The following is a 56,703-nucleotide window of genomic DNA, read 5'->3' as shown; positions in this document are numbered from 1 at the left end:
CCAGGCCGCGATGGTAGGGGCCGGTGTGGACGCCGGGGACGCTCCCGCCTACGGCGGCCACAACGACTTCGCGACCACGGTGCTGCTGGCGCAGATGTTCGCGGCCGGAGTGCGGCGTCTGGTGCTGGCGTCGTCGATGGTGGTCTACGGGCAGGGCAACTACGACTGCCCCGAACATGGACCGGTCGAGCCGTTGCCGCGCCAGCGCGCCGACCTCGACGCTGGAATCTTCGAGCATCGCTGCCCGGTGTGCGGGTCGGCGGTCGTATGGCGGCTCGTCGACGAGGACGCCCCGCTGCGCCCGCGCAGCCTGTACGCGGCCAGCAAGACCGCGCAGGAGCACTTCGCGCTGGCGTGGTCGGAGGCGACGGGCGGCTCGGTGCTGGCGTTGCGCTACCACAACGTCTACGGACCGGGCATGCCGCGCGATACCCCGTACTCCGGGGTGGCGGCGATCTTCCGTTCGGCACTCGAAAAGGGCCAGCCGCCAAGGGTTTTCGAGGATGGACGGCAGATGCGCGACTTCGTCCACGTGGACGACGTGGCCGCGGCCAATCTTCTGGCCGCCGACGCCACCTCCGAGCGGGACGGGTTCACCGCTGTCAACGTCTGCTCGGGGCGGCCAGTCTCCATCCTTCAGGTCGCCTCCGCTTTGTGTGATGCGCGCGGCGGCGCCGTGCAGCCGGTGATCACCGGCGAATACCGCAGCGGCGACGTGCGCCACATCGTGGCCGACCCCAGCCGAGCGGCCGAGGCGCTGGGTTTTCGCGCGGCTGTCGATCCGCGGGACGGTCTGCGCGAATTCGCCTTTGCGCCGCTGCGGTGAAGGGTTTTCGGTGTGAACTGGTGGCTTTCGGTGTGAGCGTAGGGCGGGAACCGGCGCGAGAGTTCCCGCCTTGACCACACACCCGAAGCCCAGGATTCACACCCAAAGCCGAAACGAGCCTCAGCTCTGCGGTGGGCGGTAGATCTTTGGCGTTGGCCGCTTTAGGGATATCTGCTGGGTGGCCGAGTCATCTCCCCGGAAGATGCGTGGCGCGCCGGAGCCGGCCAGCTGCGGTTCCCCACCGGCCGGAATGCGGGTTGTCGCCGCAGCCGACGGCGGCGGTGACACTCCCTGGCCCGCCTGCCTGGCCGCGGGAACGGGGACGCGGCGCCTGCGCCGACGACGCCGGCGGCCGCTGAGGTGACCGCTGATCCTGACGGCGAGCAGGATGCCCAGCGCCAGCCCGCACAGTGCCACGTCGAAGGTGCTGGTGATCTGATGCGCGAGGTTGTTGCCGTAAACCGGGTTGTTCCAGCCGCCGCCACCCGGGGGCACCACGAACCGTGGCGCCAGCCAGACGCCCAGCACGACGCGCGCGATGCCGATCGTGACGAGCAGCCCGGTCAGCGACGTGGTCAATCGGGTCGGTATCGAAGTGGTAGCCAGTTTGATCCGAAGCCAGATCGCCAACGCCGCGGTGGCCAAATCAAAAGCAGCCAGCGTCATGGAGTCGTAGCGCGAGTAGGGGTAGTTCAGAATTACCGCGCCGGTGAAGTCGGTGATCCGCATCAGCGCCGACCCCACGCACCACACGACGATGAGCGTGCAGCCCATGCGGGCCGCGTTCCGCCAGGGGACGGCGTCGTCCGGGCCGCCGCGACGGTAACCGGGTAACACCCGAGGTGCGAATATCGCGGCGCCGACGGCCCACGCCAGATATCCCTCGTACCCCACCCCGGCCGTCGACGTGTTCTGCGCAATGCCGTGGAAGGAGTCGATGTCGCGACCGATGGGCAGGAACCACACCAGCGGCCCGGCCACCAGGGCCGACGCCCCGAGCGCGACGAGCGCGAGGTGGGCCGCTTTGGTGCTTTTGACGAGCCATCGGGATGCGATCAGCACGGCGACCCACGCCACCAGGCCGTACACCGTCGCGGTGACGATCACCACGATGTTCTGCTTGCCGAAGCCGGCGCCGGTCGTGTCGTGCATTGCGAACCGCACCCGCCAGAACAGGTTGAACCCCGAGCTGAGGGTGGCACCGATCATCGACACGTAGCCGATCACCCGGGCGGACCGCGACCACCCGTCGGGCGTCTCTACAGCGGCGGCCGGGCCGATGATCAGCGGTTGCGCGCTCAGCACCGAGCCCGCCATCCCCAGCCATGCCCCCGGCCCGACGCCGCCCGGCACGTGCACGCTGCCCCCGGAACGAATCGTCTCGTACACGTCGTACCCGATGAAAGCGAGCACCAGCAGCCAGTAGGGGACGTTCAGCAGGAGCCGCAGCCGTCCCGCCGGGACTGCGATCCCGATGAGGGAAACCAGAGTCACCGCCGCCAGAACCGCGAACAGGACGGTCTTGCTGTCCGGGACGCCGACGCCGAAGTACAGATTCCAGGGCAGGAACGGCGCGAGGACGAGCAACCCGGCAGCGATCAGGTCGCGGGTGACGTTACGCCGCCGCACCGGCTCTCCGGCCGGGCCGCCCGGGCCGGCCGCCTGCACGGGCGCTGCCGGAGCCCCGCCGCGGATCGGGCCGGTAGGCGCGTCGTAGCTGCTCTGGCTCACAAGGCCCCCCGGTGATCAAGGACGGTTGTTGTCGGCGCGGAGCACACCTTGTGCGGATGCTCTCTTGAGACCATATTCTCCGTTCGGACGGCGCGGCAGGGGCCGCGAACACCGAAATCCACAAAGGTTGCTCTGCGGTGACCATCCCAGTGTGCCGTACGGCTGTGGCAACCTGGTTACGCTGCGTTCATAGGTGAATCTAATCCGGATGTTGGATACTGCCGACGGTATCGCAGTGTAATGATGCTGGGACATTGCTGGTTGCGGGGTGGCCAGGCGAAGGAGAGCCGCGATGGACGTCGTTTTGGGGGTGGCGGTCGCAGACCGCGTTGCCCGCGTGGCTCTTGTCGGGGCGGGCGCCGGCGGTGGCGACGTCATCGACCAATCGGTCGTCGACCTGGATGACCACCCGATCGAGAGGCTGACCGAGACCGTCGTCGGCACCAACCAACTGCTGGCCGACGAACACCACCGCCTGGTCGCCACCCGTTTGTGCTGGTCGGACGGTCCTAGGTCGGACCAGCTGCGTCAAGCGCTGGAGCACTCCGGCGTGCAGAACGTCGTGGTCCTGGGGGAGCAGCAGGCCGCGACGGCCCTGATGCGCACCGCCGGTCCGCAGGGCTCAGCGGTGCTGGTGGTCGGCGACGAGGCGGCGACGCTGCTGGCGCCCGCGGCGACGGTCGACGACCCCGAGTCGCCGCCGACGGTGCTGGCCGCCGGGCCGTTTGCCGGAGGCGACGCGACCGGTGCCTTGGACACCATGATGGCGAGGCTCGGTGACCAGGCCGGCGGGGTGCGCGACGTCTACCTGGTGGGCTCGTCTTCCGAGCTCACCTCGCAGGTTGCTGATCAGTTGCGGGACGCGTCGACGATGCGGGTGTCGGTGCCCGAGGACCCCACGTTCGCGATAGCCCGTGGCGCGGCGATGTCGGCTCTGCCCGCGGCGGCATTGTCCGGTCAGGCGTATGGCGACGCGACGGCCATGTCGCCGCTGGCGTACGGCGCGGACGCGACGGCCATGTCGCCGCTGGCGTACGGCGCCGACGCGACGGCGATGTCGCCTCAGGCATTCGGCGACGCGACGGCGATGTCCCCGCAGGCTTACGGCGCGGACGCGACCGCCGCCATGTCACCCCAGGCTTACGGCGCGGACGCGACCGCGTACACCCCGGCCGCGCCGACCCCCGCCGGCGGCGAGGAACAGCAGCTGGCGTATTCGATGACCGACGAGCACGAGCTGCTGCCGTTCGAAGACGAGTACGGCGACGAATTCGTCGACGACGAGGAAGCGGAGGAACCGGAGAAGCTCAGCCGGGGATCCGTGCTGATCGGCAACGCCGTCGTGGCGTTCGCGGTGATCGGCTTGGCGTCGCTGGCCGTCGCGGTCGCGGTGACCGTCCGGCCGACCGCGGCTTCCCAGCCGGTGCTGGGGCACCAAAACGCCGCCCCGGGCAAGTTCATGCCGCTGTTGCCGACGCAGCAGCAGGCCCCGGTGCCGCCGCCCCCGGTTGACTCGCCCAACCTGGGGTACCAGGGCGGCGTCGTTCCCGACGCCAACGGCTACATTCCGCCACAGCTGGCCGCGCCCAGTGGAGGCGGTGGGCCGGCCGGCCCGGTGGAGGCGCCCGTGGTGCCCGCGCAGGTCGCGCCCGCGCCGGCGCCGGTGCCCGGCTTTGTGCCCGACCCGAGGATGCCGATCCCGGTCCCGATCTTCATTCCGTTCCCGGGCTGGCGGCCGCCACCGATCTTCGTGCCGCCGCCATTCATACCGCCCACACCGCAGAAGCCGACCGGTCAATCCGGTTCGACGACGCCCGTGACCCCGACTCCGTCGACCCCGAGCAAGCAGCCGTTGGTGACCACGCCGTCGACGCCGCCGACGCCGAGCACTCCGGCGACCCCATCTACACCGGTGACGCCGTCGACCAAGCCGCTGGCGCCGTCTACACCGTCCGGCACGCCCTCCGCGCCCAGCACGTCGATCCCGACGACCAGCAAGCAGCCAACATCGGAGGTGCCGCAGACGACTTCCGCGCAGCCGCCGACCCAGCAGACGACGGTGGCTCCGACGCCTAAGCAAACGTCGGTGGCACCGCCGCCCAGCACGCAGCAGCCGACCGTTGCCCCGCCGAAAACGCAGACGCAGCAACCGACCGTGGCCCCGCCGAAGACCCAGCAGCAGGTGCCTACCGTGCAACCTCAGCCCAAACCGCAGGTGCCGCAGGTGCCGCAGCAGCCTCAGCCCAGGCCGCAGTTCCCGAGGTTTCCCGGCGGCGGTGGCGGCTGAGTGCTCGAGCGCTCTACCGCAGCTTGGACAGGCAGAGCACGATCGGCGGCGAATAGGCCTTCGTCTGAACCCATTGGCCACCAGTGCAATTGGAGGTGCTGGTGGTGCGCTTGATGACTTTGTCGGTGGCGGAACTGGATCCGCAGGTGGCGGGATAGACCGTCACGTCCATGGTGCCGTCGCTTCTCCGTGCCCCTGAGATCCGCCTGATGCAATCGCCGACTTCGGCGTTCTTGATCGCCTCCGCCGAAGCATCCGGAACGCCGACCGGGGAATACGAGGTAGTCGCCGGCGTCGTGTAGCGGTGGTGGCTGCCGGCCCGGTGGACCGCCGTGCCCATCACCACCACCACGAAGACAATGCTGATGACGGCGAAAAGTGTTCCCACATAGCCGATTACAGTGCCCGCGATCGCGAGGCCACGGCCGTCCTCGCCGGACCGCTTGATCTGGGAGAGCGAGATGTGGCCGAAGATGATGCCCAGCGGGGCGATGATCAGCGAGGTCACCAACGCCACGATGGCCATCGTGTTGGTCGGCCGGGCCATCGGATACGGCGCGTAGGGGCCCGGAGCCGGCGGCGCATATCCGTAATTGATCCCGGCCGGATCACCGGGCGGCGGCGGATAGTTGGGCGACTGGAATGGGGCTGCCTGCGTTGGGTGTTCGTCAAAGGGCTGCATCGGTGCTTCCTGTGTGCTCGGGTTGCCGCGACTGCGTCAACTGGATGATTGCTGTTCTCGGCTTGGGCCCCGGTCGACGACAGCCCCGTTCGGCGAGGCGATCGGCACGCGCGTCATCACCGGCTCGGTGCACTGGCACGCCCCCCGGGCCACAGTTAACCACAGCCGGCAAGGAAATTCTGGGCGAGGTGGGAAAGTCGCCGCTCCCCGCTTCAGGCGCAGCAAATCGATTTCCATGGCGACGATTCCGAAGGTTCCGGCCCGCGCTAGTGTCGGTTGCCATGCCCGGGGACGCGGTGACGGTGGTGCTGCCTTGCCTCGACGAGGAGGAGTCGCTGCCTGCGGTGCTGGCCGCCATTCCCGATGGCTACCGGGCATTGGTGGTCGACAACAACAGCACCGACGACACCGCCGCGGTCGCACGCCGACACGGAGCCGAGGTGGTCGCCGAACCGCGGCCCGGTTATGGCGCGGCGGTGCATGCGGGCGTGGTCGCGGCGACGACGCCGATCGTGGCCGTCATCGATGCCGACGGTTCGATGGATGCCGCTGACCTGCCCCGGCTGGTCGCCGAGTTGGGCCTCGGCGCCGATCTGGTGACCGGCCGGCGGCGTCCGGTGCCGGGGCTGCACTGGCCGTGGGTCGCCCGGATCGGCACCGTGGTGATGAGCTGGCGGCTGCGCACTCGGCATGGCCTGCCGGTGCACGACATCGCCCCGATGCGGGTGGCCCGGCGAGCCGATCTGCTGAAGCTGGGTGTCGTCGATCGACGGTCGGGATATCCGCTGGAACTGCTGGTTCGTGCCGCGGCCGCCGGCTGGCGCGTCGTCGAGCTCGATATCAGCTACGGTCCGAGGACGGGCGGCAAGTCGAAGGTCAGCGGCTCGCTGCGGGGCAGCGTCACCGCGATCCTGGACTTCTGGAAGGTGATTTCTTGAGTGGCCTGCCGGTGACCCTGTTGGTAGTCGCCAAGGCGCCGGAACCTGGCCGCGCCAAGACTCGGCTCGCGGCGTCCGTCGGCGATCGAGTCGCCGCCGAGATCGCGGCCGCCGCCTTGCTGGACACCCTGGACGCGGTGGCGAGCACGCCGTCGGCCGCGCGGGTGGTGGCGCTCACCGGCGACCTGGACGCGGCCGTCAGCGGCGCCGAGATCCGTTCGCGGCTCGCATCGTTCACGGTGATCGAGCAGCGTGGCGACGGCTTCGCCGACCGGCTGGCCAACGCACACGCCGACTCGGCCGACGGATCTCCGGTGCTGCAGATCGGCATGGACACCCCGCAGGTCACTGCCGTCTTGTTGACCGGTTGCGCGCGCCGGCTGCTGGCGGCGCCGGCGGTGCTCGGGTTGGCCTGCGACGGCGGCTGGTGGGTGCTCGGAGTGCAGACGCCCGCAATGGCCGAATGCCTGCGCAGCGTTCCCATGTCACAGCCCCAGACCGGGCAGCGCACATTGACGGCATTGCGCGACAACGGTATTGCCGTGAAAATGGTTGAACAGCTGGCGGACTTCGATCTCGTCGAGGACGTCGCCGGCGTGCGTGATGCCTGCGCGCCCGGCAGTCGGTTTGCGCGCGTCACCCGGGCGGCCGGACTCTGACCGAAGGGCTCGGTCCTACCAATTGGTGAAGATGACGCTGTTCACCAGCAGGGCCCCAACGACGTTGAGCGCTAACCAAACCCGGTGCGTCCTTACCGGCAGCAATGCAGACGCCGCAGTCAGCCAGATGGTGAAGGGCAGCCAGATTCGTTCGGTCTCGGCCTTGCTGAGCATGCTCATGTCGGCGAACACGATGGCGGCCAGCATCGCCAGCAACAACAGGTGAAAACCCGATCGCCGACGGATGGCGGCGTTGTCGAAAACGCGGCTCGATCCGGCGACGCTGCCCAGCCCGATCGCGCATACGACGCACGCCAGGTTGGCCCACCACCAGTACTGGAACGGCCGATCTTTCGCGATGCCCTGCCAATAGCGTTGCTGCACAAGGGTATAGCCGTCGAACCAGTCGAATCCGGCGACGGCGAAGGTGACTGCAACCGCTATCGCAGCCAGCGTTGCCGGACCGAGCGCCCGCAGCGACGCGCGCCAATCCGCGGCCGACACCAGCACCGCCAACGCCGCCAGACTGATCAGCATCAAGCCGTAACTGACAAACACGCCCCAGCCCAGCAGCAGGCCGGCCCCAGCGGCTGCCAACGCGGGGAACCGGACCCTGCCGTGTACCGCCAATGCCAACAGCGCGATGCCCCACGCCGCGACTCCGGCGAAGTACCCGTCGGCCGATACCGCGACCCAGATCGCCGTCGGTGCCACCACGACGAACGGCGCGGCGCGCCGCGCGGTCCGCTCGCCGGTCAGCGCCCGGACGGCCACCACCACTGCCGCCGCCGCGCTCGAGCCGATCAGCAGACACAGCAGCCCGGCCCATGCGCCGCCGCGCAGTCCGATGCGGTCCAGCCAGACGAACGTCAATAGTGCGCCCGGGGGATGGCCCGAGACGTGAGTGGCCCAGGAATCCGGCTGGAAGTCAAGGATCCGGCTGGCGAACGTGCGCACGGTGGCGGGGATGTCGGTGATGCCGGGCACCTGCGACAGGTATTCGTCGCGGGTGGTCAGCCGGCCGGCGAAGCCGTGCTGCCAGCCGTCGATCATCGCCAGCGCGAACGCCCACACGCCGGCGGTGACCCAGCTGCACAGGGTCAGCATCCGCCACGAAAGGCGTTGTGCCACAGAAGTTCCCCACAGCACGACGGCCAGGCCGAGGAGGATCGCCGGAACGGTTCCCCAGCCGGCATGGACGTCCCAATAGCCGAAGATCGGCGTTGCGCCGGCCCGTGTGCCGAACCGGTCCACGCCGGTGTCGCGGCGCGGGTCGATGCCCAGGTGCATCCGCGGCAGGATCACCGCGGCTGCCACCAACAAGGCTCCGGCCGCTACCGCAATTACTTCTCGGCGCGCCACCTTCACGGTCGAACAGCCTATTGATCGCGGGCGAACCGGTGCGTCAACGCGGCGCGGTCCACCTTGCCGATGCCGCGGCGGGGCAGCGCGTCGACGACGTGCAGTTCGCGCGGCGCGGCGGTGGCGTCCAGTGTGTGGGTCACATGCTCGCGCAGCGCGTCCAAGGTGGGCGCTGGGCACCCGTCGCGCACCACGACCGCGGCGACCACCCGCTGGCCCAGCCGGTCGTCCGCGACGCCGAAAACCGCACACTCGCGGACGGCGGGATGGGTACACAGCACGGCCTCGACGGGTTCAGGCAGCACGGTCAGCCCGCCGGTGCTGATCGCGTCGTCGGCACGTCCCAGCACGGTCAGCACGCCCGAATCATCCAGGGCGCCAAGGTCGTCGGTGCGGAACCAGCCCGGCTCGGCGAACGGGTCGGGATCGACCGGGTTGCGATAACCCTTGGCCAAAGTGGCCCCGCCGAGAACGATGCGGCCGTCGTTCGCCACTCGGGCTCGTACCCCGGCCAGGGGAACGCCGTTGTAAACGCAGCCGCCGGCGGTTTCGCTCATTCCGTAGGTCTGCACCACGGCGATGCCGGCGGCCGTGGCGGCATCGAGGACGGGCCGCGGCAACGGTCCGCCGCCGATCAGCACGGCATTCAATTCGGCCAGCGCAGCCGTCGCAGCCGGGTCGGTGAGCGCCTTGGCCAACTGGTTGGCGACCAGCGACGTGTATCGCCTGTGGGAACCCAATCGCCTTACCGCAGTGGGTAATTCGGCGATGTCGAAGCCGCCCGACACGTCCAGCTCGACGGGCGCGGTACCGGCGAGCACGCTGCGCACCAGTACCTGCACGCCGGCGATGTGATACGGCGGCACCGCCAGTAGCCAGCGGCCCGGGCCGCCGAGGCGGTCGTGGGTGGCCGACGCGCTGGCGGCCAGCGCATCGGCGCTCAGCATCGCGCCCTTGGGGATACCGGTGGTTCCCGACGTCGTAACGACCAGGGCCACGTCGTCGTCGATAGCTTCTCCGACTCGCATGGCGGCATGGAGTTCCTGCTGCGGCGGCACCGGGATCAGCGCGGAGTCACGGCCGTCGAGCGCCCGTTGCATGGCCGGCAGCAACGTCTGGACGGCACCGCCCGGCGGGACGCTGAGCGCACGCAGGACGGCTATGCGCGCTCTCCATTGCCGGGTGTGTCGCGGGCGTCGTCGAGCGGCCAGCCCTTGGCGGCCAACCGTGTTCGGACTCGCTCGATGTCCTGCGGTGACGGCAGCTCGTCGGTGAATTGGGTGATCACCACGCCGATGTCGATCTGATCGAATTCACCGCGCTGCATCAGCTCGTTGGCGACTAGCTTGACCTCGTCGTTGCTCAATCTGCGCGCCAGCAAGGCGAGTACCGCGAAGGAGTCGGTCGGGGGAATGCCCTCGGGATATCCCGCGCGCAGCCACGAGACGATCGAGGTGAGAAATCGGTTCACGCTCTTACTCCGCGCGTTGGCTCAGCACTCCGGGGGACGACGATTCGATGCTACTTGGGTTTTGCGCCGAGAAACGGATAGCCGAGGTGATGTGCGATGAAATCGCGGGCGATGTAGAGCACGCCGAGCACTACTACCGCAACCACCAACGCGTAGATCAGCCAGGCGAGGACGATCAGCACCGGGTTCCGTTTCGGTGTGGCACCGCCGATACCGATCGCGCCGGCGCCGAGGGCCTGCAGGCGCACGCCGAAGGCAAACAGCGCGGGCAGCGCGGCGCCGGCCAGCATGCTGAAGACCAGGATTTTGAGCGTGGCTTGGTAGTTGAACCAGGCGCTCATGATGCGGTCCGCGCGGGCAGAGCGTCGTCATCTGAGCCGTGGGGCGGCGCGGGCGCGCCCGACTTAGGGCCCATATCGAGTGGGGGCGGCTCGGCCGATGCGTCGAGCCCGGCGGTGAGGCTGCCTTCCCATTCGGCGTTGACGTTGTTGTGGTCGACCTTGACTCGGCGCGACCGCAGGTAGATGGTGCCGGAGATCGCCACCAGCAGCGAGAAGCCGATGATCGCGCCCGGGTATCCGCCGATGAGGTGGACGATCAAATAGGTGATCGCCCCGACCAGCCCGGCCAGCGGAAGGGTGACCAGCCACGCCGTCGCCATCCGGCCGGCCACTCCCCAGCGCACCTCGCCGCCCGGCTTGCCCAGCCCGCTGCCCAGCACCGAACCGGTGCAGACCTGCGTCGTCGACAGCGCGTAGCCGAAGTGCGCAGACAGCAAAATCACTGCGGCCGAAGACGATTCGGCGGCCATACCCTGCGGCGACTGAATCTCGACCAGCCCCTTGCCCAGGGTGCGGATGATCCGCCAGCCACCCAGGTACGTGCCCGTGGCCATGGCTACCGCGCAACTCACGATGACCCACAGCGGAGGCGTGGTTGCGGACTTGCTGACCGCCCCATACGACATGAGCGCCAGGAAGATGATGCCCATCGTCTTCTGCGCGTCGTTGGTGCCGTGAGCCAGCGAGACCAGCGACGCCGAGCCGATCTGGCCGCGGCGGAACCCGCTCGAGGTGCGCTTTTCCGGGACACCGCGGGTGATCCGGTACACCAGCCACGTCGCTGCCGCGCCGACGATGACCGCCAGCACCGCGGACACGACGGCCGGGATGATCGCCTTGGACACCACGCCCTTCCAGATCACCCCGTGCCCGCCGACGGCGGCGATGGTGGCGCCGACGATCCCGCCGATCAGTGCGTGCGACGAGCTGGACGGGATACCGAGCAGCCAGGTCAACAGATTCCAGACGATGCCGCCGACCAGGCCGGCAAACACCAACTCCAGCGTCACCAGGTTCGCGTCGATCAGGCCCTTGGCAATGGTCGCCGCGACGGCCGTGGACAAGAACGCACCCAGCAGGTTGAGCACCGCGGACAGGGCGACCGCTGCCTTGGGCGCCAGCGCGCCGCTGGCGATCGAGGTCGCCATGGCATTGCCGGTGTCGTGGAAGCCGTTGGTGAAGTCGAACGCCAATGCAGTGATCACGACGATGATCAAGAGGAACAGTTCGATGTTCACAGCGCCTGATTCTGGTGGTCGGGGGATTCGATTGTCGAATGGGCGGAGAGGCGAATCGCGGGTATATCGCGAGTCGTCGCCAGATATTAGTTCGTCGTTAACCGTCCGTTCCCCGGGGCTGCGCACGGGTGTCGCGGCGCAATGGATGATCGCCTGGTACCTGGACGAAAATCAGGGTGATGCCGTCCGGGTCGGTGACATGCATCTCGTGCAGACCCCACGGTTCCCGGCGCGCCTCGCGGGCGATCGCCACACCGCGGCTTTCCAGCTCGGCCTGCGTCGCGCGGACGTCGCGCACCTGCAGCCACAGGGCACCGGGAAAAGGGCCTCGGGAGTGGTCCGGGTCGCCGTATCCGGCCAGCTCCAGCAAAGACTGGCCCGCGAAAAACACTGTGCCGGCCCCGTATTCACGTGCGATCGCCAGGCCGATCTGGTCGCGGTAGAAGCTCAGTGACCGTTGATAGTCCGCCGGCCGGAGCAGCATCCGGCTGGCCAGGATATCCATGAGGTCGTGTCTACCACGTCGGACGTCGTGCCAAGGTCGGGGAGCTACTTCAAGTGGCTGGCGCGCCGCTCCATCAGCGCGTTGACCCAACGCGGGCCGACGGTGTTGAGCGCGTCGAGGGCGACGGCCATCCGCGGCGCGATCCGCACCGGCCGGGTGCGGGCGGCGTTGACCATCCATTCGGCCGCTTCCGCCGGGGTCAGCGCGGGCATTCCGTCATAGGCCTTCGTCGGTTTGATCATCGGGGTGGCCACCAGTGGGTAGTACAGCGTCGTCGAGTGCACCCCTTTTCGGCCCCACTCGGTTTCCACGACCCGGCTGATGGACGTCAGGGCAGCTTTCGACGCGTTGTACACCCCGAACATCGGCGACGCCTCCGACATCACGCCCCAAGTCGAGACGTTGATGATGTGGCCGTCGCCGCGCTCGAGCATTCCGGGCGCGAAGCCGCGGATCAGCCGCAGCGGGCCGTAATAGTTGAGCACCGTGATCCGCTCGACGTCGTGCCAGCGTTCCAGCGATTCGGCCAGCGGTCGTCGTATCGACCGGGCGGCGTTGTTGACCAGGATGTCGATGCCGCCGATGCGCTTTTCGACGTCGGCCACCAGCGCGTCGATGGCGTCCATGTCCGAAAGGTCGCACGGAATCGACATTGCCCGGGCGCCCGCGGCGGTGATGCGGTCGGCCACGGCGTCCAGGAGGTCCTGGCGGCGGGCCACAGCGACCACGGTGGCGCCGTGTTTGGCGAACAGCTCGGCACCCGCCTCGCCGATGCCCGACGAGGCGCCGGTGATCAGGACACGTTTGCCCTCGAGGCTGACCGGCTTGATCGCGGGGCGGTTACTCAGCAGCTGCGGGGCAGCCGGCGGGCGCATGCTGGCCAGCGCGATCTGTTCGGACAACCGGCGAAGTGGACTTTTGCTCACTGGGGGAGTCTAATTTCGCCGAGATCGACGCCAGCATGCCCTCCTCTCGCACTCCTGCGCGCTGCCGTCATTTCAGCGGCGTGAGCTAAAAGTAGCGCGGGAATGAGCTCCAGTCCGGTGGGCGCTTCTGCAGGAACGCGTCGCGGCCCTCCACGGCCTCGTCGGTCATGTAGGCCAACCGGGTGGCCTCCCCGGCGAACAGCTGCTGACCCACCAGCCCGTCGTCGAGCAGATTGAACGCGTACTTCAGCATGCGTTGCGCCTGAGGCGATTTCGCGTTGATCTCGCTCGCCCACTGCACACCGGCGCGCTCCAGCTCGGCATGGTCGACGACCTCGTTGACCGCGCCCATCTGGTGCATCTGCTCGGCGGTATACGGGCGGCCCAGGAAGAAGATCTCGCGGGCGAACTTCTGTCCCACCTGCCGGGCCAGGTAGGCGCTGCCGTAGCCGCCGTCGAAGCTGCCGACGTCGGCGTCGGTCTGCTTGAAGCGGGCGTGCTCGCGGCTGGCCAGGGTGAGGTCGCACACCACGTGCAGGCTGTGCCCGCCGCCGGCCGCCCATCCGTTGACCAGGCAGATGACCACCTTGGGCATGAACCGGATCAGTCGTTGTACCTCGAGGATGTGCAACCGGCCGGCGCGCGCTGCGTCAACCGTGTCCGCGGTGTCTCCGCTGGCGTATTGATACCCCGAGCGCCCGCGAATGCGCTGATCGCCGCCGGCACAGAACGCCCAGCCGTCGTCCTTGGGGGAGGGCCCGTTGCCGGTCAGCAGCACCACTCCCACGTCGGCAGACATCCGGGCGTGATCGAGCGCGCGATACAGCTCGTCGACGGTATGCGGGCGAAACGCGTTGCGAACTTCGGGCCGGTCGAAGGCCACCCGTACGGTGGCGTCCGCGACGTGGCGGTGGTACGTGATGTCGGTCAGGTCGTCGAATCCCTCGACCGGCCGCCACTGGTTCGCGTCGAACGGGTTGTCACTCAAGGCTGTTGAACTCCGTCCTGGGCGATCGGGTCGAAACGGAATACCGCGCAGCGGCCGGCCAGCTTCTCGAACTCGTCGGGGTGTCCTTCTTCGACGAGTCCGGACCGCTTCATGAAACCGACCCCGCTCGGCACCTCCGTCGGAAAAGCCCGCAGCAGCGGCCTGGCCTCGTCGGGAGACAGCTCCACCATCCGGACGCGCTCTTTGTTTCGGCCACGCGTCAGCGTGACTTCGCCTGCGGCGCGGACGTTTTGCACCCAATCCGCGCCCGGGAAGCCGCCCACGACATAGCGCTTTCCGTCGACCGTCATCGGCGTGACGGGTGTGGACCGCGGGGTGCCGGACTTACGGCCCGGAACCGTCAACACCACGGGACTTTCCCCGCCGAAGCTCAGGCCCAGCCGCGACATCTGAATGAAGACCTTGTTCGCTGGTTTCAGCCACCACGGCGGCTTGATCCGGTCGGCGTTGCCCATGCCGCGACGTTACCTCCGCGCCGATGGGAATGAATCGGCAGGCGCCGCGGTAGAAGACCGTATGAAACTCAACGAAGCCGCGCGCGAGCTCATCGGAAACGGCGCCGACGCCACACTGGTCACCCTCAATCCGGATGGCAGTCCTCAGGTGACGCTGGTCTGGGTGGCGTTGCGAACCACACCCGAGGGTGACGAGCTGGTGACGGCGCACCTCGGCGAGCACAAGAAGGTTCGCAATATCCGCCGAGATCCCCGAGTCGCATTGACGATCGTTTCGACCGGAGACGCCGGCAAGGCCATGCGCCCCTATCTCGCGGTCGAGGGGACCGCGCGGGTGGTCGAGGGCGGGGCCCCGGAGTTGCTGCGGTCCCTGGCGCAGACGCTGTCCGACCCGGCCGTGTTCCCGCCCGACAGCGCACCGCCCGGATTCGTGACGCACATCCGGATCGACAAGATCGGCGGCATCGGTCCCTGGCAGTAAGGCCGAGCATTGCCGGCGCCGCCCGGAAGTGCCCGCGGCGCGCTCGTTCGGGTTTGAGTGTGAAGCCACGGCTTTCGCTGTGAATCCACGGTTTTGAATGTGAGGCCAGGGCGCAAACTTTCGCCGATCCCCGCCGCTTGTTCACTCTGAAAGCCGCCAGTTCACACTGAACGCCGTCGCTTCACACTCGACGCTGCAAACTCACCCGACGGCGCGCTCGGCGCCTTCCCAGAACTGCGCCCGCACAGCCTTCTTGTCCGGCTTACCCAGCCCGGTCAGCGGCAGCGACTCGACGATCACCACCCGCTTGGGTGCCTGCACCGAGCCCTTGCGGTCCTTGACCGCGGCCTGGATCTCGGCGGTCATCGTCTCGACCGCGGCATCGTCGCGGGCCGCGTCGGCACGCAGCACCACGACCGCGGTGACGGCCTCGCCCCACTTGTCGTCCGGCGCGCCGACCACGCACACCTGCGCCACCGCGGGATGCTCGGCCACCACGTCTTCGACCTCGCGCGGGAACACGTTGAAGCCGCCGGTGACGATCATGTCCTTGACCCGGTCGACGATGTAGTAGAAGCCGTCCTCGTCCTCGCGGGCCATATCGCCAGTGTGCAGCCAGCCGTCTCTGAAAGTTCGCGAAGTCTCGTCTGGCAGATTCCAGTAGCCGCCCGCCAAAAGCGGTCCGCTGACACAGATTTCGCCCGGCTCCCCCTGGGGTACCGGCTTGCCGTCCTCGCCCAGCAGGGCGACGCGCGCGAACAGCGTCGGACGCCCGCAAGAGGTCAGCCGCTTCTCGTCGTGGTCGCCCTTCGCCAGGTAGGTGATGGCCATCGGCGCTTCGGATTGCCCGTAGTTCTGGGCGAAGATCTTGCCGAACCGGCTGATCGCCTCGGCCAGCCGCACCGGGTTGATCGCCGATGCGCCGTAATACACCGTCTCCAGTGACGACAGGTCCCGGGTGCGCGAATCCGGGTGGTCCATCAGCGCATACAACATCGACGGCACCACGAAGGTAGCCGTAATGCGCTTCTCCTCAATGGTTTTCAGTACCTCGGCCGGATCGAACTTGGGCAGCACGTACATTTCTCCGCCCTTGATCAGCGTCGGCACGAAATAAGCCGCACCGGCGTGTGACAGCGGAGTGATCATCAAGAACCGAGGCTGCTCCGGCCACTCCCATTCGGAGAGCTGAATCATCGTCATGGTGGAGATAGATTGCGCGGTGCCCATCACGCCCTTGGGCTTTCCGGTGGTGCCGCCGGTGTAGGTCAGGCCGATCACCTGATCCGGCGGCAGGTCGGCGGCCACCAGCGGCTGCGGTTCGTACTTGGCGGCTTCGGCGGACAGATCCACTGCCACCCCACGCAGGGCTTCGGGCACCGGCCCGATCGTCAGGATCTGCTTGAGCGAGTCCACCTTCTCCAGCAGCCCCAACGCGCGCTCGACGAACATCGGGTTGGGGTCGATGATCAGCGAGCTGATGCCGGCGTCGTTGAGAACATAGGCGTGATCGTCCAGCGAGCCCAACGGGTGCAACGCCGTGCGCCGATATCCCCGGGCTTGTCCGGCGCCGATGATCATCAACACTTCGGGACGGTTGAGCGACAGCAGTCCCACCGCGACGCCGGTTCCCGCACCCAGCGCCTCGAACGCCTGGATGTACTGGCTGATCCGCTCGGCCAGCTGACCACCGGTCAGCGTGGTGTCGCCCAGGAACAGCACCGGCTTGTCCTTGTGGCGCTTCAGCGCGCCCACCAGCAGGTGGCCGTTGTGCGTCGGGTTGCGCAGCAGCGAGTCCGTCATGTGGCAAGACTAGAACGTGTTGCAATTCGGGCCGCATCGTGCCCTCTGTCAGTACCATCCCTGCCTATGGCCGTGGCAGATGTCGTCATCACCGGAACCATATTGACCGTCGACCAGACCCGCCCCACCGCCGAGGCGCTCGCCATCTCCGACGGCCGCATCATCGCCGTAGGCGATCGGTCGGAAGTCGACGGGCTCATCGGCGACGGCACCGAGACCATCGACATCGGCGACGGCTGTGTGATGCCGGGATTCGTTGAGGCACACGGGCATCCGCTGATGGAGGCCATCGCGCTGTCCGACCGGCTGGTCGACATCCGGCCGGTCACCCTGCGCAGCGCCGACGACGTCGTCGCGGCGGTACATCGCGAGGTTGCGCGCCGCGGATCCGACGGCGCTTACCTCAACGGCTGGGATCCGCTGCTGCAGGACGGGCTTCCGCAGCCAACGCTGGCCTGGCTCGACGAGGTCGCCCCGGACGGGCCGCTGGTGATCATGCACAACTCCGGCCACAAAGCCTTCTTCAACACACACGCTGCCCGCCGCGCAAATCTGACCCGCGACACCCCCGACCCCAAGGGAGCCAAGTTCGGCCGTGATGCACATGGTGAGCTGGACGGCACCGCCGAGGAGACCGGAGCGGTGTTCCCGCTGCTGGCGGGCGCGATACAGCCCAGCGACTACCCGGGGATGCTGCGCGCCGAGTGCGCCCGGCTCAACCGGGCCGGGCTGACCACCTGCTCGGAGATGGCGTTCGACCCGAACTTCAAGCCCCTGGTAGAGCAGGTGCGCAATGACCTGACCGTCCGGTTGCGCACCTACGAGATCTCCAACCCGCAGATGCGCACCGGCGCCACGCCGGGCCAAGGCGACGACATGCTGCGCCAGGTGGGGATCAAGATCTGGGTGGACGGGTCACCGTGGATCGGCAACATCGCGCTGTCGTTTCCCTACCTGGACACCGAAGCCACCCGCATCAGCGGCATACAGCCCGGTTCGTGCGGATGCGCCAACTACACCGCTGAACAACTGCACGAAATCGTCGGTGCCTACTTCCCGCTCGGCTGGCCGATGGCGTGCCATGTGCAGGGCGACGCCGGCGTCGACACCATCCTCGACGTCTACGAAGAGGCGCTGCGGAAGCATCCGCGCCACGATCACCGATTGCGGCTCGAACACGTCGGTGCCATCCGGGACGACCAGATCCAGCGGGCCGTCGACCTCGGCGTCACGTGCAGCATTTTCGTCGACCAGATTCACTACTGGGGCGACATCATCGTCGACGGATTGTTCGGACCCGAACGCGGATCCCGCTGGATGCCAGCGGGTTCCGCCGTTGCAGCGGGCATGCGCATCTCGCTGCACAACGACCCGCCGGTCACCCCCGAGGAGCCGCTGCGCAACATCAGCGTGGCCGCAACACGCACAGCGCCCAGCGGGCGGGTGCTGGCGCCCGAGGAGCGGCTGACCGTCGAGCAGGCCATCCGCGCGCAGACAATCGACGCCGCCTGGCAACTGTTCGCCGACGACATAATCGGCTCGCTCGAGGTCGGCAAGTACGCGGACCTGGTGGTGCTGTCGGCCGACCCGCGCGCGGTGTCGCCCGAGGAGATCGCCGATCTGGACGTGCGTGCGACGTTTCTGGCGGGGCGCCAGGTTTACCGGCGGTGATGCCGGACCTGCAGGACCTGCTGGACCGCCTGCATGTGGTGGCGTTGCCGATGCGGGTGCGGTTTCGCGGCATCACCACCCGCGAAGTCGCGCTGATCGACGGCCCGGCCGGCTGGGGGGAGTTCGGGGCGTTCGTCGAATACGGACCGGCCGAGGCCGCGCACTGGCTCGCGTCGGGCATCGAGACCGCGTATCACCGGCTGCCGCAGCCGCGACGCGACAAGATCCCGATCAACGCCACCGTGCCGGCCGTCGCCGCCGCCCAGGTGAGCGAGGTGCTGGCCCGGTTTCCCGGCGCCCGCACCGCCAAGGTGAAAGTCGCCGAACCGGGACAACGGCTGGCCGACGACGTCGAGCGGGTCAACGCCGTGCGGGAACTGGTCCCCACCGTGCGGGTGGACGCCAACGGCGGTTGGAGCGTCGACCAAGCCGCCGAGGGCGCCGCCGCCCTGACCGCCGACGGGCCACTGGAGTACATCGAGCAGCCCTGTGCCAGCGTGCCGGAGCTCGCCGAGCTGCGCAGCCGGCCAGACATGCCAGACGTGCCGATCGCGGCCGACGAGAGCATCCGCAAGGCCGACGACCCGCTGGCCGTGGTCCGCGCCGGCGCCGCCGATATCGCGGTGCTGAAAGTCGCTCCGCTGGGCGGTGTTTCGGCTCTGCTCGACATCGCTACGCAGATCGACATCCCGGTGGTGGTGTCCAGCGCGCTGGATTCGGCCGTCGGCATCGCCGGCGGGCTGGCCGCCGCGGCGGCCCTGCCTGACCTGCGCCACGCCTGCGGCTTGGGCACCGGCGGGCTGTTCTTGGAGGACGTCGCAGCACCGGCGGTGCCCGTCGACGGCTATCTGCCGGTGGGCCCGGTCGTGCCCGACCCGGCGCGCCTGCACGCGCTGGCCGCTCCCGAGGAGCGACGGCAGTGGTGGATTGACCGGGTAAAGGTTTGCTATCCGTTGCTTGTACCGTCGTTCGGGTGATCAACCTGGCTTATGACGACAAGGGGACCGGCGAGCCGGTTGTCTTCATCGCCGGCCACGGCGGCTTCGGACGCACCTGGCAACCACATCAGGTCCCGGCATTCCTGGCGGCGGGATACCGCTGCATCACCTTCGACAACCGCGGCGTCGGCGCCACCGAGAACGCCGAAGGTTTCACCACGCAAACCATGGTCGCCGACACGGCGGCGCTGATCGAATCGCTGGGCGCCGCGCCCGCGCGCATCGTCGCGGTGTCGATGGGCTCCTACATCGCCCAGGAGCTCATGGTGGAGCGGCCAGAGCTGGTGAGTTCGGCCGTGTTGATGGCCACCCGGGGCCGTCTGGACCGCACCCGCCAGTTCTTCCACGAGGCCGAAGCCGAGCTCTACGACTCCGGAACGCTGCTGCCGCCGGCGGCCGACGCGAAATATCGCCTGCTGGAAAACTTTTCGCCCAAGACGCTCAATGACGACAATGTCGTCGCCGACTGGATCGGCATGTTCACCATGTGGCCGATAAAACCCACACCGGGATCGCGTTGCCAACTCGAGGTCGCCCCGACGACGAATCGGTTACCCGCCTACGGCAACATCAGCGCGCCGGTGCTGGTGATCGGCTTCGCCGACGACGTCGTGACCCCGGCGCATCTGGGCCGCGAGGTCGCCGACGCCATACCCAACGGTCGCTACCTGCACATTCCTGACACCGGTCACCTGGGGTTCTTCGAAAAGCCGGACACCGTCAACGCCGCCGCCCTGCGGTTCTTCGCGAACGCGACGGCCTGAGCCCGTCGGTCGATCAGACCGGGTCGAAGCGGTTGATCAGCCAGGTTCCGTGCACCTTGGCCAGGCCCACCCGCACCGCATTCGGCACCTCTGTCGGCGACGGCTGGTCCGCGGTGGTCGTCGTTCGCTTCACGAAGACCAGGACCACCGCCGCGTCGCGCGTCAACGATTGCACCCCGGCGCGCTGAACGGTCGCGGCGCTTTTGACGCGCTTCTGCTGCGCCGTCGGCTTGACGGTCTGGCTGGTGAACTTCTGGTAGTACTCCCGGAATTCGCCGGTGAGCAGCTCACTGGCCGAGGCGAAGTCCTGGTCCAGCGTGTCCGGCGAATAGGTCATCAATTTCACGGTTCCGGCGCTGGCGGCCCGGGTGGCATCTTGACGGGCGGCAAGCTGGTCGGCGACCGGTGGCAGTCGGTGGGCTTTGATCACCAGTTGCCAGCCGCCCACCGATACCGCGGCCAGCGTGCCGACCGTCAGTGCGGAGACCAGCAGCCACCACGCCGCGCGCCGCATGGTCATGGCACGAACTCCACTTTGGACACCTTGTAGGCCTCGCCGACTTTTTCGACTCGCACCGACAATCGCCATTTCCGTGGCTCTTGGGTGGGCCCGTTGGGGGTGGTGGATTTCACTGTCGCGGCAACCAGGACCTGGGCTGTCGAGCCGTTGATCGAGTCCAGTCCCGCGCTGTTGACGGTTCCCTCACTGGAGGAATTCGCGGCCGAGAGTACGGATTTGAAGGCGGAACTCTGTTTTGCGTAGTCGTCATGGAATTCGCCCGTCGAGCCGTCGAGGAGGCGTTGGATGTCCCTGTCGACGGATTGCGGGTTCAAACTGGTCAGCCAGATCGTGAACTGCTTCGCGTAGTCGACGTAGGGCTGCCAGCGGGGCGCTGCCGTCGACGTCGGAACCGGACGCAGAACTTGGGTCACCGCAAAGCCGACGGCACCGCTGAGCAAGACCACCAGGATCAACGGCACCACCACCGCCGGCCACTTGCGGGCCTCCGGGCGCGTCGGCTGGTAGGGGATCGGCTGCCACGGCGGAGCCGCCTGGGGTTCGAGGGGCGTGGGTGCCCAGGCCTGCGTGGGATGCTCGTGAACCGCCGGGCCGGTGAGTGCCGCGCCGAGCGCCTGCGCGAAGTCACTGCAGCGTGGATAGCGCTCGGCGGGATCCTTCGCCATCGCCTTCGCCAACACCGGGTCCAGCCGCGCCAACTCCGGACGGTGTTGCGACAGCAGCGGTGGCGGCGCATTGAGATGCTTGCTGATGATCACCGCCGCGTTGGAATGCTGAAACGGCGGCGCCCCGGTCAACAGGTGAAAAGCCGTGGCGGCCAACGCATATTGATCTGCTCGGCCGTCGATTGTCTCGCCCATCAGCTGCTCGGGCGCCGCGTAGGCGATCGAGCCGACCGTCATGTTGGTCGCGGTCAGGCCGCTGATGTCGTCGGCTTGCCGGGCGATACCGAAGTCGGCCAACAGGATTCGGCGCCGATCCGCCTCGGATTTGGTCAACAGGATGTTGGCAGGCTTGACGTCGCGGTGCACCAGGTTGCGCTGGTGTGCGTAGTCGAGGGCGTCCGCGACGGCGGTGACGATTTCGAGTACGTCGGGTTCCGGCAACCGGTTGGACTCGCGAAGGGCGCGCGCCGCGTCGATGCCATCGACGTAATCCATGGTGATCCACAGCTGCCCGTCGAACTCGCCGCGATCATGCAGGCCGACGATGTTGGGGTGCCACAGCGTGGCGGCCAGGTCGGCTTCCCGGTTGAAGCGCTGCCGGTAATCGGCGTCCTCGGTCAACGAGGCTGGCAAGATTTTCAGCGCATCCAACCGTGGCAGCCTGGGATGCTGGGCCAGGTAAACCTCTCCCATGCCGCCGGAACCGAGCAGACCTGCAATGGTGTAGCCGGCGAAGACGGCACCGTTCTCGAGCGGCATGCAGCGAATCCTACTGAGTGCCGTGCGTTATTTGCCGCATCGGTCGCTGAGGCTGGTGTGACGGATGCGGCACGGTTGCCGGGGCCAAGCAGGGTTTGTGACACCCTGTACTGGTGAACCCATCGACGACACAGGCCCGCGTCGTCGTTGACGAGCTGATCCGCGGCGGCGTACGTGACGTGGTGCTGTGTCCAGGCTCCCGGAACGCGCCGCTGGCATTCGCCCTGCAGGACGCCGACAGGTCCGGCCGGATCCGGTTGCATGTCCGCATCGACGAACGCACCGCGGGCTATTTGGCGATCGGGTTGGCGATTGCCGCCGGCGCGCCGGTCTGTGTGGCGATGACGTCGGGCACCGCCGTGGCCAATCTGGGTCCGGCGGTGGTGGAGGCCAACTACGCGCGGGTGCCGCTGATCGTGCTGTCGGCCAACCGGCCCTACGAATTGCTCGGTACCGGGGCCAACCAGACCATGGAGCAGCTGGGCTACTTCGGCACCCAGGTTCGCGCCACCATCAGCCTGGGTCTGGCGGAGGACGCTTCCGAGCGGCTGGATGCCCTCAACGCGACGTGGCGATCGGCCACCTGCCGAGTCCTGGTGGCCGCTACCGGTGCCCGGAGCGCCAACGCCGGCCCCGTGCACTTCGACATTCCGCTACGTGAACCTCTGGTGCCCGATCGCGAACCGCACGGTGCGGTGATCCCGCCGGGCCGGCCGGGCGGCAAGTCGTGGACGCATACCCCGCCGGTCAGCTTCGACCAGCCGCTGGACATCGACCTGACGGCCGACACCGTCGTCATCGCCGGACACGGCGCTGGCGTGCACCCCAACCTCGCCGAATTACCCACCGTCGCCGAGCCCACGGCGCCTGCCCCGCCGGGCGGCGGCAACCCGCTGCACCCGCTGGCGCTGACACTGCTGCGCCCCCGCCAGGTGATCATGTTGGGCCGCCCGACGCTGCACCGCCCGGTATCGGCGCTGCTCGCCGACCCCAAAGTGCCCGTGTACGCGCTGACCACCGGGCCGCGCTGGCCGGACGTCTCGGGCAACTCGCAGGCCACCGGCACGCGGGCGGTCATTACCGGTACACCTCATCCGGCGTGGCTGCGTCGCTGCGCCGAGATGAATCAGCACGCCATATCGGCAGTTCGGGGCCAACTCGCCGCGCACCCGCTGACCACCGGCCTGCATGTGGCTGCCGCGGTCGCCGACGCGCTTCGTCCCGGCGATCAGCTGGTGCTCGGGGCGTCCAACCCGGTACGCGATGCCGCGCTGGTCGGCCTCAAGACCGACGGCATCCTGGTGCGGTCCAACCGCGGCGTGGCGGGCATCGACGGCACCGTGTCCACCGCAATCGGGGCGGCCCTAGCACATGAGCGGACGGGCAGCCCTGCGCGCACCGTCGCGCTGATCGGCGACCTGACCTTTGTCCACGACAGCTCCGGGCTGCTGATAGGCCCCACCGAACCGACACCGGCGCACCTCACGATCGTGGTGTCCAACGACAACGGCGGCGGCATCTTCGAGCTGCTCGAGCAGGGCGACCCCCGGTTCTCCGACGTGTCGTCACGGGTCTTCGGCACCCCGCATGACGTCGACGTCGGTGCGTTGTGCCGTGCCTACCACGTGGACAGCCGGCAGATCGAGGTCGACGAGCTGGCAACGGCCCTGGACGAGCCCGCCGCGGGCATGCGGGTGCTGGAGGTCAAGGCGGACCGGTCCTCGCTGCGCGGACTGCACGCCGCCATCAAGGCTGCGCTATGAGGACCGCGTGATATCGCCGAAACGGCTGCTGCGCATGCTGATTCACGGCCGCGCTGACGAGCCGCCGAAAACCACGGCGCGGATCGCGCTGCGCTGGGCACGGATCGCGGTCCTGATCGTCACCGGTCTGGTCACCCTGCAGTCGGTGCTGCTGGTGGCCGGCGCCTGGCGCAACGACCTGGCGATCAGACACAACATGGGCGTGGCGCAAGCAGAGGTGCTCAGCGCCGGGCCGCGGCGCTCCACCATTGAGTTCGTCACGCCCGAGCGCGTGACCTACCGGCCTGAGCTCGGAGTGCTGTATCCATCCGAGTTGGCAACCGGCATGCGGATTTACGTCGAATACAACAAGAACGATCCGAACCTGGTCCGGGTGCAGCACCGCAACGCCGGGCTGGCGATCATCCCGGCCGGGTCCATCGCCGTGGTGGGCTGGCTGGCCGCGACGGCTGCGCTGGTGATGCTCGCCCTGGTGGACCGGCGGCTGGACCGTCGCGACGAGGCAACGAGTCCGCCCAGCAAATCAAGCTGAGAGATTTCGCGCGCCGTACGCCGGTCGGCAATCTTGGCGACAGCTGGCGCTGCGACTGTGGTGGCGTGCGCGTTGCAATCGTCGCCGAGTCGTTTCTCCCGAATGTGAACGGCGTCAGCAACTCGGTGCTGCGGATACTCGAGCACCTGCGCCGGACGGGGCATGAAGCGCTGGTAATCGCGCCTGACAATCCGCCCGGTGAACCGCGCGCCGAGCGCATTCACGACGGTGTCCGAGTCCATCGGGTACCGGCCCGGATGTTTCCGAAGGTGACCTCTCTGCCGCTCGGTGTGCCCACGCCGCGAATAGTCGGTGTGCTGCGCGGATTCAACCCCGACGTGGTGCATCTGGCGTCGCCCGCGCTGCTCGGTTATGGCGGGTTGCGCGCGGCTCGCCGACTGGGGGTGCCGACCGTGGCGGTGTACCAGACCGACGTACCGGGGTTCGTGGCCAGTTACGGCCTGCCGCTGAGTGCACAGACGGCCCGTGCCGCGTGGGCGTGGTTTCGCCACCTGCACGGCCTCGCCGACCGCACCCTGGCCCCGTCCAGCGCGACGATGAAATCGCTTCTTGCCCACGGTGTTCCGCGTGTACACCGGTGGGCGCGCGGGGTCGACGTGCTGCGATTCGCCCCGTCGGCGCGGGACGAGACGCTGCGGCGACGGTGGTCGCCGGAGGGTAAGCCGATCGTCGGCTTCGTGGGCCGGCTCGCACCGGAGAAACACGTCGAGCGGCTGGCCGTGCTGGCAGCGCGCGACGCGGTGCAGCTCGTCGTCGTCGGCGACGGCATCGACCGGGAGAAGCTGCAATCGACAATGCCCACAGCACTTTTCACGGGTGCGCTGTATGGAGGGGAGCTCGCCGCGGCGTATGCCAGCATGGACGTCTTCGTGCATACCGGTGAGCACGAGACGTTCTGTCAAGTCGTGCAGGAAGCGCTGGCGTCGGGGCTGCCGGTGATCGCCCCCGACGCCGGCGGCCCTCGTGACCTTGTCACCCCACGCCGCACCGGACTGTTGTTGCCGGTCAACGGATTCCAGGCACAGCTGCCCGCCGCGGTGGACCATCTGGTTTCCCATCGGCAGAGCTATTCAGCTGCCGCGCGACGCAGCGTGCTCGGTCGCAGCTGGCCGGTCATTTGTGACGAGCTGCTGGGCCACTACGAGGCGGTGATGTCGCCGTCCGCGCGGATACGGCTTTCCTGGCGGCGTTCCGCTTAGCCGGATCCCTGCGCCAATTCGGCCACCGGTTGCCACTGCTCCCAATTGCGCAATCTGGTCTCGTATTCCGCCTTGGCCAGCTGCAGCGGCAACGCACCGAAGAAGACTCGCAGCGGCGGTTCAGCGGCGTCCACGACATTCATCAGGGCGGCGGCCGACGCGGTCGGATCTCCTTGGAATGCGGCGCGCTTACTGCGCTCGGCATCGAAGATCGCGTGCACTTCCTCATACGCGGGCAGCCGGTCGGCGACGTTGGCCGAAGGGCCGGACCAGTCGGTGTCGAAACCGCCCGGTTCGACCAGCGTGACGTGCACCCCGAAAGGCGCGACCTCGGCGGCCAGCGACTGGGAGAAGCCCTCCAGCGCCCATTTTGACGCGTGGTAGATGCCGAGATTGGGGAATGCGACGACCCCGCCGATCGAGGACACCTGAATGATGTGCCCGCTGCGCTGCTCCCGTAGGTAGGGCAGCGCGGCCTGCGTGATCCACAGCGCGCCGAACACGTTGGTCTCCAACTGATCTCGCACTGCCCGCTCGGAGAGCTCTTCGATGAAGCCGAACTCGGCGTAACCGGCGTTGTTCACCACGACGTCCAGCCGTCCGAAATGCTCGTGTGCTTGCTTGACCGCCGCGAAATCCGCCGCCCGGTCGGTGACGTCCAACCGAATCGGCAGCAGCGCATCCCCGTGCTTCTCGGCCAAGTCATCCAACGTCGAAGTATCGCGTGCCGTCGCCGCGACCTTGTCGCCGCGCTCCAGCGCGGCAATCGCCCACTGCCGTCCGAACCCACGCGATGTACCGGTGATAAACCAAACCTTTTCGTTCACGCAGTGTTGCAACGCCGTCGTCGCCGGCGCATTCCCGCGATAGCCGCCGGCCACGGTAGCGTCTGCCTCGTGAGTCGCGCGGACCTGGACAAAGACCCTCGCGACGTCGCGTCGATGTTCGACGGCGTGGCCCGTCGATATGACCTCACCAACACCGTGCTCTCGCTGGGTCAGGACCGGTATTGGCGCAGAGCCACCCGGGACGCGCTGCGGATCGGGCCCGCCGACAAGGTGCTTGATCTCGCGGCCGGCACCGCGGTGTCCACAGTGGAGCTGAGAAAATCCGGGGCGTGGTGTGTCGCGACGGACTTCTCGGTCGGGATGCTCGCGGCCGGGGCGGCGCGAACGGTGCCGAAAGTGGCCGGCGACGCCACCAAGCTGCCGTTCGGCGATGGTGTGTTCGACGCCGTGACCATCAGCTTCGGGCTGCGCAATGTCGTCGACCACGAAAACGCGCTGCGCGAGATGGCCCGGGTCACCCGCCCGGGTGGTCGGCTGGTGGTGTGCGAGTTCTCCACCCCGACCAACCGCGCGTTCGCGACCGTCTACAAGGAGTATTTGATGCAGGCGCTGCCACGGGTGGCCCGTGCGGTGTCGAGCAACCCCGAGGCGTACGTGTACCTAGCGGAATCGATCCGAGCGTGGCCCGACCAGCCGACGCTGGCCCGCCAGATTTCGCGGGCCGGGTGGTCGGCGGTGCGCTGGCGCAACCTGACCGGTGGCATCGTGGCCTTGCACGCCGCCTATAAGCCCGACCGCTAAGCGGTCAAACTCCGCGTTCCCTACTGATGCCCGACCTGCTGCAGGCGGTCTACGTGCTCGGGGCAATAGTGGTCGATCGCCGCACCGAGGAACTGGAATGCCTGGCCCTGGGTGGTGCCGCGCGGCAGGTTGCGTTGGAGGAAAGTGGCCGACTTGTACGCGTCGGTGTCTACGCCTCGGTCCATCCGGTCGCAGCTGATCTTGGCCAGCCAGGCGTTGTAGTCCTGCGGGCCGTAGATGCCGTACTGATGGAGCTGGGCGTTGAACGGGGCGTCGTAGTCGTCAGCCAGTGCCGGCGCGGCTAGTGCGATCGCAGCGGCCGCCGTGGCACCGATGGTAGCCAGCCTTATGCCCTTCATTAGCGGGACTATACACCGGGAAAGTCAGCCCAAGTGGGCTGTTAGCAGCCAACCGCCGACAGAGCTGAAGCCGTTGGGCTCTTCGCGGATGTCGAACATCGGTGGCAGGCCGCCGGACTCGGGAGAGAATTTCGAGTACAGCCGCGCCGCCCGGACGTCGTCGATGACCCAGTACTTGGAGACCACGTCGCGCAGCTCGGCCTCGGTGACCGCGTTGATCGGGCCTTCGGGTACGGCCGCTTTGTCGAAGACGAGCACGATGTACGACGCGCCCGGCGCCGCGGCCCGGACGATCGACTGCTGGTAGCCGTCGCGCAGTTCCACCGGCATGGAATGGAACAGCGTGCTGTCCACGATGGTGTTGAACCGCCCGGCCGATCCCGGCGGGTATGCGCTGAAATCGCTGATGTCTGCAACCGCGAAGCTCGCGTTGGTCAAGCCGCGTCGCTGGGCTTCACGGCGGGCCAGCTCGATTGCGGTGAGCGACATGTCCAGGCCCAGCGTCTTGTGCCCGCGTTCGGCCAAAGCCAGCGAAATAGCGCCTTCGCCGCAGCCGGCGTCGAGGACGTCGCCGTGGAACTTGCCCTGCTCGATCAGGGCGGCCAGTTCGGGCTGCGGTTCACCCAGGCTCCAGGGCGGCCGCACACCCTCGCCCAGCCGTGCGGATTCGCCGCGATATGCCGTTTCGAATTCAAAATCAAGCTCAGTCATACCGTCCGGTATATCAATCTGCCTGATATATGTCAACCGCATTGATAAGCACGAGCAGACGCAAAATTACCCAAAACCGGTCGTTTTCAGGCGATTTGCGTCTGCTCGCCAACTCTAACTGAACGGAGGGCGGCGGTCGATCAGCCGGGACGCACGGCCGCCACCCCGCCACACCCGGGCCACCCAGTCGGCGTCCTCGTCGGTGACCAGGTTGGCCATCACCCGCACGGCGATCGTCATCAGCTTGGTCGAGCGCATGGCCACCGGTCCGGTCGCGGGCAGGAACCGCTGGAAGGTCAGCAACAGCGCCAATCGGCGCGCCACGGAGAATCCGCGGGCGTAGTGGTGTTGCAGCAGCGACGGCCATAACCGCGACAGATCGCGCGAGTCCAGCAGCTCGGCAGCAAACCGCCCGGTCTCCAGGCCGTAGTCGATGCCCTCGCCGTTGAGCGGGTTGACGCAGGCCGCCGCATCGCCGATCAGCATCCAGTTCGGCCCGGCCACCCCGGACACCGCGCCGCCCATCGGCAGCAGCGTCGACGACACCGCCCGCGGCGGTCCGTCGAAGCCCCACTCGTCGCGGCGCAGGTCGGTGTAATAGGAGATCAACGGCCGCAGCGCCAGGTCGGCTTGTCGCTTCGTCGTCGACAGCGCGCCGACGCCGATGTTCACCTCGCCGCTGCCCAGCGGAAAAATCCAGCCATAACCGGGCAGCACCGCACCGTCGGGGGAGCGCAGTTCCAGATGCGAGGTCAGCCAGGGCTCGTCGCCGCGCGGGGTGGTCAGGTAACCCCGGGCGGCGACGCCGTAAACCGTCTCCTGATGCCATCGCCGTCCCAGCTTGCGGCCCAGCGAAGACCGGGCGCCGTCGGCGACAATCAACTTGCGACAGCCCACCTCGGTACCGTCAGCCAGCGTCAAAGAAACCACTCGCCTCGACGAGTCATGATGCGCCGCAACGGCTTTGGTTCCCAGGAGCATGCGCGCGCCGGAATCCTCGGCGACCTTGCGGATCCGATCGTCCAGTTCCAGGCGGGCCACCGCGCTGCTGTACGACGGGAACGACGGGCCGGGCCACCGGACTTCCACCTCGCCGCCGAATCCGCTCATCCGCAGGCCGTGATGCCGGATGCGGCCATTCAGCCAGTCGCCCAGGCCCAGCAGTTCCAGCTCGGCGATCGCGCGCGGAGTCAGCCCGTCGCCGCAGGGCTTGTCGCGGGGAAAGCCGGCCGAGTCGACCACGAGCACGTCGCTGCCCGCCCGGGCGGCCCAGGCGGCCGCCGCAGAACCGGCGGGTCCGGCGCCCACGACCACCACTTCAGCGCTGGTCTTCATGCTCACCAGTATGTTGGTCGGGTGGGGACTCCGGCGACGGTGGTGGCAGGCGTGGACTTCGGCGACGCCGAATTCGCCGCTACCGTACGTGGCGGTGTGGCGCGGATCGAAGAGCTCATGGACACCGAGTTGCGCAGCGCCGACGACGTGATGATCGATTCGCTGCTGCACCTGTTCAAGGCCGGCGGCAAACGGTTCCGGCCGTTATTCACCGTGCTGGCCGCGCACACCGGGCCCAATCCGGAGGCGTGGGAGGTGACGCTGGCCGGGGCCGTCATAGAGATGATTCACTTGGCCACGCTCTACCACGACGACGTGATGGACGAGGCTGAGGTGCGCCGCGGCACGCCGACCGCCAATGTGCGCTGGGGCAACAATGTCGCGATCTTGGCCGGTGATTACCTGCTGGCGACGGCGTCGCGGCTGGTATCGCGGCTAGGACCGGAAGCGGTGCGGATCGTCGCCGACACCTTTGCTCAGCTGGTGACCGGCCAGATGCGCGAAACCCGCGGGGTGGCCGACGGGGTCGATTCGGTTGAGCACTACCTGACGGTGGTGTACGAGAAGACGGCCTGCCTGATCGCCGCGGCCGGCAAATTCGGCGGCATGTTCTCGGGCGCGGACGACGAACAGGTCGAACGGCTGAGCCGGCTCGGCGGTTACGTGGGTACCGCGTTCCAGATCTCCGACGACATCATCGACATCGACAGCGATTCCGAGGAGTCCGGGAAGCTACCCGGCACCGACGTGCGAGAAGGTGTGCATACGCTGCCGATGCTGTACGCGCTCGCCGATACCGGCCCCGACGGCGAGCGCCTGCGCTCGCTGCTGTCCGGTCCCGTCGACGACGACGCGGAGGTGCTCGAGGCGCTGACGCTGTTGCGGGCGTCGCCGGGCATGGCAAAGGCCAAGGAAGTGCTTGCTGACTACGCGGCGAAGGCACGCCACGAACTGGCCCAGCTGCCTGACGTTCCCGGCCGGCATGCGCTGGAAGCGCTGGTCGGCTACACGGTCAGCCGGCACGGCTGAGGCGCGCCCTGGAACCCGGCGGGTCATCTCGGGCGTTGAACTAGCTGTAATGCGAAAAATCCCAGGTGTTCGTAGGAGGACACACTGATGACCTGGCATCCCCATGCCAACAGACTGAAGACCTTCGTCCTGTTGGTCGGTATGTCCGCGTTGATCGTGTTGGTCGGCTCGCTGTTCGGCAGGACGGCGATGTGGCTGGCGGTGCTGTTCGCGATAGGCATGAACGCCTACACCTACTTCAACAGCGACAAACTGGCGCTGCGGGCCATGCACGCGCAGCCGGTTTCCGAGCTGCAGGCGCCGACGATGTATCGCATCGTCCGGGAGCTGGCCACCAGCGCGCACCAACCGATGCCGCGGCTGTACATCAGCGACACCAACGCGCCTAACGCGTTCGCCACCGGACGCAATCCGCGCAACGCGGCGGTGTGCTGCACCACCGGCATCTTGCAGCTGCTCGATGAGCGCGAGTTGCGCGCAGTGCTGGGTCACGAGCTGTCGCACGTCTACAACCGCGACATCCTGATTTCTTGCGTCGCGGGAGCGCTGGCGGGGGTCATCACCGCGTTGTCCTACATCGCGATGTTCTTCGGCGGTGACGACCGTGACGGCGAGAATCCCTTTGCGCTGCTGCTGGTTTCGTTGCTGGGGCCGATCGCGGCGACGGTGGTGCGGCTGGCGGTGTCGCGATCACGGGAGTATCAGGCCGACGAGTCGGGTGCCGTGCTGACGGGCGATCCGCTGGGCCTGGCCTCGGCGCTGCGCAAGATCTCCGGCGGCGTCGAGATGGCGCCGCTACCGCCCGAACCGCAGCTGGCCACCCAGGCGCACTTGATGATCGCCAACCCATTCCGCGCGGGCGAGCGCATCGGGTCGCTGTTCTCGACGCACCCACCGATCGAGGACCGCATCCGCCGTCTGGAGGCGATGGCGCGCGGCTAGCTCAGTGGCTCCGCGGGCTTTACATTGGAATTAATATTCGGCGGCAACCTATGAGAGCTGTGATTCCGATGGCAGAACCTGAATCAATGGAAATCCATGAAGCCGGACTGTCATTGGATCTGCCCGATTTGGTGTTCGAGACGCGTGCCGGGGCGAATATGACCCAGGCCCAATTGGCGACGGCGCTCGGCACCAGCAAGGAGACGGTCGCCGCGTGGGAGAGCGGTGCCGAGACGCCGCGTGTCGACGAATTGGCAAAGCTGGCACGGACATGTGGCAAGCGGCTGCGTCTCAGCATTGACGTCGACTGAGCATTTGGCGAGTCCGGTCCTATGCGCCACGCCGCCGGAACCATGCGTCTCCGCTCAAATTCGAGTTTCGACTACTCAGAACCCCGACCCGTGCACCTCGTGGCCCGGGGTTTCAGCGATCAGGCCCCGGTAAGCCTGCTCGACCGTCGAGCCGTGGTTGATCACAGCGTCCACTTCGCGGGCGATCGGCATGTTCAGCCCGAACTCATTGGCGAACTCCATGATCACGCTGGCCGCTTTGACGCCTTCGGCGACCTGGTTCATCGAGGCAATGATCTCGTCGATCGGCTTGCCCGCACCGAGTTGCTCACCGACGTGACGGTTGCGGCTGCGCTGGCTGGTGCAGGTGACGATGAGATCGCCCAGACCGGCTAGGCCGGGAAAGGTCTCGGCTTTGCCGCCCACCGCCACGCCCAGCTTCGTCATCTCGCGCAACGCGCGGGCGATTACTGCCGCGCGGGTGTTCTCGCCGATGCCCAGCGAGTAGCCCATGCCCACCGCGATCGCAAACACATTCTTGAGCGCGCCTGCCATTTCCACACCGATGACGTCGTCGGTGGTGTAGACGCGGAAGCGCCGAGTGCGGAACAACGCCGAGAGCCGAGTGGACAGATGCTGGTCGGGCATCGCCAGCACCGCCGCGGCGGCGTACCCCTCGGCCACCTCGCGAGCGATGTTCGGGCCGGCCAGTATCCCGGCCGGATGGCCGGGCAGGATCTCCTCGATGACCTGCGACATCCGCATGTTGGTGCCCTGCTCGAGGCCCTTGACCAAAGACACCACCGGCACCCAGGGCCGCAGTTCCTTACTCAACTCGGTGAGCACGCCGCGAAAGCCGTGCGAGGGTACGCCCATCACCACGACGTCGGCTACATGAGCGGCTTCGGCGAAATCCGTGGTAGCGCGCAGGCCCTCACTCAGCTCGACATCGTTACCGAGATAGCGGGAGTTGCGGTGGTTTTCGTTGATGTCCTTGGCGGTCGCCTCCGAACGCACCCACTGCAGCGTAGGCGCGCGCCGGGCACAGATCGACGCCACCGTGGTTCCCCAGGAACCACCACCAAGGACAACGACATTGGGTTCGCGCTTCTCAGCTGCCATGCGACTCAGCGTATTGCCGAACGCTGCCGAACACCATCGCCTCCTCGATGCGGTCGAACTTGTAGTCCAGGGCGTCGGCGAAATAGTTCTGCCGAACATTCCACGGGCGCTTGGTGCCGGACTTGGGTAACGCATGCAGCGCACGCTTCACATAGTTCGCCTGGATGTCCCAGGATGGCTTTTCGGCCATCGACTGATCCCCGAGATGTGGATAGGCGTGCGTGTAGCCATGAGAAGCCATATGCGCCAGCAGCTTTGCCGTCGCCCGCGCGGTGATGTCGGCGCGCAACGTCCAGGATGCATTGGTGTAGCCCACGCACCAGAACAGGTTGGGCACGTCCTCGAGCATGTGGGCTTTGTAGACGAAGCGGTCCCGCGTATTGATCTCTACGCCGTCGAGGCTGATCGTGGCGCCGCCCAGCGCCTGTAGTTGCAGGCCCGTCGCGGTGACGATGATGTCGGCGTCGAGATGCTCACCGGATTGCAGCGCGATACCGGTGGCGTCGAAGTGGTCGATGTGATCGGTGACCACCGCGGCGCGGCCTTCGTTGATGGTGGTGTACAGGTCTGCGTCAGGGATCAGGCACATCCGCTGGTCCCACGGGTTGTACCGCGGCTTGAAGTGCGTGTCTACGTCGTAGCCGTCGGGCAGATTAGTGATCGCAGTGCGACGCAGCAGCCACTTCACGAAACCCGGAATCTTTCGCGACAAGAACCAGATGAGCGCTTCCTGCAACGCCGCCCACATCCGGACGACCAAGTGGGAGGCCTTGGGGGGCAATACTTTACGCGCGACAGCGGCAACCCGGCTGTATTTGGACGCCGAAATCATGTAAGTCGGTGAGCGCTGCAGCATGGTCACCTTTTCGGCCCGCTCGGACAGCGACGGGATCAGCGTGACCGCGGTGGCCCCACTGCCGATCACCACGACCTTCTTGCCGGTGTAGTCCAGGTCCTCCGGCCAGTGCTGCGGATGTACGACGGTTCCGCCGAACCTGTCGATGCCGGGGAAGTCCGGCGTGTAGCCCTCGTCGTAGTTGTAGTAGCCGCTGCCGAAGAACAGGAAGCGGCTGCGGTACTGCTTGCGCACTCCGCTTTGCTCAAAGGTCACCGTCCAGGTATCGGTGGCCGAATCCCAATCCGCGGAACGGACGTAGCTGTCGAACTGGATGTGGCGGTCGATGCCATGCTTGTGCGCGGTGGCGGTCAGGTACTCGCGAATGTGGTCGCCGTCAGCGACGCCTTCCTTGCGCGGCCACGGCTCGTAGGGGAAGGACAGGGTGAAAATGCTGCTGTCGGAGCGCACGCCGGGATAGCGGAACAGATCCCAGGTGCCGCCGATCTGCTCGCGTCGCTCCAGGATGGTGTAGCTCAGCTGGGGATTGCGTTCGGTGATCCGATAGGCCGCGCCGATGCCGGAGATGCCGGCGCCAACGATGATGACGTCGAAGTAATCGGCTTCCTGGGGCGTCAGGGTCATTGCAAATCTCGCTTGAATTCGCCGACAGTCACCGGTAGTTCACGAACTGCAGCGCCACGTCCAGGTCGGCCTTCTTCAGCATCGCGATGACGGCCTGCAGGTCGTCGCGCTTCTTACTGGTCACGCGGACCTCGTCGCCCTGGATCTGGGTCTTGACGTTCTTAGGTCCCTCGTCGCGAATGAGCTTGGTGATCTTTTTGGCGTTCTCGCTGCTGATGCCCTGCTTGAGCGCGCCGGTGACTTTGTAGGTCTTGCCGGACGCCTGCGGCTCGCCGGCGTCGAAGGCCTTCAGGGAGATGTCGCGGCGAATCAGCTTCTCCTTGAAGACGTCGACGGCGGCCTTGACGCGCTCCTCGGTGGATGACGTCAGCTCGACGGCCTCGTCGCCCTTCCACGCGATCTTGGTGTCGGTGCCGCGGAAATCGAAACGGGTGGCCAGCTCCTTGGCCGCCTGGTTGAGCGCGTTGTCGACTTCCTGCCGATCGACCTTGCTGACGATGTCGAACGATGAGTCCGCCATTTGATGCTTCCCTCCTTCATGGCTTTTTCGGGTGACGCCCGTTTGTGCTCTGTCTACCCGTTCGTTGTAACCTGCTAGGCGGCAGGTTGCCCGAGCGGCCAATGGGAGCGGACTGTAAATCCGTCGCGAAAGCTTCACAGGTTCGAATCCTGTACCTGCCACCAGCAGGTCAGACGGGGTTTCCGGCTGATGCAACGGCTTGAGGTTGCCGGCCGTCCGCAGATCGCGCGCAGCACTGTCGAACGCGGTCAACGGCATCCAGGTCGTCGGGGAACGGGTGCGACAAGCTGCATTCGGCAACTAATCACACGAGCTACCTTTGCGGGTTCTGAGTCCTGCCGGGATTCGGAAAGCTCGGGTTGGTGTAAGCCGGTGTTTGGGGTTCACCGCCGGGAACAGGATTCGCTACAGGTGGTGGTCCGGACTCTGGCTCTTCCGATGGCGGGGGTGCCCGATGTTCAGGTGGCGGAGGCTTGGGCACCAAGTAGTTCTTCCACGCGCCCGGTGGGTTGGGTGCAGGGCCGATGGTGTTATCCGGCCACCGCCACGAACAACTACCGCTAGCACCCCCGAAATCGCCTGCCGGAAGGGTTAACCCGAAACCCATAAAGCTTCCACCGATGGGGCCGTTGCCGGCTGGACCACCCAGGTTCCATCCGCCGTATTCGCAGTGCCAATGCGTGCTGTTCTCTTCGACAGGAAAATCGCAGTAGTACGTCGAAGCTCCCGCCTCGAAAGTACTTCCGCCAACACCGGGATAGTCGCATACGCCGGGGCCTGGAACATTGCCGCCCGGGGCTCCCCAGGCCACGGGGGAATCGAAGATTACCCACGACGTAACCCCTAGTGCCACAAGTAATCTAATTTCCTTGCTCAACGACTCTTTCACTGTAAACGCCTTCTGGCTTCGGCAATGGCAGCGCGTGCCTTCGAGCGGGGGACCGCCATCCCAAGTTTCTACACCGACCAGGGACGATCTCGCAGAGGATTTAGGACGATTTCGCGTCGAGTATCACGCTTCGCTGTCGGACCGGCCGTGGGCAACGCCGCAACCATTCCGAGAAACGTCTGGGTGATGTCGGCGCTGTTCGGCTCAGCACCCCCGCCAGACTATGAGTTACGCAGAGCCCGTGAGAGGGTACTCGGCAGCAAATGATCGACCGTCAAACCTTGGGGGCAATATGAACGAGGCCCCGCGAGGTACGGTTCGTCGCTCGGCCGACGGCGGGCTACTCGTGCGCGAGTCCCGCGGCGACCAATTGGGTTGGAAGCTGGTGCCGCCACAGTCCGAACACACTGTGTTTTTTGGTGACCAGGAGGTCGACCCGCTCTGGTTGGAGTGGCCGATTATCTGGTGTCCAGATGCAAAATTTCACGAACAGGACAACATCCGCCGCGCGCAAGGGCGCACCGCCTGAAGCGTTTACCGTCGACAGCTTCCGGCGACCAAACGCTTGAGCTGCAGATTTAGCCATAGCCGACACAGCTTTCGCTGGAATTACACGATGTCGACCAACGGCCTATGCCGCGCCACGACCCTGTCGGGCACCGACACCTCTAGGGCTAGGCCGTCACCAACACAGCGTCGGATCGCGGCGGATTCGCGATTGTGGGTCTATCGAAGCAAGTCCCTGTCCTAGACTCGGGTCAAGCTGAGGGACGTTAGCGAATGGGAGGTCTTCGATGAGAATGTTCGTTCGCCGCATGGCAGGCACCGCCGCCGTGGCCCTAGCGCCCTTGGCGTACGCGACAGTGGTTTTGCCTGGCGTGAGTTCAGCTCAACCGCCCGACTGCGGTCCAGGTAACTGGTGGAACCCGGGGGCAAACGCGTGCCAGCCGATAGCCCCGCCGCCGCCGCAGGATTGCGGTCCTGGCAACTGGTGGAACCCGGGGGCAAATGCGTGTCAGCCGGTAGTGCCCCCGCCACCACCGGATTGCGGTCCTGGTAACTGGTGGGACCCGGGAGCCAATGAGTGCCGGCCGGTGGTACCGCCCCCGCCGTCCTAAACCCGGGGGGATCGCGGTCGGCAGGAAAGCTGCTGTCGCTGCCGTGGCAATATTCCTGGCAGGTTGCGGCGGCGGCACGTCGACCAAGACCACCGTGACGGTGACGTCCACCGTCGAAGTCACCAAGACGGTGGCGGTGACCGCGTCGCCACCATCATCGGTCCCGAAGACGACCATCGAAACCGATGGCACGTATCGGGTGGGCATCGATATCGTGCCGGGCACGTATCGCTCGGCAGGCGCCAATCCTCAAGGTGAATCCGATTGCTATTGGGCGAGGCTGAACAGTCTGAATCCAACCCACATCATCACCAACGGCCTCGGTACGGGTCCTCAGGTCGTGACGGTCCAGCCGGGTGACACGGCATTTTTGACGCACAGCTGCCTGACCTGGCAGAAGGACTGATCGACGCGGTCACTCCGGGGTGCCCAGGTCCGGCCCGTCGAAGTAACGCATCAACGACGAATCGCTTTGTCCGGATACCAAACCGCGCTTGACCGTCAGCGGCCAGGGCCCGGCCGATTCGCGCCCGAACCGCGAATTCCGTTGCCTCCCTTTCACCTGCGTGCCTGGATAAGATCCCGAGCCGGCTCCTGCCCAGCAATGACACTGAGTTCGCCGCCAACTCGGTCAGTGAATGCGGGCGCTACCGCCGAGACCGACCTCCAGCACACTGCCGGTGATGACCCCCGGATCGGTAACCAGGTAAAGCACTCCGCGGCTGACGTCCTCGGGTTGCAGCCACGGCTGTGGTATCGGGTTGGCCTTCATCATTCGGCGCACCAAATCGTCGGGAACGTCGTCACCTCCGCCGGGCTGCACCATCGGCGTCTGGGTCGTGGTGGGACAGATGACGTTGACCGTGATGCTTTCTTTGGCGACCTCCAGGGCAACAGACTTGGCCAGCCCGATGATGCCCCACTTGGTGGCGTTGTACGCCGCAAGATCCGGGATACCCATGCGGCCGCCCATCGACGACGTCACGACGATCCGGCCGAAGCGCTGGCGCCGCATCACCGGTATGGCCGCGCGCAGGGTGTGGAACACACCGGTCAGGTTGGTGTCGACCAGCTGCTGCCAAATCTGGTCGCTGACCTGCTCCAACGGACCGGTGCTGACGATGCCGGCGTTTGCCAGCACGATGTCCAGGCTGCCCAGGTCTTTCACCGTCTGCTCGACCGCCGCGGCGACCTGAGCAGGGTCACGCACATCCACCGCGAGTGGCAGACAGCGTCGGCCCAGCTCTTCGACTTGCTTGGCGGTGTCCCGCAGGTCGTCTTCGGTGGCCAACGGATAGGTCAGGTCCGTCATCGCACCGGGCGCATCGGCGACGACGATGTCGGCTCCTTCGGCCGCCAGCGCCAGGGCATGCGCGCGGCCCTGACCTCGACCGCCTCCGGTGATCAATGCAACGCGTCCGTCCAAGGCACTCATGGACGGCTAGCCTAGTCGTAGCATCGGTGGACTCACCCCAAGTGCCGCAACAGATTTCCGGAGTATCGCAATGTGGCTAGGCAGTCGGCGTAAATGAGCGCCGGTGAGCAGCGCGCTGGAATCGATCTGACCAATCTCGACCAACCGCTGAGCCCGGACGCCGAGGCCACCAAGCGCGACTTGGTGGACTACCTGGACGCGGTGGCTGACAGGATGCTGCCTGGACTGGCCGGTAGGCCGCTCACGGTGCTCAGGGTCCTGCGCGGGCGTGCGCCGTTCATGCAGAAGAACGTGGCCAAGTACACCCCGGATTGGGTGCGGACGGCTTCGATTTGGGCGGAGGCCTCGCAACGGGAGGTGCGATATGCGGTTTGCAACGACAGGCGCACGCTGTTATGGCTCGCCAACCAGCGTGCGGTCGAGTATCACCCCACCTTGGGTTTGGCCGACGACATCTATCGGCCTACCCATCTCGTCCTCGATCTCGACCCGCCCACCGGCGATGACTTCAAAGCGGTGGTAAACGTCGCTTACCTCGTACGACAGGCTCTCGCCGATAGCGGACTCGTCGGCTCCGTCAAAACCAGCGGCGCGAAGGGCATTCATGTCTTTGTGCCTATCGACGATAAGGCCCCGGTCGACGACGTGGCTGCGGCGACGCGCGCGCTCGCCGCACGCGCGGAGGCGCTCGACCCCACCGTGGCGACAACGGCTTTCATCGTCGAGGACCGGGCGGGCAAGGTGTTCGTCGACTCAACCCGGGCCGGCGGCGCGACCGTCGCCGCTGCTTACAGCCCGCGGTTGCGACCGGGGTTGCCGGTGTCCTTCCCGTTGGATTGGTCAGATCTGGACCGCGTCAACCCCGCTGACTTCAACGTGCACACGGCAGTCAATGCGCTTTCCGCTTACGATCCCTGGGCCCAGATGATGGCCGCGCCGCAGCGTCTGCCGAATGATCTCATCGCACAAGGCCGCGGGATTCCGGTCGCCCGAGTGGCTGCGATGCACGAAGGCAAGCGACGCGCGCGGGCACGCCGGGCGGACGGGCCAGAGGGGCCGTCAGATCAGGTCCAGGGCCCTGGGTAGTGGCCGTTCTCGTCTTGCACCAGGACGATTTCCTTGCATTCGCCGCTGGTGGGTGTTTCGCCGCGGCACACGAGCGTCCACCCGGAAATGCGTCCGAAAGGCCGGACTGACCAGCTCGACGCGAGCGTGTTGGCGGTGGGCAGACCGAGCACCGAAAGGGTGCCGCCGGCGTACGTGACATAGAGCCGGTCGCCGAAGAACGCCAGTTTGGAAATCGACAACTTACCGGCTTCGTCTCTGGTTTTCAGCAGATCCCACTGCTGCGTACGCAAGTTCCACACGCCGAATCCGAACTGGGAGTTATCCGAGCCACGAGCATCGATCAACAATTTCCCGTCGGACAAGGTGGCGACCAGTCCGCTGCCCGAAATCCGGTCGGTGTCACCGAACTTGACGATGGCTCTGGTGTTCACGTCCCAGAAAATCGTCGACACGACGGAGGGGTTGGCGGGATCTCGACGTGAGATTTTCACCAACTTGTCCGGCCCCTCGGACAATTCGGCTTCGACGGCCTCAATGTCGTTGTCCTGAAATACCGCTTCGCCGCTCGGTAGCCTCAGCTCCGCGCCCGACCTCTTGCCCGGCGTCGTATTACGTTGAAACGCAAGAACATCCTGCCACACTCGCCCGGGCTGCGGATCCGTCCAACCCACTGACAGGTCGGTGTTGGACAGAATAACGGTCCGGGGCGGTGACGTTGAGCCGTGCTCATCGCCGAAGGCGTTCACCCACGCCACACCGGATAGCGTCGGGCCGAGCCGCCATTCCTTCGGTGCGGAAAATCTGAGATCGGGTGCCGGCGGCTGCAGTTCCTTGGTAACCAGCGGCCGCTCCGATTTGAGGTCGAAGAGATACGCCGTCGTCTTCGTAGTGTCTGGAGTTGCGCCGACGGTCGTGACGAGATACATGACTTTCATGTCGTCGGCCGTGTTGGACAGCGCACACAGACCGCCGGTCACATTCTCGCCGGCAGGCACAGCGGGGATGGCCGGCGAGGTGAATTGCCCCGTTTTGATGTCGAAGATCTTCGGACGAATGTCCTCGAGCGCCGATTTGCTCGACGAGAATCCCTCGGGACAGCCGAAGTAAACGGTGCCGCCGTAGCTTTTCCAGTCTTTGGCCAATGGACTGGTTGCCGGAGCCGGTGCGGCGACCGGGCGGGCGGTGGACGCCGAAGTCGAGGTGGCGGACCTTCCCGCCGGCGGCGATGCGGTCTGCGAAGTCGAGCAGGCCGCAAATGAGACGACGGCTGAACAGATCGCCGACACCATGGCGATTCTGCGTTTAACCACACCCAGCCGCTTATTCACACTGATCCGCAACCCCCGCTAGTCCTGTGCGCAAAGAAGCCTAAAGCCGTTCGCCGGCCCCTGCGACTCGGGCGGTACAAACAAAGATGCCCGTCGTGATAAACCCAAAGGCATGAATGGGCTTGCCGAAGAGACGCGCTGGATGGACGCCACCGACCAGGCGGCGCTGGTGACCAAGGGTGAGGTCACCCCCAGCGAACTGCTGGAAGCGGCCATCGAGCGGATCGAGGAGTCGAACCCGTTGTTGAACGCCGTGGTCATCGAGTGGTTCGAGCATGCCCGCTCGGTGGCCGCCGGTCCCGGCCTGCCCGACGGCCCGTTCCGCGGCGTCCCGTTTCTGCTCAAAGATCTCTACACGAGCTTCGCCGGTCAGACCCTGTCCAACGGCAATGTCGCGCTGAAAGAGGCAGGCAAGATCGACACCGCCGACACCACGCTGGTGGCCAGGTTCAAGGCGGCCGGGCTGGTCATCGCCGGGCGGACGAACAGCCCCGAAATGGGCAGTCTGCCAACCACACAACCGCTGGCATGGGGACCGACCCGCAATCCGTGGGCGCTGGATCGCACCCCGGGCGGATCAAGCGGCGGCGCCGCAGCGGCGGTCGCCGTCGGGATGGTTCCGTTCGCCAACGCCTCGGATGGGGGCGGCAGCATCCGCATTCCCGCCTCATGTTGCGGGTTGGTGGGGCTCAAGCCGAGCCAGGGCCGGATCACCGTCGGCCCGCATCGTGCCGAGGTCGGCCTCGGAGTCGAGCTGTGCGTCAGCCGCACGGTGCGTGACACCGCGGGCCTGCTGGATGCCGTGCGCGGTCCGGGCATCGGTGACAGCGTGATCGCACCCGCACCGCAGCGGCCATACCTCGACGAGGTCGGCGCTGAGCCGGGCCGGCTGCGCATAGGGCTGCTCGACGTCCACCCGCGCGGCGAATTCCTGCACCAGGACTGTGTTTCGGCCGTGCGGGCAGCGGCGTCGAAGCTGGAAGGCCTTGGGCACATAGTCGAGCCGGCGTGGCCGGCGTGTCTGGCAGATACCGGCCTGGTCGACAAGTTCATGGCGCTGTGGGCGACGCAGCTGGCAATGGCGGCCCGCGGGTTCAGCGAGACGCTTGGCCGCGAGGTGACCTCCGACGACATTGAGCCGGTCAACTGGGCGCTGATCGAGCGGGCGACGGAGGTGACCGCCGTCGACTACGCCGCGGCGCAGGCTGCGGTGTATGCGTTTCGGCGCGCGCTGCAACAGTGGTGGGCCGACGGCTGGGACCTCCTTCTGACGCCGACGGTCGCCGAACCGCCGCCGCCGCTGACGGAGTTCGAGAACGACCCCGGGCACCCGACGGCGCCGATGCGCCGCGGCGGGCAGTTCGCCGCGTTCACGCCGCCGTTCAACATGAGCGGACAACCGGCGATCAGCCTTCCGTTGCACCGCAACCCCGACGGGCTGCCCATCGGCATCCAGCTCGCCGCCGCCTACGGCGCCGAAGATGTCCTCATTCGTGTGGCCGCACAACTGGAGGCAGCGCATCCCTGGCATGCAGCGCGGCCGGCGCCAAGGTAGCGCGAGCAGACGCAAAATCGCCCAAAAGTGTTTCATTTAGGGCGATTTTGCGTTCCCCCGCAAGCGGGTGGGCCCACACCGTAGGTAGGGGAGTGCCCCCAGCTCGCGACAATTAGCGAGCGCCGGGTGCGGACCGCCGGTCGAGCACCCACACCGTTGCCAACGTGAGGACGACGGCAAACGAGGCGAGCGCGATGAGACTGCCGGCAGTGCCGCCGTGGAAGGTTTCGCGGTAGGCCGACATGGCCGGCAGCGTGGCGGTGTACCTCTCCAGATTCAGGTCGCGGCCCAACGCGTCGAAGGCGTGCCGGTTCGAAAGGATGAGGCTCATCAGACGTCCCGGGGTGGCCATCTGGTCGACGGGGACGATGGCGCCACCAAACAGGACCTGCGGGAAGCACAGCATCGGCAGGGCGAGTGCGGCCTGCGCGGCGTTGGACACCGCGGCCGAGGCGAGCAGGCCCAGCGCCAGCGCCGACGTCGCCTCCACCACGATCGTTACGAAAAGCACTGCGTACACATCCCAACCGACAGCGGGCAGTCGGCCGAGCGCCCGAAGCACACCGAGCAGCACCGCGCTCACCGCCGCCAGCACCGGAAGCAGCGCTGCGATCTTGGAGGCAACGTACGCGCCCACACTCAATCCGGCCAGGCGTTCTCGCCGGAAAACCGCCATCTCCCCGACGATTTGGAGCAGCCCGTAGGTCAGACCGAAGAAGAAGCCGGCGAACGCGATCCAGAACACGATCTGCGCCGGGCCCACATCGGCCGGGCTGTGTGGATCGAATGCGCCGCGCTTGAACAGCGTTGCCATCATGGCCGTCACCAGCACCGGTGAGCCCAGCAGTACCGCCAACGTCAATCGGTTGCGAAACAGCACATCGACATTGCGTCGGGTGAGCAACCACCATTGTCGGAGTGCGCCTACTCGGGTGACGCCCGGTCTGGCATATATCGGTTGGGCCGCAACGGGATTCGAATGCAGCCCGCTGTTCGCGAATCGCGTCGTCCAACTCTGCGGATCCTCACCCGACATTCGGCCGTACACGTCGTTGAGATCATGCACGCCGAAGTAGCGTCGAGCCTCGGCCGGGGTGCCGGTGAAGGCATGGTGGCCGTCGCGGGCCAGGAATACCACCCGATCGCACCGGTCGATCGCGGCCGGCTCATGCGTGGTGAGAACAACGGCGACTCCGCGTCGGCTGAGCCTGCGCAGCAGGCCCATCACGTCGGCGGCGGTAGCCGGGTCGAGCCCGGAGGTGGGCTCGTCGAGGAAGAAAATCCGTGGATGGGTCAGCAGCTCCACCGCGATGCTGGCCCGCTTGCGCTGACCACCGGACAGGTCACGGACCGGGACGTCGGCCCGGTCGGCCAGGTCGAGGTCGTGCATGGTCTCCTCGACTATCCGGTCCGCTTCGGCCGCCGACGTACCCGCGGGCAGCCGCAGCCGCGCGGCGTAGCGCAGCGTGCGGCGCAGCGGCATATCGAGGTGGATGATGTCGTCCTGAGGCACATAGCCGATGCGGGACTCGCAGCTGACCCGTGCACTGCACGGGACGCCGTCGTGGCGGACTTCGCCGGCCGACGGTGGCGCCAGGCCCGCCAGGACCTCCAGCAAGGTGGTCTTGCCTGCGCCGCTGCCGCCGGCGATGGCGATCAGCTCGCCGGGTTCGACGGACAGCGACATCTCGCGCAGGATTTTGCGGGACCCGGCGTGCCGGGTCACATTTACCGCGTCGACCCGCGCGCCGCGCGTGCTGAACCCGTTGTGTGTCAGTGTGGTTTGTACTTGCTTGGTCATGCAGCGATCATCGGTCGCTGCCCTCGGCGCCACATGGGGCGTTTGCCTCAAGATGGTGTGGCCGAGCAGACGCAAAGTCCCCCGACACGCCGTGCTTTCGGGGGACTTTGCGTCTGCTCGCGGTCGCTAGCCGACCAGACCGCGATCGATCGCAGCGAGGGTCGCCTGGGTGCGGTTGTTGACGCCCAGCTTCGTGTAGACATGCTCGACGTGGTTGCGCGCCGTCTTCTCGGCGATGACCAGCTGGGCGGCGATCTCGCGGTTGGACCGGCCCTGTGCAACCAGCCGCAGCACCTCAACCTCCCGCGACGTCAGCCCTCCCGACCAAGGCGTCCGCCGCGACGTCCGATGCCCCGCCGCCGTCAAAACCGCCTCGACGGATTCGGCGTCGAGTCGTCCGGCGCGTGCCTCTTGGCGCAACTGACTCGCGGCCCCACCGGCGTCGAACGCGGGCCGATCCGGACGCGGCTCGAGCAGTTGGTGATACGCCACCGCCGCGGCCAGCAAGCGGTCCTGTCTGCTCAGCTCCGCGCCCGCCAGCCCGCGGGGAAAACCGGACCCGTCGATCCGTTCCTCGTGCTGAGTCGCCAGCGACGCCACCGATTCCAAACCCCCGACCCGGCTCAGGATCCGCCCCGTGAGGTACGGGTACATCCGCAGCCGCTCCCATTCCGCGGTGGTGAGCGGCCCCTTCTTCTCCCAGATCTGATTCGACACCCCCAACCTGCCCAGGCCGTGCACCAGCCCAGCGCGGTACAGGCGCGTGACGTCAGCCGACGACATGTCCAGCTGGCGTGCCGCGGCGGCCACCAGGTCGCCGACTCCGCGCGAATAGCCCGGCGAGCAGGGACATTTCAGATCCACGAAATCAGCGATGGCTCTTAATAACTCGTCGATCTCGGCATCGTCGAGAATGCGGTCGCGATCGGGTGCCTGCGACAACACCGCCGCCCAGACATCGATTTCGAGGAGCCCGTCGAGGATCGCGGCGGCGTCGCCCTCGAACACCTCGGCCACGGCCGGGCTGAATTGCGTGCCACGCCGGGAGCGCACGACGTCGACTGCCGCTTCAACCCCTCCGATGCGAAAATGCACCTCGACGACGTCGGCCAGGTGAACGATGTGGATCTCGACCGGAATGTCATCTCCGCGAGCACCATTCGGCATCCCGCGGCCGTCCCAGCGCTCGAAGACGTACGCCAGCGCCTCCCCGACCCGTCGGTCCAGGCCCATCCGATCGGACAGCACGCCCGCAGAGCTGCAGTGCGAATGGATCATCTTGGCAACCTGGTTTCGCGCCGTGAGCACAAACGCCGCCGAACGGATGCCGCGTTCCCAGCTCGGCAATCCGCGACCCAGGTGGCTGACCATCAGACGCAGGAACGGCAGCCCGGTCATATCCACCGCGTAGGTGTCGGCGCGGTAGGCGATGTCGTCTCCGAAGAGCGCCGCGAGTTCGTGGGAGTCGGCGTGACAACCGATCCAACCCAGCAGGTTGGCGTAGTACACCGTGGCGCGCTGTCCGGCGTCTAGGCCCATCCGCTCGGCGATTCGCGTCGCGATCAGCGCCGACCGAAGCATGTGCTCCATCGGCTGCCCCAGACCGAGGTCGATCGCCAGCGATATCGCGGCCAGCAACTCGGCTCTGCGCAGACCTGTCGTCGGGCCCTGTCTAGGGTGCACGCTCTGATTCTGGCCCGAACACGTCGTCCGCCACGCGGTTTTTGAGGCGGATGCCCCATGTGTCGAACCTGTCTGAGCGCAACCATTTGTCCCATGATCACAACCAACCTGCCACGCGAGGTCTCCGCGCAGCCATGGGACAAGGTGCTCACCGAAGGTCACGCCTCCTTGGTGAGGGCGCGACGGGTGTTTCGGTATCTGCCCTCGGCGCCGCGATGCAAGGTGTGCAACAACCCATTTGGCGGACCCGCGGGACGGGTGCTCGCCGCCGCGGGGTTCACCCCGTCGCGCAAGAACCCCAACCTGTGCAGTCGATGCTGTGACGCGCTTCCCCCGGGTGGGGCGGAGGTGGACGTCGCCGTGTTGTTCGCCGACGTGCGCGGCTCGACGGCGTTGGGCCGCCGCGGTGTGGCCGCGGACTTCGCCGCGCTGCTCAACCGGTTCTACGTTTCTGCGACCAAGACCCTGCTGCGCCATGACGCGGTGATCGACAAGCTCATCGGCGACGAGATCATGGCGTTCTTTGTGCAGGGCATCAGCGGTCCGCACTACCGGCGGCGAGCGGTCGTGGCAGGGATGGAGTTGCTGGATGCGGTCGGGTACGGCAGCGACGACGGTCCCTGGATCGAGTTGGGCGTCGCGGTGAATGCCGGCGTCGCGTATGTCGGCAACGTCGGCGGTGCGGTGGTCGACTTCACCGCGCTCGGCGATGCGGTCAACGTCTCGGCGCGCATGCAGCAACACGCGGCCGGTGGGGAATTGCTCGTGGCCTCGGGGGTGGCCGACGAGTTGATGGGGAAGACGCTGCAACGCCGCCTGAACCTGCGCGGACACGACAGGCCCGTGGACTCGTTCGTCCTCGACATGTCAGGCGCCCGGTGACAGCGCGAGCAGACGCAAAATCACCCGAAAGTGGTTAATTTCGGGTGATTTTGCGTCTGCTCACCGGCCTAGCAACCGGGCAGCTCACGGCAAGTTGTAATCGGGCAACTCGAAGTCGTCGCGCACGCTGCCCGCGAAAAGCGTTGCCAGCGGAGCGAAATTCATCGTGCGCATCGCCACGTTGCGGAACCACAGCCCGAACCGGGTCCGAGTGGCGAAGAACGAGATGTACCTTTTGGCGTCGGCTTGCTTGGTCTTGACGAACGGATGCAGGCGCTCCTCGTAGGCTTCGAAGGCGCGACGATAGTCGGTGCCGGCCCGCGCGAGTTCGCCGGCCAGGACGTACGCCTCGGTGATCGCCAAGCCGGTGCCCTCGCCGCCGAGCAGCGAGATACAACCGGCGGCGTCGCCGATCAGCAGCACCCGGTCGCGCGACCAGCGGTCCATCCGGATTTGGCTCACCACGTCGAAGTAGAAGTCGTCGACATCGTCGAGCGCCGCCAGCATGTCCCGGCATTCCCAGCCTGCGTCACGAAACTGGTTGCGCAGCTGTTCTTTTGGCGGTAAGCCAGGATCCTGGTGCTGGTCGAGAAAGATGAACAGAAACATGGTGCGGTCGTCGCGCAGCGAAACGCGGCCCACCTGTCGGCCGGAGACGTTGTGGGTGAAATAGACCAGTTCCTCGCGGGAGGGGTACCCGTCGACCACGCATGCGGCGACCTTGCAGCCGAGGTAGTGCTCGAAGTCGCTTTCGGGCCCGAACACCAGTCGGCGCACGTTGGAGTGCAGACCGTCGGCGCCGATGAGCAAGTCGAATTCGCGCGGCGGGCTCTTCTCGAAGGTCAGACGCAGCCCGTCGCTGTGTTGCTCGACGCTCGCAATGCTGTCGCCGAATACCGTTTCGACCTCGTCTTCGACGGTTCGGTAGATGGCGGCGGCCAGGTCGCCGCGCGGCAGGCTGGTGAATTCCTCGCCGACGATGCGACGAAAGACGTTGACTCCCAACTCCGCTTTGACTTCGCCGTCCCGGCCCATCGAACGCAAGGATTCGATTTGGTATCCAGCTTTGCGGATCGGCTCCTCGATGCCCATCCGCTTGGCCGCTTGGTAGCCGACGCCCCAGAAGTCGATCATGTAGCCGCCGGTGCGAAACTCCGGCGCCTGCTCGATGAGCGTGGGGCTGTGGCCGGTGCGGTGCAGCCAATGGGCGATTGCCGCTCCGGCCACCCCGGCTCCGCTAATCGCTACTTGCATCATACAATTGTATCCTATGGCATCAATTAGCCGGCTGGCGCTCTGTTACCGCGGCCCCTCGCTGCTGAGGGTTTTCGGTGTGAGTAGAGGGCTTCCGGTGTGAACTGACGGTTTTCGGTGTGAGGACAGGGCGGGCATCGGCGCGATTTTCCCGCCCAGGTTGCACACACAAAGCCCAGGATTCACACCCAATGCCGGCGCTGACTACCGTTTCGAGGTGGCGGTCCCGTAGTCGACGTGCCAGTGCTTGATACCGGTGATGAACGAGGATCGCAGCCGTTCGGGATCGGCCAACGGGGTCAAGTCGGGCAGCTCGTCAGCGATCGCGTTGAACATGAGGTCGACGGTCATGCGGGCCAGATTGGCACCGATGCAGTAGTGCGCTCCGGTGCCGCCGAATCCGACGTGCGGGTTGGGGCTGCGCAGGATGTTGAAGGTGTACGGGTCGGCGAAGACCTCTTCGTCGAAGTTGGCCGAGCGATAGAACATCACTACTCGCTGGCCCTTCTTGATCCGCACCCCACCAAGCTCGGTGTCCACCAGAGCGGTGCGCTGAAACGCCGTGATCGGAGTGGCCCAGCGAATGATCTCGTCGGCGGCGGTCTTCGGGCGCTGCGACTTGAACAGCTCCCATTGGTCCGGGTACTCGGTGAACGCCATCATTCCCTGCGTGATCGAGTTACGGCTCGTCTCGTTGCCGGCTATGGCCAGCGTGACCACGAACATGCCGAACTCGGCCTCAGAGAGTTGACCATCGGCGTCAGCGTGGATCAGCGTGGTGACGATATCCTCGCCGGGGACGGGCTCTTCGGCCTTGCGCGCCGCCAATTGCATGGCGTACCACATCATTTCGCCCGCAGAAGTCAACGAGTCGTGGTCGGCGAATTCCGGATCGTCGCTTCCGATCATTTGGTTAGACCAGTCGAAGAGCTGTTGCCGCTCCGCCGCCGGCACGCCCAGCAGGCCGGCAATGGCCTGCAGCGGCAGCTCGCAGGCGACCTGGCGGACGAAGTCGCCCGAACCCTCGGCCGCGGCCTGTCTCGCGATTCGCCGAGCGCGCTCGGCGAGGTCGGCCCGCAGGCGTTCGACGGCACGAGGGGTGAAGCCGCGCGCGACGATCTTGCGCAGCCGGCTGTGTTCGGGATCGTCCATCATGATCATCGATGCTCGCCCGGCCTCGATCTGGCCCTGCGCCTGATCTTCCCGATACCTCGGCACGATCGACTTCTCGGCCGACGAGAAGATGTCGCTGCGCAACGAGACCTCGCGGACGTCGCGGTGCTTGCTCACCACCCAGTAGCCGCCGTCACCGAAGCCGCCCTGGTCCAACGGCTGCTCATTCCACCAGATCGGCGCCGTCGCACGCAGTTCGGCGAACTCCTGGACAGGTATCCGGCGGGCATATATGTCGGGATCGGTGAAGTCGAACCCTCGGGGCAGGTTCGGAAGATTCGGAGTGGCCATTGCCCGATAGTAAATCCGCAAGTCTCGGCGGCAACGACGAATTCACGCCACAATCGCATCATGCTGTTGATTCCGGCGTGGGTATGGCGCGGCGGCCCGGTGTATCGGGCCGTATGTGTGGGTGTTCCGGTCGGTATCTTCCTTGCTGCGTTGGTATTTGCCGAATCCGGCGTGCTGGTGGGTGCGCTGGTCGCGTTCGTGGTGATCGGCGTCTTCAACGGGATCGTGGTGTCCCGCCGGATGAGTAAGGCCTGGCCTGCGGCAAATGAGCTCACCCCGACCGAGCGGGTAGTGGTGAGCGCTGCGGTCCGTCGGGGCGAGCGGATCGACGACACCCGGCTGGCTCCCGCGGCGCTCGCGTATGTCGGCGCTTTGCGCGACGCACGCGAGCAGTCCCGACGTGTCCAGTGGGTTTTCTGGCTATGTGCGGCAGTGGTTTTGGCCCTTGCAGTGTTCGACACCTTTGCTGCTAACACCCGCCTGGCAGTGGTGTCCTGGGTCTTCGTCGTCTTTATGGCGATCGAAATCCTCTGGTGGCCGCGGATACAGGATCGTCTGCTCGCCAATGCAGAGCGCACCGAGCAATCAGCCCAGCGGCGGCCAAGCTAGTTTTGACGACGTGACAGAACCGACGCGGGCACAGCTGGCCGACGGCCGTGACCTGCTGTTTTTCGCGTTGCCCGGGCACTGCCCAGCACCGGTCCCGGATCGCAGACCTTTGCCGCTGCGCGGCGCCGAGCAGTCGGAGCTGCGATTCGACCGGTCAACCGGGCAGTGGGTGATCGTCGCAGCGTTGCGCCAAGACCGCACCTACAAGCCGCCCCCCGACCAGTGCCCGCTGTGTCCGGGTCCGACCGGGCTGACCAGTGAGGTGCCCGCGGCCGACTACGACGTAGTCGTCTTCGAAAACCGGTTTCCTAGTCTGTCCGGCGGGTCAACTCCGGCATCTCTGCCCACCGGTGACGGCTTTGTGTTCGCTCCCGGGTATGGCCGGTGCGAGGTCATCTGCTTTTCCAGCGACCACACCGGGTCGTTCTCGGAATTGGAACCGATGCACGCCCGGCTGGTCGTCGAGGCATGGCGGCACCGCACCGCCGACCTGATGGCAGCGCCGGGCATCGAGCAGGTGTTCTGCTTCGAAAACCGCGGCGAGGAGATAGGCGTCACGCTGACCCATCCGCACGGTCAGATCTACGGCTACCCCTATCTGACGCCGCGAACCGTTACCATGCTTCGGCAGGCACGCGAACACCGAATGCGCCACGGCGGCAACCTCTTTGCCGATATGCTGGCGCGCGAGGTCGCCGACGGCAGCCGCGTCGTGGCGCTCACTCAGCAGTTCACCGCGTTCGTGCCATTCGCGGCGCGCTGGCCAGTCGAGGTGCATATCTACCCAAATAGGTTCGTGCACAACCTGGTCGATCTCGATGCGGACGAGCTGGATGGCCTGGCGCAGGTCTACCTCGACGTGCTGAAGCGCTTCGACCGCATGTATTCTGTTCCACTGCCGTATATTTCGGCGTTGCATCAATTCGCCAAGACCGAGCCTCAGGTCGAAGGCTACTTCCATGTCGAAATGATGTCGATCCGGCGCAGCGCTACCAAGCTCAAGTACTTGGCAGCCTCCGAATCGGCGATGGAGGCGTTCATCAGCGACGTCACGCCCGAAAGCGTGGCGCAGCGGCTGCGGGAACTCCAATGACGGTCCGGTACGCCGCCCCTGGGCGCGTGAACCTGATCGGGGAGCACACCGACTACAACCTCGGGTTCGCGCTGCCGATCGCGCTGCCGCAGCGCACCGTGGTGACCTTCACCCCCGACCGCAGCGACGCGATCGCCGCGGCCAGCGATCGCGCGGACAAGCCGGTGCGCATTCCGCTCGGGACGGCTCCCGGTGACGTGAGCGGGTGGGCCGGCTATGTAGCCGGGGTGATCTGGGCGCTGCGGACCGCGGGCCATCCGGTGCCCGGCGGCGCGATGTCGATCACCAGTGATCTGGAGATGGGATCGGGGCTGTCTTCGTCGGCTGCGCTGGAATGCGCGGTGCTGGGCGCGATCGCGTCGGCCGCCGGTGCCCGGATCGACATCAAAGAACAGGCCCGGCTCGCGCAACGTGCCGAAAACGAGTATGTCGGCGCCCCAACGGGTTTGCTCGACCAGCTGGCGTCGTTATTCGGGGCACCGGCCACGGCACTGCTGATCGACTTTCGTGACGTCACCGTCGCGCCCGCGCCCTTCGACCCCGATGCTTCCGGTATTGCGCTGCTGCTCATCGACTCCCGGGCACGCCACCGTCATGCCGGCGGCGAATATGCGGCGCGGCGCGCGTCCTGCGAGCGAGCCGCCGCTGATCTGAACGTGTCGTCGCTGCGCGAGGTGCAAGATCCGTCGGCGCTAGCGGCGATGACCGACCCGGTCGACGCCCGTCGTGCCCGTCATGTGTTAACCGAAAACCAGCGGGTGCTCGACTTTGTTTCCGCCCTGGGTGATTCGGACTTCGTCGAAGCAGGACGCCTCATGATCGCCTCGCACGACTCGATGCGCGACGACTTCGAAATCACCACCGAGCACATCGATCTGATCGCCGATACCGCGGTGCGAGCCGGTGCACTGGGCGCCCGGATGACTGGCGGAGGCTTCGGAGGGTGTGTGATCGCGCTGGTTCCGGCCGATCGGGCGGATGTGGTTGGTCAGGCGGTGCGGCAAGCGGCGGGCGGTTTTGACGAACCGGTGATCACCCGAACTCGTGCGGCCGCTGGCGCGGGGCTGTGCGGGTGACTGAGGAGCGCGGCTACGTCGACGTTCGGGCATACGCGGAGCTCAACGACTTCTTGCCAGGCGAGTCCCGCGGGGTGACCGTGCGGCGCCCGTTCCGGAGTCATCAGACAGTCAAGGATGTGTTGGAGGCCATGGGCATTCCGCACACCGAGGTCGACCTGATCCTGGTCAACGGATCTCCGCAAGGCTTTAACTATCGCCCGAGTGTCGGCGACCGCATCGCCGCCTATCCGATGTTCGAAGCGCTGGACATCGGGTCGACGGCGCGGCTACGGCCGGTGCCGCTGCGCACTCCGCGGTTCGTCGTCGACGTGAACCTCGGCCGGCTGGCGCGGCTGCTGCGTGTCCTCGGTCTGGACGTGTGGTGGTCGAGCGACGCCGACGACCCGACCCTGGCCGATATCAGCCGCGACGAGCAGCGGATCCTGCTCACTCGCGACCGCGGCCTGCTGAAACGCAGCGCCGTCACGCATGGCATATTCGTGCATTCGCAGGATCCCGAGCAGCAGGCGCTCGAGGTGATCAGACGACTGGACCTCGGGCAGCGGCTGGCGCCGTTCACCCGGTGCCTGCGGTGTAACGGCACGCTGGTCGCCGTTTCGAAGGACGAGGTGCTCGACCGGCTCGAGCCATTGACGCGTCGCTACTACCAAGACTTCAGTCGCTGCTCGGGTTGCGGACGCATCTACTGGGCCGGGTCGCATCACGCACGGATGGTCGGCCTCGTCGAACGACTACGCGCCCAGCTTTGACCGCTACTGCGCCGGCGTGAATCGGATGGCCGCCAACTTCATTCGGTCGGTAGCCTCGGCGAACTCTTCCAAAGTCGGAATTCGCTGCTCCCTGGATTTCAGCCCGATCATGCGCTGCGCGCGCTTGACTCCGTAGCCTTGCGCGCACTTCAGGTAGAGGGCGGACACAGCCGCACGGTCGCGGATGAGTTCGCCGCGCATCGTGGTGGTCTTTCCGTCGTAGACGACCTGGGCGGGCGCGCCGTCGCGAAAGTTGTACTTCCATTGGGCATAGGCCAGTGCATACAGCTCACCGTCGATCACATTAGCACTAACCGGAATTGTGAACTGGCGCCCCGACTTTCGCCCGGTGAAGTTCAGCACCATCAGCTGCTTGCGGGCTGAGCCCGCCAACGGGGTGCGCAGCAGGGCACCCAGCATGGGGTTGACCAGACGGAGTAGAGCCGATGGTGGGTGCCCAACATCTACCGCATACGACTGTTCTGCCATGCCATTACGGTAGAGCCTCGGACTCGAGACGTAAAAGCCCGCCAAGATAGTGGTCTTGGCGGGCTTTTACGGATGCCGTCATATCAAAGGGAGATCGTCGTTTGCTCGTCGATGACATTGGTGGCGTCCATCAACGGTCCTTGCTCGCTTTCCAGTGAGTCGGCGTTGAGCTGCAGCACGAATACCGCGTCCCCGCTGGGAATAATCACCGTCTTCTGCGCGATGGCCCGCCGCTTGCCATTCTTTTCGTAGGTGCCGCCTAACTGCCATGCCGCAAATCCGCCCAAGGAGGAGGAGTTGCCATTGCCAGAGCCCTGGTATCCCGGCAGATTCTGCAACTCGCCCGGGGCGAACTCGATGAGTTTGGCTTGGTCGACGTTACCTGTGAGCTTCGCGACGAGCGCCACAATGGTGGGCGGGTCACTCGGGTCTGCGGGCGGGGCGAAGACAATGCCGCCGTAGGGTGCGCTGGAGCTTTCCTTGAGCACCTGCCAACCGTCGGGCACCGGCAGGTTGATGGTGGGTGACCCGGGATCACCGTGATGGACCGGAGTCTCGGTGATCTTGTTGTCCTTGATGTAGTCGGCGATGGTGTACTTGGCGCCGGAGGCCGGTGCGGTACTGGTCGCTGACGAAGTTACGGTCGACGTCGAGGTTGAGGTCGAGGTCGAGGTGGACGTCTTGGTCTCGGACTTGTTGTTGGAACCGCAACCAACCAGCGCCAGACTCACCGCCACCGTGGCAATAGCCGCCGTAAAGTATTTCATCAATTGCCTTTCCCGAAACGGGCCGGCACCTACGCTGGCCGGGTCGGGACTGAGGGTAGTCCAGCGGTTTGCGCTGCATTACTACAATTGCCATTCAATTAATTTCGTCGCGAGCAGGAACGGGCTGTCAGGGCAGCCTGCGGCGACATCGCGAAATCGCTGTCGAGTGGTGCACCATAAGTCCCACGATTCACAACATCGCCGGCATGTGTCTTTTTGCCCGACTCAGAGCGACAACTAGCAGAGTGTCGCTTTTAGCCGTCCGGGGCAGCCGCAAATACTAACGGCTTTCGTTGTGTAGCAGCGGCGTTCAGTGTGCGCTAGCGGTTTTCATTGTGTACTAGTGGTTTTCATTGTGAGTGTAGAGCGGGAATCGACGCGGATTTCCGCCCAAACTGCACGCGCAAAGCCAAGGATTCACTGCTTAAAGCAAAGGATTCACAACCACAGCCAGGACCATGTGCGGGCGACGTCATGTTGAAGATGTGAGTCCTCATGTCGGCTCACGACAAAGCAGTTGGCGCGCAACAGTTGTCGCTCTGAGTCGGATGTTAAGACACTCGCAGGACATTTTGCGACTCATGGGACTCATGATTCATGCGCGACTAGCCAGTCCCGTCCGCGAGACCAAATGCTGTCACCTGGTAGACCACGCAATTCCACCGCGAGCAGACGCTAAATCGCGTATTTCGCACCGAAAGGGCGATTCTGCGTCTGCTCGTGCTAGATCATCTCGTTGTTGGTCAGCCAACGCATCACCGGCCAGCCGGCGAACACCGGTATCCAGCAGGTCAGCACGCGATACAGCAGCACCGACGGCACACCCACGGCCGCAGGAACGCCGAAGGCGGCCAGACCACCGATCAGCGCCGCTTCCACGGCGCCGACACCGCCGGGCGTCGGAGCGGCCGAGGCGAGCGTGCCGCCGACCATCGTCACCACGGTGACGGTGATGAACGTCGTGCCGCCCCCGAACGCTTCGACACTGGCCCAAAGCGCCAGTGCAGCACCGAGAGTCGTTCCAGCAGCACCGAGCACTATCAAAGCCAGTCGCTTGGGTTCGCGGGCCAGCGCGATGAGGTCGGTGGTCACCTCCTCAAGCCTCGGGCGCACGGCCGTCGCCAGCCACTTTCGCAGGGTGGGTACGAACAGAAATGCGCCGACGATGCCCAGCGCTACACCTCCGATGAGATACAGCACTGTGGCGCCCGGGACGAAATGCGAGAGATCGGTCGACGCGCCAGCTGCGGTACTGAACAAGATGAGCAATAGGACGTGAACGATCACCTGCACCGACTGTTGCAGCGCCACCGCCGCGGTGGCCCGCAGCGCATTCAGTCCGCTCTTCTGCAGAAACCGGGTGCTCAGCGCGAGCCCCCCCACCCCGGCTGGGGTAGTGGTAGCCGCAAAAGTGTTGGCTATCTGAACGATTGAAAGTTTCCAGAAGCCCACCAGACCATCGGCGCAGGCCCACAATGCGGCGGCCGCACCGACATAGGTCAAGGCTGACACCGCCAATCCGAGCAGCGCCCACCACCAGTTCGCTCTGCGCAGCTCGGAGAAGAAGGTCGGCACGGTGCTGATGAACGGATATGCCACGTAGACCAGCGCCCCCAGGAGCACCAGCTGGATGATCTGGCTGCGGGTGAACCGGGTGATGGTTTCGGGCTTGATCTCTTCGGCGCCCGATTGGCGCTTGACCTCCGCACGGGTGTTGGAAATGACCGTGCCCGCGTCGGAAACCGACTGCCGGATTCGTTTCGGCACAGCCGATTTGGTGAGTCGGCGGGACGCGGTCAATATGGTGTCTTTACCGAACGTATCGATCGCTGCGCCGACCGCGGATTTCGCGTCGTACAGCGCCGAAGTCGTCACCAGCAGTTGGGCAATGTCGGATTGGAGCTGGGCGTCGGTGGCCCCGTACTCGGCGCTGCCGAAGCCGCCGAAGAGCACGGCACCGTCGTCGACGGTGATCTCGTGGCCGCGCAGATCGCCGTGAGATATCTGGTGCTCGTTGAGGATTCGCAAGGCTGCCCAGACGCGTGCGACGGGCGTCTCCGTCGGGCATTCGTCGAGCGGAATTCCGCGAACGGGTTCATGCGCATACAACGTCCACCCGCGGTCGAGGACGCCGACGGCGATCGTCGACGTGTTGCCCACGCCGGCGTCGTTGACCGCAATGGACATCAGAGCGCGATGCTCGACAGCGCGGCGCATGGACGTCTGCAGCGGCGCGGTTTCGGTGCCGCGCAGCCGCAACTTACGCCAGACCTGGCGCAGTGCGCCCCCGCTGCGCTGATGTGGGCCGTACAGCTCGACCGCCGCGGGCGCAGCGGAATCCTCGGCTGTCGCCGCCAATACAAGTGGTCCCGGGCCGGCCGGCCGGACCACTCTCAGGCCGATCACCACGAAGCCGCGTTTGGCTAATGCGCGCACCGCACCGTCCACCCGGCCCTC

55 protein-coding genes and 1 tRNA gene (1 of these 56 only partly in view) are annotated in these 56,703 nt (G+C 66.4%); 25 read left to right on the top strand and 31 right to left on the bottom strand.

Annotated features, from left to right (window positions below):
• Positions 1–826, top strand: partial view of an NAD(P)-dependent oxidoreductase gene (locus tag A9W99_RS04935; RefSeq protein WP_067374312.1) — the 3' portion only. The gene continues 212 nt to the left of window position 1, outside the view; the window shows 826 of its 1,038 coding nt (coding positions 213–1,038); its start codon lies beyond the left edge, outside the window; the stop codon is at positions 824–826.
• Between the two features lie 120 nt (positions 827–946).
• Here the strand turns inward: A9W99_RS04935 and A9W99_RS04930 are convergent, their stop codons facing one another.
• Positions 947–2,521, bottom strand: coding sequence for a hypothetical protein (locus tag A9W99_RS04930; protein WP_371514918.1), 1,575 nt, complete (start codon positions 2,519–2,521; stop codon positions 947–949).
• A gap of 328 nt (positions 2,522–2,849) precedes the next feature.
• Here A9W99_RS04930 and A9W99_RS04925 point away from each other — a divergent pair, with 328 nt between their 5' ends.
• Positions 2,850–4,844: a hypothetical protein gene (locus tag A9W99_RS04925; RefSeq protein WP_067374308.1), complete on the top strand. Its 1,995-nt coding sequence runs from the start codon at positions 2,850–2,852 to the stop codon at positions 4,842–4,844.
• A gap of 13 nt (positions 4,845–4,857) precedes the next feature.
• Here A9W99_RS04925 and A9W99_RS04920 read toward each other — a convergent pair whose 3' ends face one another.
• Positions 4,858–5,526 (bottom strand): DUF4190 domain-containing protein, encoded by a 669-nt coding sequence (locus tag A9W99_RS04920; protein WP_067374305.1) that lies wholly within the window; start codon positions 5,524–5,526, stop codon positions 4,858–4,860.
• A gap of 281 nt (positions 5,527–5,807) precedes the next feature.
• Between A9W99_RS04920 and A9W99_RS04915 the strand changes: the two genes are divergently transcribed.
• Both A9W99_RS04915 and A9W99_RS04910 read left to right on the top strand, forming a co-directional pair.
• Entirely contained in the window at positions 5,808–6,464 is a 657-nt protein-coding gene (locus tag A9W99_RS04915) for a glycosyltransferase family 2 protein (protein WP_067374302.1), read from the top strand.
• Positions 6,461–7,123: a DUF2064 domain-containing protein gene (locus A9W99_RS04910; RefSeq protein ID WP_067374299.1), complete on the top strand. Its 663-nt coding sequence runs from the start codon at positions 6,461–6,463 to the stop codon at positions 7,121–7,123. The genes A9W99_RS04915 and A9W99_RS04910 overlap by 4 nt, the downstream gene beginning before the upstream one ends.
• A 15-nt stretch (positions 7,124–7,138) precedes the next feature.
• Here the strand turns inward: A9W99_RS04910 and A9W99_RS04905 are convergent, their stop codons facing one another.
• From A9W99_RS04905 to A9W99_RS04865, 9 genes are all read right to left on the bottom strand, one after another.
• Complete coding sequence (locus A9W99_RS04905) at positions 7,139–8,491, bottom strand: hypothetical protein (protein ID WP_067374296.1); 1,353 nt, start codon at positions 8,489–8,491, stop codon at positions 7,139–7,141.
• 11 nt (positions 8,492–8,502) lie between these two features.
• Positions 8,503–9,585: an o-succinylbenzoate--CoA ligase gene (gene menE, locus A9W99_RS04900; protein ID WP_067374293.1), complete on the bottom strand. Its 1,083-nt coding sequence runs from the start codon at positions 9,583–9,585 to the stop codon at positions 8,503–8,505.
• Between the two features lie 59 nt (positions 9,586–9,644).
• Complete coding sequence (locus A9W99_RS04895; protein ID WP_067374290.1) at positions 9,645–9,956, bottom strand: DUF3349 domain-containing protein; 312 nt, start codon at positions 9,954–9,956, stop codon at positions 9,645–9,647.
• Positions 9,957–10,006: 50 nt separating this feature from the next.
• Positions 10,007–10,297 carry a hypothetical protein gene (locus A9W99_RS04890; protein WP_067374287.1) on the bottom strand — a complete coding sequence of 97 codons (291 nt, stop codon included), beginning with the start codon at positions 10,295–10,297 and terminating at the stop codon, positions 10,007–10,009.
• Positions 10,294–11,535 carry an inorganic phosphate transporter gene (locus A9W99_RS04885; protein ID WP_067374285.1) on the bottom strand — a complete coding sequence of 414 codons (1,242 nt, stop codon included), beginning with the start codon at positions 11,533–11,535 and terminating at the stop codon, positions 10,294–10,296. The genes A9W99_RS04890 and A9W99_RS04885 overlap by 4 nt, the downstream gene beginning before the upstream one ends.
• Positions 11,536–11,632: 97 nt before the next feature.
• Positions 11,633–12,040, bottom strand: coding sequence for a VOC family protein (locus A9W99_RS04880; protein WP_067374283.1), 408 nt, complete (start codon positions 12,038–12,040; stop codon positions 11,633–11,635).
• 44 nt (positions 12,041–12,084) lie between these two features.
• A complete protein-coding gene (locus A9W99_RS04875; RefSeq protein WP_067374279.1) occupies positions 12,085–12,966 on the bottom strand; it encodes an SDR family oxidoreductase in 882 nt (293 codons plus the stop codon).
• An 85-nt stretch (positions 12,967–13,051) separates the two neighbouring features.
• A complete protein-coding gene (locus tag A9W99_RS04870; RefSeq protein ID WP_067374276.1) occupies positions 13,052–13,954 on the bottom strand; it encodes a 1,4-dihydroxy-2-naphthoyl-CoA synthase in 903 nt (300 codons plus the stop codon).
• Positions 13,951–14,430 carry a nitroreductase family deazaflavin-dependent oxidoreductase gene (locus A9W99_RS04865; protein WP_067374273.1) on the bottom strand — a complete coding sequence of 160 codons (480 nt, stop codon included), beginning with the start codon at positions 14,428–14,430 and terminating at the stop codon, positions 13,951–13,953. Before A9W99_RS04865 ends, A9W99_RS04870 begins: the two co-directional genes overlap by 4 nt.
• Before the next feature lie 61 nt (positions 14,431–14,491).
• Between A9W99_RS04865 and A9W99_RS04860 the strand changes: the two genes are divergently transcribed.
• Entirely contained in the window at positions 14,492–14,911 is a 420-nt protein-coding gene (locus tag A9W99_RS04860; protein WP_067374268.1) for a PPOX class F420-dependent oxidoreductase, read from the top strand.
• Between the two features lie 201 nt (positions 14,912–15,112).
• Here A9W99_RS04860 and fadD8 read toward each other — a convergent pair whose 3' ends face one another.
• Positions 15,113–16,714 (bottom strand): fatty-acid--CoA ligase FadD8, encoded by a 1,602-nt coding sequence (gene fadD8, locus A9W99_RS04855; RefSeq protein WP_067374265.1) that lies wholly within the window; start codon positions 16,712–16,714, stop codon positions 15,113–15,115.
• 66 nt (positions 16,715–16,780) lie between these two features.
• Here fadD8 and A9W99_RS04850 point away from each other — a divergent pair, with 66 nt between their 5' ends.
• From A9W99_RS04850 to A9W99_RS04840, 3 genes are read left to right on the top strand one after another with little or no spacing between them, the layout of a single operon-like run.
• Entirely contained in the window at positions 16,781–18,385 is a 1,605-nt protein-coding gene (locus A9W99_RS04850; protein WP_067374262.1) for an amidohydrolase, read from the top strand.
• The gene (locus A9W99_RS04845) at positions 18,385–19,362 is read left to right on the top strand and encodes an o-succinylbenzoate synthase (protein WP_156622941.1); all 978 of its coding nucleotides are present in this window, start codon (positions 18,385–18,387) and stop codon (positions 19,360–19,362) included. Before A9W99_RS04850 ends, A9W99_RS04845 begins: the two co-directional genes overlap by 1 nt.
• Positions 19,359–20,147, top strand: coding sequence for an alpha/beta fold hydrolase (locus A9W99_RS04840; RefSeq protein WP_067374255.1), 789 nt, complete (start codon positions 19,359–19,361; stop codon positions 20,145–20,147). The genes A9W99_RS04845 and A9W99_RS04840 overlap by 4 nt, the downstream gene beginning before the upstream one ends.
• 13 nt (positions 20,148–20,160) lie before the next feature.
• Here A9W99_RS04840 and A9W99_RS04835 read toward each other — a convergent pair whose 3' ends face one another.
• Positions 20,161–20,667 (bottom strand): hypothetical protein, encoded by a 507-nt coding sequence (locus A9W99_RS04835; protein ID WP_067374250.1) that lies wholly within the window; start codon positions 20,665–20,667, stop codon positions 20,161–20,163.
• The gene (locus A9W99_RS04830; RefSeq protein WP_067374248.1) at positions 20,664–22,091 is read right to left on the bottom strand and encodes a serine/threonine-protein kinase; all 1,428 of its coding nucleotides are present in this window, start codon (positions 22,089–22,091) and stop codon (positions 20,664–20,666) included. Before A9W99_RS04830 ends, A9W99_RS04835 begins: the two co-directional genes overlap by 4 nt.
• Positions 22,092–22,204: 113 nt before the next feature.
• Here A9W99_RS04830 and menD point away from each other — a divergent pair, with 113 nt between their 5' ends.
• From menD to A9W99_RS04815, 3 genes are all read left to right on the top strand, one after another.
• Entirely contained in the window at positions 22,205–23,854 is a 1,650-nt protein-coding gene (gene menD / locus A9W99_RS04825; protein ID WP_067374245.1) for a 2-succinyl-5-enolpyruvyl-6-hydroxy-3-cyclohexene-1-carboxylic-acid synthase, read from the top strand.
• 7 nt (positions 23,855–23,861) lie between these two features.
• Positions 23,862–24,386, top strand: a complete 525-nt coding sequence (locus A9W99_RS04820) for a DUF3592 domain-containing protein (RefSeq protein ID WP_067374242.1) — start codon at positions 23,862–23,864, stop codon at positions 24,384–24,386.
• 65 nt (positions 24,387–24,451) lie between these two features.
• Complete coding sequence (locus tag A9W99_RS04815) at positions 24,452–25,606, top strand: glycosyltransferase family 1 protein (RefSeq protein ID WP_067374238.1); 1,155 nt, start codon at positions 24,452–24,454, stop codon at positions 25,604–25,606.
• On the opposite strand, the gene A9W99_RS04810 is transcribed toward A9W99_RS04815, so the two are convergent.
• The gene (locus A9W99_RS04810; protein WP_067374365.1) at positions 25,603–26,433 is read right to left on the bottom strand and encodes an SDR family oxidoreductase; all 831 of its coding nucleotides are present in this window, start codon (positions 26,431–26,433) and stop codon (positions 25,603–25,605) included. The genes A9W99_RS04815 and A9W99_RS04810 overlap by 4 nt on opposite strands.
• A gap of 69 nt (positions 26,434–26,502) precedes the next feature.
• Between A9W99_RS04810 and A9W99_RS04805 the strand changes: the two genes are divergently transcribed.
• The gene (locus A9W99_RS04805; protein ID WP_067374235.1) at positions 26,503–27,195 is read left to right on the top strand and encodes a demethylmenaquinone methyltransferase; all 693 of its coding nucleotides are present in this window, start codon (positions 26,503–26,505) and stop codon (positions 27,193–27,195) included.
• A 20-nt stretch (positions 27,196–27,215) separates the two neighbouring features.
• Here the strand turns inward: A9W99_RS04805 and A9W99_RS04800 are convergent, their stop codons facing one another.
• From A9W99_RS04800 to menJ, 3 genes are all read right to left on the bottom strand, one after another.
• Complete coding sequence (locus A9W99_RS04800; protein WP_067374232.1) at positions 27,216–27,554, bottom strand: DUF732 domain-containing protein; 339 nt, start codon at positions 27,552–27,554, stop codon at positions 27,216–27,218.
• A gap of 24 nt (positions 27,555–27,578) precedes the next feature.
• The gene (locus tag A9W99_RS04795; RefSeq protein WP_067374229.1) at positions 27,579–28,265 is read right to left on the bottom strand and encodes a class I SAM-dependent methyltransferase; all 687 of its coding nucleotides are present in this window, start codon (positions 28,263–28,265) and stop codon (positions 27,579–27,581) included.
• Positions 28,266–28,379: 114 nt separating this feature from the next.
• The gene (gene menJ / locus A9W99_RS04790; RefSeq protein ID WP_156622940.1) at positions 28,380–29,606 is read right to left on the bottom strand and encodes a menaquinone reductase; all 1,227 of its coding nucleotides are present in this window, start codon (positions 29,604–29,606) and stop codon (positions 28,380–28,382) included.
• A 15-nt stretch (positions 29,607–29,621) separates the two neighbouring features.
• Here menJ and grcC1 point away from each other — a divergent pair, with 15 nt between their 5' ends.
• From grcC1 to A9W99_RS04775, 3 genes are all read left to right on the top strand, one after another.
• Complete coding sequence (gene grcC1, locus A9W99_RS04785) at positions 29,622–30,629, top strand: nonaprenyl/(2E,6E)-farnesyl/geranylgeranyl diphosphat synthase (protein WP_067374223.1); 1,008 nt, start codon at positions 29,622–29,624, stop codon at positions 30,627–30,629.
• An 87-nt stretch (positions 30,630–30,716) separates the two neighbouring features.
• On the top strand, positions 30,717–31,571 hold the full coding sequence (gene htpX / locus A9W99_RS04780; protein ID WP_067374220.1) for a zinc metalloprotease HtpX: 855 nt from the start codon (positions 30,717–30,719) through the stop codon (positions 31,569–31,571).
• Positions 31,572–31,621: 50 nt separating this feature from the next.
• Positions 31,622–31,882 (top strand): helix-turn-helix transcriptional regulator, encoded by a 261-nt coding sequence (locus A9W99_RS04775; protein WP_067374218.1) that lies wholly within the window; start codon positions 31,622–31,624, stop codon positions 31,880–31,882.
• A gap of 75 nt (positions 31,883–31,957) precedes the next feature.
• Here A9W99_RS04775 and A9W99_RS04770 read toward each other — a convergent pair whose 3' ends face one another.
• Genes A9W99_RS04770 through A9W99_RS04760 form a run of 3 tightly spaced genes read right to left on the bottom strand, consistent with a single transcriptional unit; the run spans position 31,958 to position 34,983 of the window.
• Positions 31,958–32,983 (bottom strand): NAD(P)H-dependent glycerol-3-phosphate dehydrogenase, encoded by a 1,026-nt coding sequence (locus tag A9W99_RS04770; RefSeq protein ID WP_067374215.1) that lies wholly within the window; start codon positions 32,981–32,983, stop codon positions 31,958–31,960.
• Positions 32,973–34,463: an NAD(P)/FAD-dependent oxidoreductase gene (locus tag A9W99_RS04765; protein WP_067374212.1), complete on the bottom strand. Its 1,491-nt coding sequence runs from the start codon at positions 34,461–34,463 to the stop codon at positions 32,973–32,975. The genes A9W99_RS04770 and A9W99_RS04765 overlap by 11 nt, the downstream gene beginning before the upstream one ends.
• Before the next feature lie 28 nt (positions 34,464–34,491).
• Positions 34,492–34,983 (bottom strand): YajQ family cyclic di-GMP-binding protein, encoded by a 492-nt coding sequence (locus A9W99_RS04760; protein WP_067374208.1) that lies wholly within the window; start codon positions 34,981–34,983, stop codon positions 34,492–34,494.
• A gap of 80 nt (positions 34,984–35,063) precedes the next feature.
• On the opposite strand from A9W99_RS04760, the gene A9W99_RS04755 reads away from it, so the two are divergent.
• Together A9W99_RS04755 and A9W99_RS04745 are read left to right on the top strand one after the other, a co-directional pair.
• Positions 35,064–35,147 (top strand) — tRNA-Tyr (locus A9W99_RS04755).
• Positions 35,148–37,033: 1,886 nt separating this feature from the next.
• Positions 37,034–37,396 (top strand): hypothetical protein, encoded by a 363-nt coding sequence (locus tag A9W99_RS04745; RefSeq protein ID WP_253869597.1) that lies wholly within the window; start codon positions 37,034–37,036, stop codon positions 37,394–37,396.
• A 9-nt stretch (positions 37,397–37,405) separates the two neighbouring features.
• On the opposite strand, the gene A9W99_RS26940 is transcribed toward A9W99_RS04745, so the two are convergent.
• Both A9W99_RS26940 and A9W99_RS04740 read right to left on the bottom strand, forming a co-directional pair.
• Complete coding sequence (locus A9W99_RS26940) at positions 37,406–37,552, bottom strand: hypothetical protein (protein WP_216639706.1); 147 nt, start codon at positions 37,550–37,552, stop codon at positions 37,406–37,408.
• A 69-nt stretch (positions 37,553–37,621) separates the two neighbouring features.
• Positions 37,622–38,425 carry a mycofactocin-coupled SDR family oxidoreductase gene (locus tag A9W99_RS04740; protein ID WP_067374202.1) on the bottom strand — a complete coding sequence of 268 codons (804 nt, stop codon included), beginning with the start codon at positions 38,423–38,425 and terminating at the stop codon, positions 37,622–37,624.
• 93 nt (positions 38,426–38,518) lie between these two features.
• Here A9W99_RS04740 and A9W99_RS04735 point away from each other — a divergent pair, with 93 nt between their 5' ends.
• On the top strand, positions 38,519–39,511 hold the full coding sequence (locus A9W99_RS04735; RefSeq protein WP_067374199.1) for a DNA polymerase domain-containing protein: 993 nt from the start codon (positions 38,519–38,521) through the stop codon (positions 39,509–39,511).
• On the opposite strand, the gene A9W99_RS04730 is transcribed toward A9W99_RS04735, so the two are convergent.
• Positions 39,490–40,635, bottom strand: coding sequence for a hypothetical protein (locus A9W99_RS04730; protein ID WP_156622939.1), 1,146 nt, complete (start codon positions 40,633–40,635; stop codon positions 39,490–39,492). The two genes, A9W99_RS04735 and A9W99_RS04730, sit on opposite strands and share 22 nt — an antisense overlap.
• Between A9W99_RS04730 and A9W99_RS26420 the strand changes: the two genes are divergently transcribed.
• On the top strand, positions 40,628–40,843 hold the full coding sequence (locus A9W99_RS26420; protein ID WP_156622938.1) for a hypothetical protein: 216 nt from the start codon (positions 40,628–40,630) through the stop codon (positions 40,841–40,843). The genes A9W99_RS04730 and A9W99_RS26420 overlap by 8 nt on opposite strands.
• 90 nt (positions 40,844–40,933) lie before the next feature.
• Positions 40,934–42,376, top strand: coding sequence for an amidase (locus tag A9W99_RS04725; RefSeq protein ID WP_067374193.1), 1,443 nt, complete (start codon positions 40,934–40,936; stop codon positions 42,374–42,376).
• A gap of 112 nt (positions 42,377–42,488) precedes the next feature.
• On the opposite strand, the gene A9W99_RS04720 is transcribed toward A9W99_RS04725, so the two are convergent.
• Entirely contained in the window at positions 42,489–44,177 is a 1,689-nt protein-coding gene (locus tag A9W99_RS04720; protein ID WP_067374190.1) for an ATP-binding cassette domain-containing protein, read from the bottom strand.
• A 126-nt stretch (positions 44,178–44,303) separates the two neighbouring features.
• On the bottom strand, positions 44,304–45,860 hold the full coding sequence (locus A9W99_RS04715; protein WP_067374185.1) for an HD domain-containing phosphohydrolase: 1,557 nt from the start codon (positions 45,858–45,860) through the stop codon (positions 44,304–44,306).
• A 93-nt stretch (positions 45,861–45,953) separates the two neighbouring features.
• On the opposite strand from A9W99_RS04715, the gene A9W99_RS04710 reads away from it, so the two are divergent.
• Positions 45,954–46,742 carry an adenylate/guanylate cyclase domain-containing protein gene (locus A9W99_RS04710; RefSeq protein WP_067374182.1) on the top strand — a complete coding sequence of 263 codons (789 nt, stop codon included), beginning with the start codon at positions 45,954–45,956 and terminating at the stop codon, positions 46,740–46,742.
• A gap of 84 nt (positions 46,743–46,826) precedes the next feature.
• On the opposite strand, the gene A9W99_RS04705 is transcribed toward A9W99_RS04710, so the two are convergent.
• Both A9W99_RS04705 and A9W99_RS04700 read right to left on the bottom strand, forming a co-directional pair.
• Positions 46,827–47,996: an FAD-binding domain gene (locus A9W99_RS04705; protein ID WP_067374358.1), complete on the bottom strand. Its 1,170-nt coding sequence runs from the start codon at positions 47,994–47,996 to the stop codon at positions 46,827–46,829.
• Between the two features lie 204 nt (positions 47,997–48,200).
• The gene (locus A9W99_RS04700) at positions 48,201–49,460 is read right to left on the bottom strand and encodes a cytochrome P450 (protein WP_067374179.1); all 1,260 of its coding nucleotides are present in this window, start codon (positions 49,458–49,460) and stop codon (positions 48,201–48,203) included.
• Between the two features lie 60 nt (positions 49,461–49,520).
• Here A9W99_RS04700 and A9W99_RS04695 point away from each other — a divergent pair, with 60 nt between their 5' ends.
• The 4 genes from A9W99_RS04695 to A9W99_RS04680 are packed head-to-tail and all read left to right on the top strand — an operon-like array spanning position 49,521 to position 52,990.
• Positions 49,521–50,069, top strand: a complete 549-nt coding sequence (locus A9W99_RS04695; RefSeq protein ID WP_067374175.1) for a hypothetical protein — start codon at positions 49,521–49,523, stop codon at positions 50,067–50,069.
• Positions 50,026–51,162, top strand: coding sequence for a galactose-1-phosphate uridylyltransferase (galT, locus tag A9W99_RS04690; protein WP_067374172.1), 1,137 nt, complete (start codon positions 50,026–50,028; stop codon positions 51,160–51,162). Before A9W99_RS04695 ends, galT begins: the two co-directional genes overlap by 44 nt.
• Positions 51,159–52,238: a galactokinase gene (locus A9W99_RS04685; RefSeq protein ID WP_067374168.1), complete on the top strand. Its 1,080-nt coding sequence runs from the start codon at positions 51,159–51,161 to the stop codon at positions 52,236–52,238. The genes galT and A9W99_RS04685 overlap by 4 nt, the downstream gene beginning before the upstream one ends.
• The gene (locus A9W99_RS04680; RefSeq protein ID WP_067374355.1) at positions 52,235–52,990 is read left to right on the top strand and encodes a Mut7-C RNAse domain-containing protein; all 756 of its coding nucleotides are present in this window, start codon (positions 52,235–52,237) and stop codon (positions 52,988–52,990) included. The genes A9W99_RS04685 and A9W99_RS04680 overlap by 4 nt, the downstream gene beginning before the upstream one ends.
• A 3-nt stretch (positions 52,991–52,993) precedes the next feature.
• Here A9W99_RS04680 and A9W99_RS04675 read toward each other — a convergent pair whose 3' ends face one another.
• The 3 genes from A9W99_RS04675 to A9W99_RS04665 form a co-directional block, all read right to left on the bottom strand.
• Positions 52,994–53,479, bottom strand: a complete 486-nt coding sequence (locus A9W99_RS04675) for a hypothetical protein (protein ID WP_067374166.1) — start codon at positions 53,477–53,479, stop codon at positions 52,994–52,996.
• 83 nt (positions 53,480–53,562) lie between these two features.
• Positions 53,563–54,246 carry an LpqN/LpqT family lipoprotein gene (locus A9W99_RS04670; RefSeq protein WP_067374163.1) on the bottom strand — a complete coding sequence of 228 codons (684 nt, stop codon included), beginning with the start codon at positions 54,244–54,246 and terminating at the stop codon, positions 53,563–53,565.
• Positions 54,247–54,969: 723 nt separating this feature from the next.
• On the bottom strand, positions 54,970–56,703 hold a 1,734-nt coding region (locus tag A9W99_RS04665), incomplete at its 5' end, for a lysylphosphatidylglycerol synthase transmembrane domain-containing protein (RefSeq protein ID WP_067374160.1).

Origin of the sequence: Mycobacterium sp. 1164966.3 (assembly GCF_001665395.1) — a bacterium.
Lineage (GTDB): Bacteria > Actinomycetota > Actinomycetes > Mycobacteriales > Mycobacteriaceae > Mycobacterium.
The sequence above is the reverse complement of the archived record's forward strand: the minus strand, read 5'-3'. Positions and strand labels throughout refer to the sequence as shown.

Bases quoted from the DNA above. Each gene is read 5' to 3' on its own strand.
- A9W99_RS04925 (WP_067374308.1), top strand. From the start codon at position 2,850: ATGGACGTCGTTTTGGGGGTGGCGGTCGCAGACCGCGTTGCCCGCGTG.
- A9W99_RS04920 (WP_067374305.1), bottom strand. From the start codon at position 5,526: ATGCAGCCCTTTGACGAACACCCAACGCAGGCAGCCCCATTCCAGTCG.
- A9W99_RS04915 (WP_067374302.1), top strand. From the start codon at position 5,808: ATGCCCGGGGACGCGGTGACGGTGGTGCTGCCTTGCCTCGACGAGGAG.
- menE (WP_067374293.1), bottom strand. From the start codon at position 9,585: ATGCAACGGGCGCTCGACGGCCGTGACTCCGCGCTGATCCCGGTGCCG.
- A9W99_RS04890 (WP_067374287.1), bottom strand. From the start codon at position 10,297: ATGAGCGCCTGGTTCAACTACCAAGCCACGCTCAAAATCCTGGTCTTC.
- A9W99_RS04880 (WP_067374283.1), bottom strand. From the start codon at position 12,040: ATGGATATCCTGGCCAGCCGGATGCTGCTCCGGCCGGCGGACTATCAA.
- A9W99_RS04865 (WP_067374273.1), bottom strand. From the start codon at position 14,430: ATGGGCAACGCCGACCGGATCAAGCCGCCGTGGTGGCTGAAACCAGCG.
- A9W99_RS04860 (WP_067374268.1), top strand. From the start codon at position 14,492: ATGAAACTCAACGAAGCCGCGCGCGAGCTCATCGGAAACGGCGCCGAC.
- fadD8 (WP_067374265.1), bottom strand. From the start codon at position 16,714: ATGACGGACTCGCTGCTGCGCAACCCGACGCACAACGGCCACCTGCTG.
- A9W99_RS04850 (WP_067374262.1), top strand. From the start codon at position 16,781: ATGGCCGTGGCAGATGTCGTCATCACCGGAACCATATTGACCGTCGAC.
- A9W99_RS04845 (WP_156622941.1), top strand. From the start codon at position 18,385: ATGCCGGACCTGCAGGACCTGCTGGACCGCCTGCATGTGGTGGCGTTG.
- A9W99_RS04835 (WP_067374250.1), bottom strand. From the start codon at position 20,667: ATGACCATGCGGCGCGCGGCGTGGTGGCTGCTGGTCTCCGCACTGACG.
- A9W99_RS04830 (WP_067374248.1), bottom strand. From the start codon at position 22,091: ATGCCGCTCGAGAACGGTGCCGTCTTCGCCGGCTACACCATTGCAGGT.
- A9W99_RS04800 (WP_067374232.1), bottom strand. From the start codon at position 27,554: ATGAAGGGCATAAGGCTGGCTACCATCGGTGCCACGGCGGCCGCTGCG.
- A9W99_RS04795 (WP_067374229.1), bottom strand. From the start codon at position 28,265: ATGACTGAGCTTGATTTTGAATTCGAAACGGCATATCGCGGCGAATCC.
- htpX (WP_067374220.1), top strand. From the start codon at position 30,717: ATGACCTGGCATCCCCATGCCAACAGACTGAAGACCTTCGTCCTGTTG.
- A9W99_RS04775 (WP_067374218.1), top strand. From the start codon at position 31,622: ATGAGAGCTGTGATTCCGATGGCAGAACCTGAATCAATGGAAATCCAT.
- A9W99_RS04770 (WP_067374215.1), bottom strand. From the start codon at position 32,983: ATGGCAGCTGAGAAGCGCGAACCCAATGTCGTTGTCCTTGGTGGTGGT.
- A9W99_RS04765 (WP_067374212.1), bottom strand. From the start codon at position 34,463: ATGACCCTGACGCCCCAGGAAGCCGATTACTTCGACGTCATCATCGTT.
- A9W99_RS04760 (WP_067374208.1), bottom strand. From the start codon at position 34,983: ATGGCGGACTCATCGTTCGACATCGTCAGCAAGGTCGATCGGCAGGAA.
- A9W99_RS04740 (WP_067374202.1), bottom strand. From the start codon at position 38,425: ATGAGTGCCTTGGACGGACGCGTTGCATTGATCACCGGAGGCGGTCGA.
- A9W99_RS04735 (WP_067374199.1), top strand. From the start codon at position 38,519: ATGAGCGCCGGTGAGCAGCGCGCTGGAATCGATCTGACCAATCTCGAC.
- A9W99_RS04725 (WP_067374193.1), top strand. From the start codon at position 40,934: ATGAATGGGCTTGCCGAAGAGACGCGCTGGATGGACGCCACCGACCAG.
- A9W99_RS04720 (WP_067374190.1), bottom strand. From the start codon at position 44,177: ATGACCAAGCAAGTACAAACCACACTGACACACAACGGGTTCAGCACG.
- A9W99_RS04710 (WP_067374182.1), top strand. From the start codon at position 45,954: ATGATCACAACCAACCTGCCACGCGAGGTCTCCGCGCAGCCATGGGAC.
- A9W99_RS04705 (WP_067374358.1), bottom strand. From the start codon at position 47,996: ATGCAAGTAGCGATTAGCGGAGCCGGGGTGGCCGGAGCGGCAATCGCC.
- A9W99_RS04700 (WP_067374179.1), bottom strand. From the start codon at position 49,460: ATGGCCACTCCGAATCTTCCGAACCTGCCCCGAGGGTTCGACTTCACC.
- A9W99_RS04695 (WP_067374175.1), top strand. From the start codon at position 49,521: ATGCTGTTGATTCCGGCGTGGGTATGGCGCGGCGGCCCGGTGTATCGG.
- galT (WP_067374172.1), top strand. From the start codon at position 50,026: ATGCAGAGCGCACCGAGCAATCAGCCCAGCGGCGGCCAAGCTAGTTTT.
- A9W99_RS04685 (WP_067374168.1), top strand. From the start codon at position 51,159: ATGACGGTCCGGTACGCCGCCCCTGGGCGCGTGAACCTGATCGGGGAG.
- A9W99_RS04675 (WP_067374166.1), bottom strand. From the start codon at position 53,479: ATGGCAGAACAGTCGTATGCGGTAGATGTTGGGCACCCACCATCGGCT.
- A9W99_RS04670 (WP_067374163.1), bottom strand. From the start codon at position 54,246: ATGAAATACTTTACGGCGGCTATTGCCACGGTGGCGGTGAGTCTGGCG.